The sequence below is a fragment of the Burkholderia sp. 572 genome, from assembly GCF_040545135.1.
GTDB classification, from domain to species: domain Bacteria; phylum Pseudomonadota; class Gammaproteobacteria; order Burkholderiales; family Burkholderiaceae; genus Burkholderia; species Burkholderia cepacia.
In genome coordinates, this window is the sequence record NZ_JBEPLH010000025.1 from 56440 (window position 1) to 112238 (window position 55799).

General features: G+C 62.4%; 40 protein-coding genes and 9 pseudogenes (1 of these 49 running past the window's edge). 30 read left to right on the forward strand and 19 right to left on the reverse strand.

Going from position 1 to position 55799, the window contains the following annotated elements:
* The 5 genes from ABIC51_RS33865 to ABIC51_RS33885 form a co-directional block, all read left to right on the forward strand.
* Positions 1 to 1326: the 3' end of a beta strand repeat-containing protein gene (locus tag ABIC51_RS33865; protein ID WP_354006875.1), read on the forward strand. 3675 nt of this gene lie to the left of the window's left edge; only the last 1326 of its 5001 coding nucleotides appear in the window; its start codon lies beyond the left edge, outside the window; the stop codon is at positions 1324 to 1326.
* 3 nt (positions 1327 to 1329) lie between these two features.
* A complete protein-coding gene (locus ABIC51_RS33870; RefSeq protein ID WP_354006876.1) occupies positions 1330 to 1710 on the forward strand; it encodes a hypothetical protein in 381 nt (126 codons plus the stop codon).
* The gene (locus ABIC51_RS33875) at positions 1707 to 1919 is read left to right on the forward strand and encodes a hypothetical protein (RefSeq protein ID WP_354006877.1); all 213 of its coding nucleotides are present in this window, start codon (positions 1707 to 1709) and stop codon (positions 1917 to 1919) included. Before ABIC51_RS33870 ends, ABIC51_RS33875 begins: the two co-directional genes overlap by 4 nt.
* 14 nt (positions 1920 to 1933) lie before the next feature.
* Positions 1934 to 3340: a DUF1173 domain-containing protein gene (locus ABIC51_RS33880; protein ID WP_354006878.1), complete on the forward strand. Its 1407-nt coding sequence runs from the start codon at positions 1934 to 1936 to the stop codon at positions 3338 to 3340.
* Positions 3341 to 3765: 425 nt separating this feature from the next.
* On the forward strand, positions 3766 to 4659 hold the full coding sequence (locus ABIC51_RS33885) for a Crp/Fnr family transcriptional regulator (RefSeq protein WP_354006879.1): 894 nt from the start codon (positions 3766 to 3768) through the stop codon (positions 4657 to 4659).
* Between the two features lie 626 nt (positions 4660 to 5285).
* Here the strand turns inward: ABIC51_RS33885 and ABIC51_RS33890 are convergent.
* Positions 5286 to 5822, reverse strand: coding sequence for an Imm21 family immunity protein (locus tag ABIC51_RS33890; RefSeq protein WP_354006880.1), 537 nt, complete (start codon positions 5820 to 5822; stop codon positions 5286 to 5288).
* A gap of 316 nt (positions 5823 to 6138) precedes the next feature.
* On the opposite strand from ABIC51_RS33890, the pseudogene ABIC51_RS33895 reads away from it, so the two are divergent.
* Positions 6139 to 6897, forward strand: a pseudogene (locus ABIC51_RS33895) (PDDEXK nuclease domain-containing protein); the annotation flags it as partial.
* A 207-nt stretch (positions 6898 to 7104) separates the two neighbouring features.
* Positions 7105 to 8198, forward strand: a pseudogene (locus ABIC51_RS33900) (IS5 family transposase).
* A 336-nt stretch (positions 8199 to 8534) separates the two neighbouring features.
* Here the strand turns inward: ABIC51_RS33900 and ABIC51_RS33905 are convergent.
* On the reverse strand, positions 8535 to 9743 hold the full coding sequence (locus ABIC51_RS33905; RefSeq protein ID WP_354006881.1) for a ParB/Srx family N-terminal domain-containing protein: 1209 nt from the start codon (positions 9741 to 9743) through the stop codon (positions 8535 to 8537).
* A gap of 119 nt (positions 9744 to 9862) precedes the next feature.
* On the opposite strand from ABIC51_RS33905, the pseudogene ABIC51_RS40930 reads away from it, so the two are divergent.
* Positions 9863 to 9991: pseudogene (locus ABIC51_RS40930) on the forward strand (IS3 family transposase); the annotation flags it as partial.
* 645 nt (positions 9992 to 10636) lie between these two features.
* Here the strand turns inward: ABIC51_RS40930 and ABIC51_RS33910 are convergent.
* On the reverse strand, positions 10637 to 11059 hold the full coding sequence (locus ABIC51_RS33910) for a hypothetical protein (RefSeq protein ID WP_354006882.1): 423 nt from the start codon (positions 11057 to 11059) through the stop codon (positions 10637 to 10639).
* 657 nt (positions 11060 to 11716) lie between these two features.
* Between ABIC51_RS33910 and ABIC51_RS33915 the strand changes: the two genes are divergently transcribed.
* Positions 11717 to 12403, forward strand: coding sequence for a DUF2968 domain-containing protein (locus ABIC51_RS33915; RefSeq protein WP_481192969.1), 687 nt, complete (start codon positions 11717 to 11719; stop codon positions 12401 to 12403).
* 210 nt (positions 12404 to 12613) lie between these two features.
* On the opposite strand, the gene ABIC51_RS33920 is transcribed toward ABIC51_RS33915, so the two are convergent.
* The 4 genes and pseudogenes from ABIC51_RS33920 to ABIC51_RS33935 form a co-directional block, all read right to left on the reverse strand.
* Positions 12614 to 12832, reverse strand: coding sequence for a response regulator (locus tag ABIC51_RS33920; protein WP_354006883.1), 219 nt, complete (start codon positions 12830 to 12832; stop codon positions 12614 to 12616).
* A gap of 767 nt (positions 12833 to 13599) precedes the next feature.
* A pseudogene (locus ABIC51_RS33925) lies at positions 13600 to 13977 on the reverse strand (DDE-type integrase/transposase/recombinase); the annotation flags it as partial.
* 42 nt (positions 13978 to 14019) lie between these two features.
* Positions 14020 to 14190: pseudogene (locus tag ABIC51_RS33930) on the reverse strand (IS256 family transposase); the annotation flags it as partial.
* Between the two features lie 214 nt (positions 14191 to 14404).
* A complete protein-coding gene (locus ABIC51_RS33935; RefSeq protein WP_354006884.1) occupies positions 14405 to 15454 on the reverse strand; it encodes a TerC/Alx family metal homeostasis membrane protein in 1050 nt (349 codons plus the stop codon).
* A gap of 317 nt (positions 15455 to 15771) precedes the next feature.
* Here ABIC51_RS33935 and ABIC51_RS33940 point away from each other — a divergent pair, with 317 nt between their 5' ends.
* From ABIC51_RS33940 to ABIC51_RS34000, 13 genes and pseudogenes are all read left to right on the forward strand, one after another.
* Entirely contained in the window at positions 15772 to 17055 is a 1284-nt protein-coding gene (locus ABIC51_RS33940) for a lactonase family protein (RefSeq protein ID WP_354006885.1), read from the forward strand.
* Positions 17056 to 17178: 123 nt separating this feature from the next.
* Positions 17179 to 17424 carry a hypothetical protein gene (locus tag ABIC51_RS40935; protein ID WP_481192970.1) on the forward strand — a complete coding sequence of 82 codons (246 nt, stop codon included), beginning with the start codon at positions 17179 to 17181 and terminating at the stop codon, positions 17422 to 17424.
* Positions 17425 to 17587: 163 nt separating this feature from the next.
* Positions 17588 to 18220, forward strand: coding sequence for a hypothetical protein (locus ABIC51_RS33950; RefSeq protein WP_354006886.1), 633 nt, complete (start codon positions 17588 to 17590; stop codon positions 18218 to 18220).
* A gap of 374 nt (positions 18221 to 18594) precedes the next feature.
* Positions 18595 to 18663, forward strand: a pseudogene (locus ABIC51_RS33955) (NUDIX hydrolase); the annotation flags it as partial.
* Positions 18659 to 18958: an NUDIX domain-containing protein gene (locus ABIC51_RS33960; protein WP_354006913.1), complete on the forward strand. Its 300-nt coding sequence runs from the start codon at positions 18659 to 18661 to the stop codon at positions 18956 to 18958. The pseudogene ABIC51_RS33955 and the gene ABIC51_RS33960, both read left to right, overlap by 5 nt.
* Positions 18959 to 19231: 273 nt before the next feature.
* A complete protein-coding gene (locus ABIC51_RS33965) occupies positions 19232 to 20620 on the forward strand; it encodes an undecaprenyl-phosphate glucose phosphotransferase (protein WP_354006887.1) in 1389 nt (462 codons plus the stop codon).
* A gap of 127 nt (positions 20621 to 20747) precedes the next feature.
* Positions 20748 to 21947 (forward strand): polysaccharide biosynthesis/export family protein, encoded by a 1200-nt coding sequence (locus ABIC51_RS33970; protein WP_354006888.1) that lies wholly within the window; start codon positions 20748 to 20750, stop codon positions 21945 to 21947.
* Positions 21944 to 22441 carry a low molecular weight protein-tyrosine-phosphatase gene (locus tag ABIC51_RS33975; protein ID WP_354006889.1) on the forward strand — a complete coding sequence of 166 codons (498 nt, stop codon included), beginning with the start codon at positions 21944 to 21946 and terminating at the stop codon, positions 22439 to 22441. The genes ABIC51_RS33970 and ABIC51_RS33975 overlap by 4 nt, the downstream gene beginning before the upstream one ends.
* Positions 22438 to 24708 carry a polysaccharide biosynthesis tyrosine autokinase gene (locus ABIC51_RS33980; protein WP_354006890.1) on the forward strand — a complete coding sequence of 757 codons (2271 nt, stop codon included), beginning with the start codon at positions 22438 to 22440 and terminating at the stop codon, positions 24706 to 24708. Before ABIC51_RS33975 ends, ABIC51_RS33980 begins: the two co-directional genes overlap by 4 nt.
* On the forward strand, positions 24705 to 25928 hold the full coding sequence (locus ABIC51_RS33985; protein ID WP_354006891.1) for a glycosyltransferase: 1224 nt from the start codon (positions 24705 to 24707) through the stop codon (positions 25926 to 25928). The genes ABIC51_RS33980 and ABIC51_RS33985 overlap by 4 nt, the downstream gene beginning before the upstream one ends.
* On the forward strand, positions 25925 to 27091 hold the full coding sequence (locus tag ABIC51_RS33990) for a polysaccharide pyruvyl transferase family protein (RefSeq protein WP_354006892.1): 1167 nt from the start codon (positions 25925 to 25927) through the stop codon (positions 27089 to 27091). The genes ABIC51_RS33985 and ABIC51_RS33990 overlap by 4 nt, the downstream gene beginning before the upstream one ends.
* Positions 27088 to 28377: a lipopolysaccharide biosynthesis protein gene (locus ABIC51_RS33995; protein ID WP_354006893.1), complete on the forward strand. Its 1290-nt coding sequence runs from the start codon at positions 27088 to 27090 to the stop codon at positions 28375 to 28377. Before ABIC51_RS33990 ends, ABIC51_RS33995 begins: the two co-directional genes overlap by 4 nt.
* Entirely contained in the window at positions 28367 to 29431 is a 1065-nt protein-coding gene (locus tag ABIC51_RS34000) for a hypothetical protein (RefSeq protein WP_354006894.1), read from the forward strand. The genes ABIC51_RS33995 and ABIC51_RS34000 overlap by 11 nt, the downstream gene beginning before the upstream one ends.
* On the opposite strand, the gene ABIC51_RS34005 is transcribed toward ABIC51_RS34000, so the two are convergent.
* On the reverse strand, positions 29432 to 30388 hold the full coding sequence (locus ABIC51_RS34005; RefSeq protein ID WP_354006895.1) for a beta-xylosidase: 957 nt from the start codon (positions 30386 to 30388) through the stop codon (positions 29432 to 29434). It abuts the gene before it with no gap.
* Between the two features lie 147 nt (positions 30389 to 30535).
* Between ABIC51_RS34005 and ABIC51_RS34010 the strand changes: the two genes are divergently transcribed.
* Positions 30536 to 31156, forward strand: coding sequence for a hypothetical protein (locus tag ABIC51_RS34010; RefSeq protein ID WP_354006896.1), 621 nt, complete (start codon positions 30536 to 30538; stop codon positions 31154 to 31156).
* Between the two features lie 72 nt (positions 31157 to 31228).
* Here the strand turns inward: ABIC51_RS34010 and ABIC51_RS34015 are convergent.
* The 6 genes and pseudogenes from ABIC51_RS34015 to ABIC51_RS34040 form a co-directional block, all read right to left on the reverse strand.
* A pseudogene (locus ABIC51_RS34015) lies at positions 31229 to 31594 on the reverse strand (RNA-guided endonuclease InsQ/TnpB family protein); the annotation flags it as partial.
* A 21-nt stretch (positions 31595 to 31615) separates the two neighbouring features.
* Positions 31616 to 31789, reverse strand: a pseudogene (locus ABIC51_RS34020) (anti-sigma factor family protein); the annotation flags it as partial.
* Entirely contained in the window at positions 31770 to 32390 is a 621-nt protein-coding gene (locus ABIC51_RS34025) for an RNA polymerase factor sigma-70 (protein WP_481192973.1), read from the reverse strand. The gene ABIC51_RS34025 and the pseudogene ABIC51_RS34020, both read right to left, overlap by 20 nt.
* 125 nt (positions 32391 to 32515) lie before the next feature.
* Positions 32516 to 32808 (reverse strand): annotated as a pseudogene (locus ABIC51_RS34030) (IS5/IS1182 family transposase); the annotation flags it as partial.
* A gap of 109 nt (positions 32809 to 32917) precedes the next feature.
* Entirely contained in the window at positions 32918 to 33466 is a 549-nt protein-coding gene (locus tag ABIC51_RS34035) for an ankyrin repeat domain-containing protein (protein WP_354006898.1), read from the reverse strand.
* A gap of 101 nt (positions 33467 to 33567) precedes the next feature.
* Positions 33568 to 35106, reverse strand: coding sequence for a catalase (locus tag ABIC51_RS34040; RefSeq protein WP_354006899.1), 1539 nt, complete (start codon positions 35104 to 35106; stop codon positions 33568 to 33570).
* A gap of 263 nt (positions 35107 to 35369) precedes the next feature.
* Here ABIC51_RS34040 and ABIC51_RS34045 point away from each other — a divergent pair, with 263 nt between their 5' ends.
* The 6 genes from ABIC51_RS34045 (at position 35370) to ABIC51_RS34070 (ending at position 41853) form a co-directional block, all read left to right on the forward strand.
* Positions 35370 to 35522, forward strand: a complete 153-nt coding sequence (locus ABIC51_RS34045; RefSeq protein ID WP_354006900.1) for a hypothetical protein — start codon at positions 35370 to 35372, stop codon at positions 35520 to 35522.
* Between the two features lie 329 nt (positions 35523 to 35851).
* On the forward strand, positions 35852 to 36622 hold the full coding sequence (locus tag ABIC51_RS34050; protein ID WP_354006901.1) for a DUF1120 domain-containing protein: 771 nt from the start codon (positions 35852 to 35854) through the stop codon (positions 36620 to 36622).
* 17 nt (positions 36623 to 36639) lie between these two features.
* Positions 36640 to 37380, forward strand: a complete 741-nt coding sequence (locus ABIC51_RS34055; protein WP_354006902.1) for a DUF1120 domain-containing protein — start codon at positions 36640 to 36642, stop codon at positions 37378 to 37380.
* A 568-nt stretch (positions 37381 to 37948) separates the two neighbouring features.
* The gene (locus ABIC51_RS34060; RefSeq protein WP_354006903.1) at positions 37949 to 38659 is read left to right on the forward strand and encodes a fimbria/pilus chaperone family protein; all 711 of its coding nucleotides are present in this window, start codon (positions 37949 to 37951) and stop codon (positions 38657 to 38659) included.
* A gap of 43 nt (positions 38660 to 38702) precedes the next feature.
* Positions 38703 to 41207 carry a fimbria/pilus outer membrane usher protein gene (locus ABIC51_RS34065; RefSeq protein ID WP_354006904.1) on the forward strand — a complete coding sequence of 835 codons (2505 nt, stop codon included), beginning with the start codon at positions 38703 to 38705 and terminating at the stop codon, positions 41205 to 41207.
* A gap of 10 nt (positions 41208 to 41217) precedes the next feature.
* Positions 41218 to 41853, forward strand: coding sequence for a DUF1120 domain-containing protein (locus ABIC51_RS34070; RefSeq protein WP_354006905.1), 636 nt, complete (start codon positions 41218 to 41220; stop codon positions 41851 to 41853).
* A 922-nt stretch (positions 41854 to 42775) separates the two neighbouring features.
* Here ABIC51_RS34070 and ABIC51_RS34075 read toward each other — a convergent pair.
* From ABIC51_RS34075 to ABIC51_RS34090, 4 genes are all read right to left on the reverse strand, one after another.
* Positions 42776 to 42919, reverse strand: a complete 144-nt coding sequence (locus ABIC51_RS34075) for a hypothetical protein (protein ID WP_354006906.1) — start codon at positions 42917 to 42919, stop codon at positions 42776 to 42778.
* A gap of 133 nt (positions 42920 to 43052) precedes the next feature.
* Complete coding sequence (locus ABIC51_RS34080) at positions 43053 to 44033, reverse strand: OmpA family protein (RefSeq protein WP_354006907.1); 981 nt, start codon at positions 44031 to 44033, stop codon at positions 43053 to 43055.
* A 105-nt stretch (positions 44034 to 44138) separates the two neighbouring features.
* Complete coding sequence (locus ABIC51_RS34085; protein ID WP_354006908.1) at positions 44139 to 49079, reverse strand: Ig-like domain-containing protein; 4941 nt, start codon at positions 49077 to 49079, stop codon at positions 44139 to 44141.
* Between the two features lie 550 nt (positions 49080 to 49629).
* Positions 49630 to 50976 (reverse strand): M23 family metallopeptidase, encoded by a 1347-nt coding sequence (locus ABIC51_RS34090; RefSeq protein ID WP_354006909.1) that lies wholly within the window; start codon positions 50974 to 50976, stop codon positions 49630 to 49632.
* A 555-nt stretch (positions 50977 to 51531) separates the two neighbouring features.
* On the opposite strand from ABIC51_RS34090, the gene ABIC51_RS34095 reads away from it, so the two are divergent.
* A complete protein-coding gene (locus tag ABIC51_RS34095) occupies positions 51532 to 54477 on the forward strand; it encodes a hybrid sensor histidine kinase/response regulator (protein ID WP_354006910.1) in 2946 nt (981 codons plus the stop codon).
* Positions 54478 to 54556: 79 nt separating this feature from the next.
* On the opposite strand, the gene ABIC51_RS34100 is transcribed toward ABIC51_RS34095, so the two are convergent.
* Positions 54557 to 54985, reverse strand: a complete 429-nt coding sequence (locus ABIC51_RS34100; protein ID WP_354006911.1) for a DUF2569 family protein — start codon at positions 54983 to 54985, stop codon at positions 54557 to 54559.
* Positions 54986 to 55799: the final 814 nt, after the last annotated feature.

Sequence of the window (55799 nt, forward strand, 5' to 3'; positions counted from 1 at the left end):
AACGTGGCTGCCGGCACCGACGCGGGCGATGCGGTCAACCTCCATCAACTGGAGAACGTCTCGGCTGCCGTCGGCGCCATCGGTGCGAACGCAGTGAGCTACGACGACGCGTCGCACGCCCATGTGACGTTCGGCACGCCCGGCATGCCGGTCACGCTCGCGAACGTGGCCGACGCCGCGCTCACAGCGTCCAGTACGGATGCCGTGTCAGGGCGCCAGCTGTATGCCACAAACCAAAGCGTCTCGGCGCTCGCCGGCCAGCTCGCCGCAGGCACGGTCGGGCTCGTCCAGCAGGCCGGCGCCGGCAAGATCACGATCGGCGCTACGACTGGTGGCAAGACGGTCGACGTCGCCGGAACCGATGGTGCGCGGAGATTGACCGGCGTTGCCGCCGGCGTAGACGCGACGGATGCGGTCAATGTCGGCCAGCTGAACAAGCTGGTCGGCACCGTCAATACGATCGCCGCCAATGCCTTGTCGTATGACGATCCGACCAAGCTGAGCGTCACGCTCGGTGGACTCGGAGCCGGCGCGGCCGTCACGATCCACCACCTGGCCGCCGGCGACCTCTCTGCATCCAGCTCGGACGCCGTCAACGGAGCGCAGCTCTTTGCGACGAATCAGCTGGTGGCCGCGAACACCAGCCATATCAATGCGATCTCCGCGCGGCTCGGCGGCATCCTCCCATCCAACCTGAGTCAAAACCGCCCCGTGCAGCCCCAGGGGAGCCTGAAGTACGCGGCGTTCAACAGTACCGGCGACGGCGCCAGTGCGACAGGCGAGGACGCGGTTGCGATCGGTGGGAACGCAGTGGCGACCGGCGATCGCAGTGCGACCCTCGGTGTCGATTCGCTGGCCACCCGCACGAACACCGTTGCGGTCGGTGCCGGCGCGAGTGCGACGGGAGCGAATGCCGTGGCGCTGGGTGCGGGCTCGGTGGCCGATCGCGACAACGCGGTGTCGATCGGTAACGCGGCGACGGGCATGACGCGCACGTTGGAAAACGTTGCGCCGGGCGTCGCCCCGACGGATGCGGTGAACGTTCAGCAGCTCGGCGATTCGGTCACCGCCCTGGGCAACCAGATCGAGCACGACCGCCGCGATGCAAGTGGCGGCATCGCGTCGGCGATCGCGATCGCCAGTCTGCCCCAGGCACCGGCACCCGGCAAAACGATGGTCGCGGTCGGTGGCGGCACGTACTCCGGTCAGACCGCATTGGCGGTCGGCATTTCCACGTATGCCGGGCGGTGGGTGCTCAAGGCAAACGGTTCAACGAACAGCCGCGGCACGATTGGCGCGGGTTTCGGTGCTGGTTACGTTTGGTAAGGAATGGAAAATATCACGAAATCGAATACGACCACGCTCCACCTCACGACCGCCTGGGTTTCTGGCGTCCGGATTCCGGCGGATTCCTTTGATCTCGCGCTGCGCGCGCGGATCGACTATGCGATGGCCGTGTGCACGGTCGATCACGGTTCTCCGCAGTGGCATGCCTACCTCAAGTCGGCTTGCGAAACAGCCTTCTCGCTGGGATACGGCCTTGCCAGCATCGACGAGACCGCAACCCCGACCTGCAGCCCTTTGCTCGCCGACGTGCAGATGCTGTGTGACGCGTTCGAAGACGGCGTGAGCGCCGTGACGTTCCAACGGCGCCTCGATGACGCCGAGCCTCTCTCTTCCATTGAGCCTGAATCGGGAGTGCCCCAATGAGCGATCAAGTGTTTCGAAGCGGCAAGCCGGTGACGGCGCGCAGCATCGTCACGGCCGCAATGACCGGGGACGTATCGACCGACGAAGCGGTCGAGCTCGTCGAACTGCTGATCGAGATCCGCGCGCGCGGCCTGGACATGCTCGAGGTGAAGTCTCGCCACAAGTCTCGCGGCATAAGCGACGCCACGCCGCAAGCCGTAAGGCCGTAACCCAGGAGAACACGATGCAACGTTTTGCACTGGATGGAGAAGAGTTCGACGGGCTCACCAACCGCCTGCTGTCGAAGCTGCCGGCCGCGCACGATGCGAAGACCCGTCCCCTTTGCCTCTGCGTGACGCCGCCTGTCCCGATGTACATCGCGCGCTTCGACGGCCGCTATCAAATCAAGCGCATGCCGGGGACGGGGAGGCAGCACAAGGTCGGCTGTGATTCCTATGAAACGCCGCCGGGGTTGAGCGGCTTTGGCGATGTCGAGGGTACGGCGATCGTCGAAGATCCGGATTCAGGCGAAATCACGCTGAAGTTCGGTTTCTCGTTGGCCAAGGGCCCGGCCCGCGAGATGCCCGAGCCCTCTGACAATGAGCCGGACAGCATCAAGGCAGACGGCAAGAAGCTGACGTTGCGCGGGCTGCTCCACTATCTCTGGGAAGAAGCAGGCCTCAATCGGTGGTCGCCGGCGATGGCCGGCAAGCGCAACTGGTCGACGGTGCGGAAGTACCTGTTGCTCGCGGCCGCAGGCAAGCACGCGAAGAAGATGAACCTCGAGGACATGCTGTACATCCCCGAGATGTTCGTCGTCGACCAGAAAGACCAGATCGAACGGCGCCGCACGGAACACCTCGCGCGGATCTCGGTGTCGGAGTCGGGCAAGCCGCACTTCGTCCTGGTGATCGGCGAGCTCAAGGAAATTGCGACCGCGCGGTTCGGCTTCAAGCTGGTGATCAAGCATCTGCCGGGCTTTGGCCTGATGCTCGACGAAAAGACGAAAAAGCGGATCGAGAAAGTCTTTGAGGCCGAGTTGGAGATCTGGTCGGCCACCGAAGATGCGCACCTGATGGTGATCGCCACGGCCAGCGTGTCGGCATCGGGCATAGCGACCGTCCAGGAAGTCTCGGTGACGCTCACCACGGACACCTGGATTCCGTTCGAGAGCCTGACCGACCACACGCTGCTGAAAACGCTCAGCAAGAGGCGATATCAGAAGTGCCTCCGCTACAACCAGACAGCCAAGCACCCGATCGCCACGGCTCTGTTGACCGATACCGAGCGCGGGACGGCGTTGTACGTGGTGCCGCCGGAGGCGTCCCCCAGCTACCAGAGCGAACTCGATGCCCTGATCGTGGAAACGGAACTCGACGCGTGGATCTGGCGGCCGGGTTCGGAGTCAATGCCCGCCCTGCCGCCGACGGCCTATGAGGCAGCTCGGGGAGCCGCTAGCCGGACGCGCTCGCCGGCACCGTCCGCACGTCCGCCGATGCCGCAGGAGGCGCCGCTGTTTCAGGAAGAGCCGCCGCCCGTGTTTGACGAGCCGCCACCTGGGTTCGATGAACCACCGCCAGCGTTCGATGACCCCCCCCTCGCTGATGACCCGCGCGCGACCGATGAAGATCGGCCGGCGAACTGGTTGTGAGCGCATCGACTCGTGGCCATGACGCTCGCAAGGACCGAATTGAGCGCTGGACTGCCAACCGTTGTTGGGGAATGTTGTGTCCCACCTACCGCACGGGAGAACAGGACTGCTAGACCGCCCAAAAAAACGCCCCGCTTGTAGTCGGGGCGTGGACAAGGTGACGCGCGACAGAAACAACCCGAGAGCCGCAGCATCAAAGTAGAAGTTGGATTCTAGAACAGAAGCGGGCTCTGTCAAGCGTCATCGATGTGACATCACCGAGACGAATCACCACATCCGATGAACGAAAACAACATGATTGGCCAAATTGCGAGTGAGAGCGTGACAACCGATACGGCGTCAGTGTCGAGAGAACGACGCGTGCCTGCCCGGGCGAGCGTCAAAGGTTTGGATCGAGGTGGCGTGAACGCGGACTGAACCGCCCCATGACGCATCCGATCTCCGGCACGCCATCGACATCGGCGAGTGCACGGCTGAATCCGATTACCCAGGCCGTCAGCAGTGATCCGCTGGCCGTACCTGTGCGCGCGCCGGTCGTCCGAGCGGCGCTTCCTGACCGCGTGTGGCCGGAGGATATCCCGTGCCCGGCGCCGGCGACCGCACCGCGAATCCTGCGCGAGCTCAAGGCTCGCCTCGCGCGTTATCTCGACAGGCCGGCGCAGTGGCTTGCGCAATTGAAAGCCGCGAACGGCAGCCGTCGCCAGCAACGCAGCGAGCGGCGGCTGGCGTGCGTGCAACTGGCGCGCGCGATGATCAAGTATTGCGACTTGCGCACGATGCGCATCGGCGTGCCTGGCGCGGCCGGCTGGGTCGATTTCACGCTGCCGTATCTCGCCGCCCAAGCCGGGCTCTCCGAGCGCCGCGCCGAGCGCGCGCTGCGCGACCTGCAGACCGCTCGCTTGGTGAAGGTGCGGCGGCAGTGCGAGCTCGAGGAGACCGAGCAAGGCGTCCGGTACAAGGGCGTCGCGTCGATCAAGTATCTGACGTCGACGCTGTTCGAGGCGTTTGGGCTCGGCAAGTGGCTGCGGCACGAGCGGACGCGTGCACACCTGCGTGCGCAGCGTCGCGCGAACCAGCAGCACAAGCGGACTGGACACGGGTCGGCGCTGGGCGCCCAGCTCGTCGGCCAGCTCGCCGACATCGAAGCCCGTGCGCGGCGCCAGGCCGCGGCCGCCGATGCAGTGCAACGAAATGCAGCCGAGCTCGAGCGCGCGATCCAGCTGCGCGTTGGCGAACTGTTCGCGATCCACCCCACCTGGGATCGCGACACACTCTATGCCGCCGCCCGGCGGCAGCTTGCGCCCCCTGACGGCGCCTAGACTCATCCACGCACCCTTCCCCCTGAAGTGACCTTTCGTATCGCGCCAGCGAGGCGCTGACGCGTCTGGTGAGCCGATTTGTGGGCTTTCCAGCGCCGTCGACGTGGCCGTGCCGGCGAAAACGCGTCGGCGGCCGGCCGAATTCGCGATCGCCGGGCGCGGCGCTGTGGGTAAATGCCTTTAAATGTCGGGTCTGATCTGATTTATGTGTCGGCTCTTATTCAGAACACAGCTCTTATCTACCCCTTCAAATCGACCCGCGGCTATGCCGCGGCTTCACGCGGGCGTTGCCCGCTTGCCAGGACAACACCATCGTGTCGCACACGCCGTTCTCCGGCAGGCCGTAAGCGCTACGTCGGCCGATGGCCGCCGCACCGCTAACGGCGCGACAAAAGATTTCGGGGCGCGTCAGAGCCGCACCCCGAAATCAGCGCGCGCGAGTGCGCGCCCGTCGGCCCGCAATCGGTATCGAACAGCGACGGCCGGTAGGCTTGCAGAGAGGGGGGCGCCGGAACCCCCAGAAATTATGGCTCGAAGATGTCTACGAAAGGCTGGCCGGTCCACTTTGCCGGCAACGCGAAACTACGGTCTACGACGCAGCGCCGGGGCGTCAAAACCAATCAGCCTCACACCCTGCTCAAGCGCACTACCCAGAGCAGGTTATTGTCGTTCTCGTACTTGATCAAAGAAACGGCGTACCTCCCGCACTCGACCACGACCTCGATCGTATTGTCCATGCCGACCGCATCTTCCCAGGCAAACGCCGCGTCGAACACAACCATGTTCGATGATTTGATGTCGAACTCGAAGGGTTGATCCTCGACGCTCGCCCATCGTCCGTTCACCACTTCACGCACGCACTGCTCGATTTCCTCTTCGCTCCCACCAAACTCGATCTTCACCAACAAGTACGAACCAGCGGAAATTTCATAAAAACCGATCTCCTGTTGCGCCCCACACACCACCAAAACATCGCTGACGAGCACGTTTTTCAACACATTCACGTACTCGTCCGGTCCCACGAGGCTACGGCATGCCAGGTCGTAATCGCTGCCACCGGTGGCAGCGAGCGTCACACTCGATCCTTCGTTGCCTCGCCATCGCTCGGCAACAGGCATTCCCGTGAAAATGAAATTTCCGCCGCTGGAGTAGATCCATTTCATCATGGAAACCTTATGAAGAGTCTTGCATCTAAAAGCCCTGCGCACAGGGTGCGCAGGGCCGCAGCCTGACGTTCAAAAACCCGACGCGCCTTTACGCATGCCCTTCAGGGTCCCATCCCCCAGGGAGTTTGATTGCATCGTCCAGAAAACCCCTCCCAGTGGATCTTGCTTGAAGTCGTTCCACACATGAGTGGCGGATTCGCTGATTGTCGAACCTACCACTGCAGCTGCCGCGGCTGCACGTTTGATCGCTCCGCTCACGAATCCACCCTGTGCGTTGGAACATGTCAGGCAGCTCGGGAACAGTTGCTGCTCTTGGCCATCATCGGAATTTGTGCAGCAGCCTGCTGCACAATTGCCGTGGTTTCATCTCTGTACCCTGCTCGACAAAGCAAAGGACCCGGCGGTCCGCGATTGGTACGCTGGCAAGGCGCTTGAGCACGGCTGGTCCCGCAACGTTCTCGCGATGCAAATTGACACGCAAGCACATGCGCGGACGGGTGCGGCCGTAACCAATTTCGACGCACGCTTGCCGCCGCATCAATCAGATCTGGCGCGCGAAGCGCTCAAAGATCCGTACATCTTCGACTTCCTCGGATTGTCCGAAGATGCTCAGGAACGCGATATCGAGCAGGGGCTGACGCGGCACATTACCCGCTTTCTACTCGAGCTTGGCGCCGGCTTTGCGTTTGTCGGCCGACAGTATCGGCTCGAAGTCGGCGGCGACGAATTCTTCATCGATCTGCTGTTTTACCACCTGAAACTTCGCAGTTATGTGGTGGTGGAACTGAAGGCGACACCGTTCCGGCCCGAATATGCCGGGCAACTGAACTTCTACCTGTCCGCGGTCGACTCGGAACTGAAGTCGCCTGATGATCATCCGACCATTGGGCTGCTTCTGTGCCGGGAAAAGAACCGTTTGGTTGCCGAGTATGCGCTGCGGGGCATGGCAAATCCGATGGGCGTCGCAGAATACCAGCTCCTTCGGGACGTCCCCGCGTCGCTTGAAGCAGGACTGCCATTCATTGACCAGATTGAAGCAGAATTGGGCCCCGATTTGTCTGATTCAGACTGAGTCGGGTTGGTCTACTGCAGTGATGGCCCTGCAAAATCTTCGAGATGTTGGGTTCGGACCCTATTTATTCGATAATGTTAATTATGTAAAATTATTCGGACGACGCTCGTTGACGGCCCTAGCTGTTGAAATTGGATACGGTGTAAACGAGCGCTGAGGGCGGTGCGTTAGAGATATCGTGTTCATGATCTTGGGCAGACGAGAGCGATGCGCGGAATGGACGAGATGCAAGAATCGCTGTTCACGACGGTAAAGCTGGAAGATTTTGTTCCGGCCGATCACCCATTGAGGCCGCTTCGGCTGCTGGTCAATCAAGCGCTGAAGCGACTCAATGGGCTGTTCAGCACGATCTATGCAGACAGCGGTCGAGCATCGATTGCGCCCGAGAAACTGCTGCGTGCGCTGCTGTTGCAAGTGTTTTACTCGGTGCGCAGCGAGCGCATGCTGATGGAGCAAATGCACTACAACCTGCTGTTCCGATGGTTCGTCGGCCTCGCCATCGAAGACGCCGTCTGGGACCACTCGGTGTTCTCGAAGAACCGCGATCGTCTGCTCGAGCACGAAGTGGTCGAAGCGTTCTTTACCGAAGTCATGAGCTTGGCCGACAAGCAAGGGCTGCTGTCCAGAGAACACTTCTCGGTCGATGGCACGCTGATCCAGGCGTGGGCCAGCCACAAGAGCTTCCGGCCCAAGGACGGTTCGGACGATCCGCCGGCCGGCGGTGGCCGCAATGTCGACACCGACTGGAAGGGCAAGCGGCGCAGCAACGAGACTCACGAGTCGAGCACCGATCCGGACGCGCGCCTGTTCCGCAAGGGGCGGCAAAGCGGAGCTATCAGGGGCACATCCTGATGGAGAACCGCTCGGGCTTGGTGGTTGGCGCTGTGGTCAGCCATGCCGACGGTTTCGCCGAACGCGCAAGTGCGTTGAGCCTGCTCGATTGCGTGCCGGGTCGTCATGCCAAGACGCTCGGCGCCGACAAGGGTTACGACATGCGCGACTTTGTGCGGGACTGCCGAGCGCGCAAAGTGACGCCACACGTCGCGCGCAACGACGCGCATCAAGGCGGTAGTGCGATCGATGGCCGCACCTCGCGGCACGCCGGCTATGGCATCAGCCAAGTGATTCGCAAGCGCATCGAAGAGCACTTCGGTTGGGGCAAGACCGTCGGCAGGATTCGACAGACCGCGTATCGCGGCATCAAACGAGTCGACCAGTACTTCAAGCTGACGATGCTGGCGAGCAACCTGACTCGAATGGCTCGAATACTGGCAGCGGTGCCGCAAGGAGCGGCGCGATGAGCCGCCCGAGCGCAGCTGTTGCGTGGCAACGCGCCGGCCGGCCCGCTCGCCAGCCGGGCATCCGGCACGATACGTCAGCAACTCGGCGGCTAATCGCATACGAAATCCTTTTAAACACTGCCCCGGTTGTCAAAACGAGGCGCTTTTCAACAGCCTGCTAGGGTTTTCCCTTGACGACAATCTTCAACGCTTCCATGTCGGGCTTCGCCTCGTACGGAGTTGGCACCAGCTGAGTTTGCCCGTCAACTGGTGCTTTCGCCGAGTCCGGCTGGACCCGAAAGCCGTAAAATTCGCTCTAGTTCTGATCCGGAAAATCCAAGCGAATCAACGGAGCCGCTAAATCACAACTTCATACGGAACCGACGTGATCCCCAACTCTCGTGCCGCCCTGAATCTGTGATTTCCGTCAACGATTTTAAATCTGGTTTTTCCTCCCTCGGTAACAGAATTCACCTTCACCGGAGGAAGGAGTACCCCTTCTTTTATTCCTTTGGTCGCCCGCTCTGTGCGCCCTGCATCTAACGACTCACGACCCTCGTCGAACTGATCAATTGGTGCGTATTCCTGATTCTCATTCGGTGTGTATTTTCGATTCAGACTTGGAGTGCGCCACGTACTAATCGCCTCGTAATCATACATCTCCGGGCGGTACCACGTTTCATTGGAATCGATAGAGATGTAGGTTTCCTCATTCGGGTCATCCACATCTTTGATCAGATAGGTAATTTTATTGTTCTTCGAAATATGGATTCGCACATCTTGACCATCCTCGAACATGTCGTTGACTGTCTGTATCAGATCGCTGCTCAGACCGTCTTTCGGCTGGTTATCCCAGGCTTGCTGGGTTAGCGGCTCAGGCTCCCACAGGTCGGCCCTATTGGCTCCATCGCTCGATTCCGGAAGCACAACTGACTCCGGGATCGTTGCATCGGGCTCTCGGATCGGCAAACCGACATCTTCATCGGGTGTAATCTGCGGCTTGACGGGCAGCGATGGCGGTTTAACGGGAGACGGAGAGCGGGGACTGGGCGGGATCAACGGCGCACTCTCGGACGAAATCGACGATACCGACGAGCGTGGAGAAGCCGGAGCGTGCGGACGTGGTGACGGACGGGCCACAGATGGCTTGAAACCGCCCGCACCAATCCTAAATGGCGCGCCGCCGACAATACTGAGAAGCACCTCTGCTGCGATACTCCATCCGGATCTAGAAGGTGTTTCGGTTCTATCGAACGGATTATTGATGATGCCCGCCTCAGCTCGTCGTTTCTGATAGTCCTGAAAGCTTTCGTTGATATGTTGTTTGGGTTCCTGCACAGCCCGCGCCTTCCGGTTCGATCGCTCACTTTGGATTTTCATCAGTTGGTCGAGCGTTGGATCGGAATTATCTGCCCGAGATGTTGGGGCATTTATAGTTGAGTCCACATTGATCGATGCGAATTCGACGGGCTGGCGGGCTTCAGTCATGACGTAATTCTGAGATTCGAGCGAACTACGGGAGGTAATATTGTTTAATTCCATATGAATCCAGAAAGATGTTTTCACTCCATATCGAACCCAGAATGCCAGCGTGGCGATCTGGGTCGATTAATTCAAGATAAGACATTTCTCGTGCGCAGACAATCTGACTCGCGCGCACATCTAATCTGACAAGTACGAATTTGCTTGACCGAAGCAACGCTCGCTGGTGTCCGGACGGCGTCGAGTTCCGCTGTGATGATCGCGGACCGTTGCGTGTGGTGTTCGCGCCGGACTGTCGCAACCGGAAACCCATTAGTTGGGCGGTCGTAACGACGGTATCATTCGTGGCGTGATCGTGATTGCCATCGCGGCGTTGACTACGTCTGTTCGATCGCTGCGGAGCAATGAAATGACCGAGTCGTTCATGAAGGCAATACCGACTTCGCCAACCATTTACGCCTGCGCACCGGGTCGACTGAACGATCCTCGATTTCCTCTGCAAGTACGCCTGCCCGTGACTACGTGCCAGTATGGATTCCGTAGCCATTGGCAAACCGCGCCGTTGTCCGACAAGCCAAATGTGTACAGCAAAGCACAACAGCCGCGCGATCAGACGCCGTGACGGCGTCCGCGCATCCACCACTTGTATGTGGCGCGGGCCGTTCGCTGTCGTGGCACACCGCCCGTCTCAGATAGGCGCACCGGTTTCCGAGGCTCGCCCTGCCGTCTTCAGGCTTCACAGTCAGGCAAAGGGGGCGATTCACCGTCGCCCCACACTTTCATCGTACCCGTATCAATCAGATCCGAACGCGTCTGATTGGATCGATCAAAGCGGCGCGTGATAATCCGGTTACCGTGTCATGTTTTCCGACATGGTGTCCAGGAAGAGCTCCCCACTCGTCCTGGACATTCTCCCTTATCCCGCCTCACGGCGGGATTTTTTTACGCTGGCGATGTCACCATCGCGACACGCGCTTTCAAATCTGGTGGGCGGTCATCTTGCGATACAGAATTTCGAGATTCGTGTAGAGCGCATGCAGAACGAACAGCGGCGATATTGCTGCACTGACCTGTAAGCGTGCCCGAAGGTCGGCCGGCCGGATTCGGACGCGATGCTCGCGCAACGGGCTCTTTTCACCGAACACGATTCGGTTGCCGTCGATGCCACACTGTAGTGCATCCTTGTGCAGGATCCCACGCAAGTCGCCCCAGAGTCCGGGGTTGATCTTGATCCCCGATTGAAGCAGCAGCAGCCGAACGCGCCGTCTGGCAGCCCTGCGTCCGCCCGGTTGACGGCCGGGTACGGCAGGCAAATGGCGGGTTGGGCGGGAAACACAGCCGCTTGCGCGCAATCGTTTTAATGAAATGGCTTGCCATGTCGAGTGGCGTCGCGTAAGCATTGCCGACCAGCATAGCTGGCTCGCCGATGGTGCCGGTAAAGCCGAGCCCGGGGGCAATAACGGGGGCGGGACGCTGCGCTGTGATTCCCAACCGGCTGTGCGGATGGGTGCGACACCGTATGGGGCCAATTTGACAACATGCCGACCGGTTGTGACGCCCGCCGCCAGTTGCGCCACTGGCGGCTCACTGTCAGGAGGTCGCCGCACGCGCCCAAGGCTGATGCGGTAATTTGTACCTTGTCGTTCCATCCCGGAACATCGCGATCGTATGTGGCCCGTATCGTGACTCCAGCCGCAGAATCGGCACGGTTTCCGTTGAAGTCTCTGGCAAATCGTGCGCAAAATACGCGCGGTTCAGCTTGCATCGACGGCATGCGCTACCAGCGGACCTAGCACAATTTCGTATCGGTACGCCAAACAGATGGACGAATCCGATTTCCCCTTCGTGTCCAAAACGAAACAATACGAACCGCGGATGGCCCTGCTTCCCGCAGCCCTTTGGCACGCCGCAGGCGATGCACCATTCGACAACGCGTGCGGGGAGCCTCCTGTCGCCTATCGGGCAATCGGTCGCATCATGCGTGCCGATCCGCAGCCGGCACACCGCATCCCCATTTGCGGGTACTGCGTCCCGTTTTACTGAACATCGGAGAAATCGTGCGCTCTCGCATACCTTTCACGATTGGCATCCTTATCGCTTGGACTGCCACTCAATTCGTTGCCGGCTCTGCCTTCGCCGCCGATTCGGCGTCCGGCGAGGCGCCGGTCGCCGGCAGTCGACCAGCAGTCACGAGCCTGACACTCGCGCGCGACGGTGCGTCGAACAGTGCGCAAGGCGACGTCGCCCAGCTCACGCAGTTGCTGCGAGACGGTCGCCTGACCGAGATGCGCACGACATACAACGGCAGCTATGGCGCGAGCATGCTGTTCGATCCGACCGAGATGACCTACTATGTCGCGCTCTTCCAGGACAAGAATGTCTGGCGCGTTGTCAAATCGCAGGAACGCCCGCGCGCGGAAATGGTGTACGACAATTTCGTCAAGCAGACCGCGAAGTTGTCCGAGATCGAAATCCAACGCACCGAGTTGGAGGCGCAGAAGCACTTCCTCGAACGCGTCATCTCTGTGTCCGAGGACAAGGCGGGACGCCTGCGTGCCGATCTCGACGTTGCGCGGAAGCAGCAAGCCGAGGTGACGGAACGCCAGCGGACGACCCAACGGCAAGCGCGGGCGCTCGAAGTCGAAAACCAGGCCACGCGCATCCAGCTCGACCAGCTGCGAAACGAGGTCGGCAAGCTGCAACGGGAATCGGAAGCGGGCTTGCCCACGTTCAGGCCGCGCTGAGCAGTCGCCCTCGTTTGCCAAGCGTGCTGCCGCCTCGCTGCGAAGTGCGAACGACTCACGACGCCCGATGCCGAAAGTCCGGGATCGGGCAGTCGCGACCGCGCTTAGGCCGGGCCTCAGTGTCAAATCTCGCCGGAGAACGCGTATGTATGCGGCGCCCGTGTCGGCCCAGCCTTGCGGCGGCAAAACTATCACGTCGACGCGCTCGAATTACTGGAAGGCCTCGGTGATGCGTTTTCGCAGCGGTGCTACGTTCGACGGCTTGGTCAAGAGCTTTTGGATCGATCCATCGTCGACGGTATCAGTGATCGACTGCGCCTCCGCATAGCCGGACAGCAGGATGCGTACGAAGTCCGGATACAGCCTCTTGACCCGCTGCAGCAGATCGATCCCGCATAGCGATGGCGTTCGGAGGTCCGACACGATCACGCCAATTCGATGCCCGCGAGCGAGTCGAGCGCTTCGTCTGGATCGGTCGCGCCGACGATTTCGTCGCCATCACGGCTGTGCTACGCGAACGCCACGTCAACGTGACAGCACCCCAGAAACGGACAGATTCGAGCCTGGCGAATCAGACAACGGGGGGCATACTTTGCGACGCTGCCTGCGATCAAATCGGCAGCATGATTGCCTCGGACGCTCAACTGAAAAAACTCAGAAAACTGTCCGGACGAGCGAGGCCACCTCTCCCGCGCTCTCGCTCGCCTGGATATCGTCGACTGAATCTGAAGGCTTACAATCGGCAACGCCTCCATACGTCGATCGACGGCCTTGCTCCTGTCGACTACAACGCCAAGCTGAATGCTTCACGACATGCTGAACATGATACCGAGGCAGGTTCAGCATCAAACGGCTCGACTACTCCGGTCGTGCCACCATACGTTACCGCGAGCCACCTGTGCGCTCCACATCGCCCTGACGCGAAACATCGGCGCGACAATCGGACTGATCAAATTGCCAGCGCGACGCCTTTGTCGGTAGCAGTAACGAACTGCATGACCGATTCGCCAGCAGGCGAGTGGGCAAGTTTCGGTTTCGTTATAGGAGACATCACATGGTTGTACGCCACATCACGGGACAGTCTGCGCTACCGCAGAATCAGGTTGTGGAGCTAGACCAACTCGAGAACAATCTCGAGGAGTTCGAGTCGCAGGTTCCGACGCTGATGGAGCATGCCGCCACAAGAATCCGCGAGAACCTTTGCGCGACATCGAGCGAATCAGCTTGGCATCGTGCATTCGTGAGAGCCACCCGGGCCAGCGATAGTGCGCATCGCGATCGGAGTGGACCATTGGCCGGTGTTTGCTGTCGGCCACTGTCTCGATCGCTGCGTCGAGCATGGTATTCACAAGCTCGGCGTCCGGACGCGTGCCGATCGACCAACTGACAACGAGCCCATCGAAGCAGTCGATCACGGGCGATAGATACACCTTGCCGGCTGGAATCTGGAATTCCGTAATGTCGGTGAGCCACTTTTTATTCGGCGCTGCCGCCCGGAAATCACGATTGATGAGGTTATCTGGCGCGGGGCCTATTTCTCCTTGATAGGAGCCGTAGCGACGCCGGCGGGAACGAACCTGTCCGCATTTTTGTGGGCGAGGCGGTTAAACAGCGCGCTATCCGTGCGCCTGCGTGAATCGCTCACCGAACAGGATAGCAAATTGGTTCATCACTGATTTCCATTCCAAAGCGGCCCGCACGGTCTTGACCAGCGCGTTGCGCAGCGCCAGCCAGAGCAGCTTGATCGCCGCCTCGTCATTCGGGAAGTGACCACGAGTCTTGATCAAGGCCGAATCGCTCGTTTTCACCGATCATCGCCGGTTGGTCAACGAAGTCGAAAAAGAAATCCGGATACTCAGGCAACCAAAAAATACAGACACTGCGTCTGAGCCGTCCGGATTCGCGAAAACTTGGTTTTGCTCGACTTGCTCGCTGCTTGCCAATTTCAACTCGACCGACGGCTGCCGACACTGGCCCCACCTCGCCACCCGTCAAACGACCTCACGCACGGGCGCCCGGATCACCTGTTTCGGCCAGCGTCCGTTCCCCCGGGAAGATGAGGCTCGCCGCAATACCGATCGCCAGTACAGTGATCACGACGATCAGGCTCGCGCCGGGGGCAATGCCGTAGCCGTGACCGAGGATATGATCGGTCGCGTTCAGCGCCAGCTTGCCCGCCACGAAGAACAGCAGCGCCACGACTGCCTTCTCCAGATGCACCAGATAGCGCTTCAAAGCCTCCAGGACGAAATACATGGTGCGCAGGCCCAGGATCGCGAACAGCATCGCCGAATACACGATGAGAGGTTCGCGGCTCACGGCGATCACCGCCGGCACGGAATCGAACGCGAACAGGACATCGGATACTTCAGTCACGACAAGGCACAGAAACAGCGGCGTGGCGAACAGCGCACCTTTGGACGCAAGTTTCAGCGCCCCGCCTCCCGCTTCCGCTGGCTCGCGCTCGATGTCCGAACGGCGCACGAAGAAGCGACTACCCCGAAGCTTCGGCCACACCGGGAAAAGCCGATGTGTCAGGCGATACGCGATGTGCGTCGAATAGTCCTCTTCCTTGTCGTCGTCACCACCACTCCGGAGCATCATCACGGCCGTCCACGCGACGATCGCGGCAAACGCAATTTCCACCCACGGGCCGAGTGCCAGCAACCCGGTGCCGATCGCGACGAAGACAAGACGGAAAACGATCGCGCCGACGATGCCCCAGTACAGCACCCGGTGACGCATTCCGTCCGGAATCCTGAACCAGGCGAAAATCGCCATGAACACGAAGAGATTGTCGATGCTTAGGACTTTTTCGAGCGCGTAGCCGGTCACAAAGAGGCTTGCGACGTCCGAGCCATGCTCGACATACAGATAGCCAGCGAAGCCCATTGACACCGCGATCCAGACGACAGACCAGAACACGGCCTTGCCGAGTGGAACCGGCTTGTCGCCGCGATGGCACAGCATATCGACGATGAACGCGACAGAGGCCAGTGCAACAAACACCACCAACGTCGCGGGCGGAAATCCCAATGAGGCTGCAGACATGACTTGTTTCCGTAAATGTAAATGAACCGTGAAGCACAACGCCGGATCGCAATTTCCGCGATGTCGGCGAATCCATACCGGATGATCCGGGGTGCGATACCTTCCGTCTATGGAATCTGGTCGAGCTTGACTTCGTACTTGAACGAAATGGTTGACACTTGTCGACCACTCTCCGTGCCACGATGTAGAAATTCCGGCACGGCATTTTCCGAGGGGGCCAGCTCACTTCCCCCTCGCATCCCGATTGGCAAGAAATTTTGACTGGCACTGTCATATCTGCCCTGTTCATTCGTCTATTCAGTTCTATCAACAGGACGATGAAGCTCAAGACGAGCGGATTCAGCGACTCCGAATCGGTTGCGGATGCAAGCATAGTCATGCTTTCCCGAATAGCGACGTCGCCGAACATCGTTGAACCGGAGCATGTCTCGATGCTGAAACTCAGAAATTTCTATGCGGCCGCTCTCACGGCCATTGCGCTCACCGCGTGCAGCGGCGGTGATCTGCAGAGTGTTAACGCGGACAAGCTGTTCACACAGACCAACGAAACGGACAACGCGGTGTTGATGTTCACGCGTAACCGGAACGGCACACTGTCGCAGAGCGTCCGCGTACCCACGGGCGGGCACGGCACCAACGGCGTCAGCTACTTCATGGGTGGCGAAGTCGCGCCTGACTCGCTCGCGAGCAACCATAGCGTAATCGTCGCGCCGGATCGCAACCAACTGTTCGTCGTGAATTCGGGCGACGCGAGCGTGTCGGTGTTCGCGCTTGATCCAGCGACCCACGCGCCTAGGCTGCTGCGCGTGAGCCCGACCGGCGGTCAGCTTCCGACGAGCCTCGCATATCGTAGCGGTGTACTGTACGTCACGCACCAAACGGGCGAGCAACAGCTACGCGCGTATCGCGTCGAAAACGACGGCCGGTTGACCCAGATCGGCGCGTACACGCTCGTGCAAGCCAATGCGCTCCCGACATCGGTCACTGTGAGCCGAGACGGATCGAGCGTCGTCGTCAACGTACCACTCGCGGGCCCGGCCGGCGCGCAGCTCAATAGCATAGTCAGCTTCCGTGTGCTCGCGGACGGACGGCTCGGCGTTCCGTCGACGACCGCATCGCAAAGCCCGGTGCCGTTCGGCGGCGCGTTCGCCCACGGCAATCTCGGCAATGTTTACGCATCGGCCGATGCGAGCGGCGCATTCAATACCTATGCGTTGACGCAGAGCTCGCTGCAAGGCCTGGGCGGGCCAGTCGTAAGTGGCCGGGCGGCGGCATGCTGGCTGTCGATCACACCGGACAATCGGTACGTTTTTGTCGGCAACGGAGACGGCACCGTGTCGTCGTTTGCACTCGATGCGAGCGGCCGGGCCATTCTGCTGAACGCGGTAGCCGCGCAGGAACCCCCCGTCAACGGCGCTGCAACGAGCCTCGCCGGCGACTCGTGGGTCAGCCCTGACGGCAAGTTCCTGTATCAGGGCTATCTTGGCGCCGACAAGGTGGTCGTTTATTCGATTCAAGGCGACGGGTCGCTGAAGAAGGTTGATGAACAGGTTGCCGGCACCTCTAGCGGCGTCAGTTTGCAAGGGATGGCTGGCATTTGATGATTGATGCGGCGCCCGCGGCTGGGGCACCTCACGTGGCACCGTGTCGTGCCCGCTGCGCGGCGATCGCCTGAACGACGTGGAGCCTGCTGCAGCGATTCGGCGAACGATTGCAGCCCGGCCGTGAAAGCGGCCAGTCAATGTAGTCGTGGCATCAAGCATCCGCGCCAGCAAGACGGCACGGCTCATACGTTCGACGAGCACGGCCATCAACAACTCGTTTCGGGCGCCCTTGATGAGATCGCCCTCCCGGCGGCCCGGCATAAGACGATCGTCGATCCCGAGCGGGCACACGTGGATGGCGATGAATCGGTTGCTAACGAGCAAAATTATTTTGCGGGCGTCATGAACTCTCCACTTACCCCCTAGAATGACGACAGGCGTGCCAAGCTGCCGATCATATCCGCAGGCTTAATATATATTTCGACGAAGTTCATATATCTACACTTGAGCGTGACCGTGCGACCACCGACATCATTCTCGGCGACGATCTGGCGACGTGTCCCAAAATCGTATACACGGACGCATTGTATTGCTCATCACGCTTTCGGCGCCATCTACTCCGACCTTCTCCCTTGCCCGCGGTGGCGACTACTTCTACGCGGTTCAGAATACGCTACTCCTCTCCGCTGTTGCGCCGGTGGTACTTCTGTACATATCATTTGTCGATCCGTACATCGCGACCGATATCGATGGCTTGCGACGCTTCTTCCTGATCCTACTTGTCGCGATGGCACTGCCGATCCTCCTTGCACAACAGTGGCGCCGGGCACGCCCGATCACGGCCGTTAGTATCAGCACCAATTGGGGCTGGCTTGAACCGTTTGCAACAGTACCACTTACTTCTCTTGCGGCAGCAAACATTGCAAGTTCGTCGCTTGTGAGCGATCTGCTTTCCGGAAACTGGGAAATTTATGTATCGCTTCTGGCACCGCTTGCGGTGCTCGTCTTCGTGCGATTGCTTAGCGTTCTCTACATCCAAATACATAGGCGTTTTGCCACACAGTCGATACCCCTGCCCGTCGCACGCGACCTGCATTTTCTGCAGACCTCGCCAAATATCTTTCTATGGCTGAGTCTCCTGATGCCGAACGCACGCACGGAATATCCCGTGCTCGTTGCCGGTACCATACTTGGCTTCTTCGTTTTCGCATGCAAGCGTTAATTGGCATACCGCCCGAGCGATACTAATCGCGCTGCCCGGAAGTAAAGGGACAAGCCAGGATCTGGTCAACGGCATGGACAACAAGACGGTCGCAGCGAAGCTGTGAGTCACCCAGCAAAGAAATTTTCCTCTAGTGGCAAGCGCCTCAACAATCTGATCTACCCGATTTCTATTTCACAATCGTTGACAGTCGGTTCGTACCTGACTGATTCCATGCGCGATTCACGTTCGGCACAATGACTTCGCTCGATCGCTAAGACGCTGTCACCTAGCATTTCGCGCGAAATACATCTCAATTAATGTCTCCGTTTTCGCTGCCCTTTCCAAGGGGCGGCGGTTTTTTTCACGCGCCCATCAGCGTTCAAGGTCACTCCATGAAACAACGCGCCACCGTTCTCTGCCGACGCGGCGGCCGAATTCTCCTGGTCGCGCGGCCGGATGCTCGCTGGGTGTTGCCCGGCGGCGGTCCGCATCGCGGCGAATCGCCGATCGACGCCGCGCGTCGCGCGTCGCGAACTGCTCGAGGAAACCGGACTCGTTTGTCGCCATCTTCGCGGTCTGTTCAGCGCGGCCGGCCGCCACAAGTTCCATCACGTCTTCGTCTCCGATATCGACGGCGGGGCGATCGCGCATCCCGCACACGAGATTGCGCGGTGTGCGTGGATCGACCGTCACACGGTCGCATCGATCAACTGCAGCCGACTCGCACAAGCGTGCGTTTGCGATGCTCGATCGTGAACGTTACACGCCGCATCGGAATGACGCGTTTTCTTCTATATCAATTATGTAGCACACCATATCGAATACTCGCCGATCTGGTAAAGCCGGTTCCGATACAAATACACGAATCGACTTCTGCTCGTCCGATGGATTTTGGGTTTATCTGCACCTGAACTCATCGTCATGCCCGAAAACATGAGCGGTTCGCCAGTCGAACGGTGTCTTGAAACCTGACAGGTAAGGCGGCGCGCGCACCGATCGCGTTCGGCAGGATTGGAAGGGAAAGAGAACATGAAAATCAGACAGCCGACATGCGGCGAGCTCGTCGTTTGCGCAATCGAGGTCGTCACGATCGTGGCAATCGCGGTATGGGCGCATACGGGTTCGTTTCGCGATCTCGCCACGTTTCGCTTCGAATTGGTTCTGGTCTGCGTTAGCGCATTGGTCGCGGCGTTCCTGCTGCGACTCGCCGGCTCGGGCCTCGACGGCGGGCACTTGCCCGCGACGCGCACCGCGCTGCGCACGCTCGCGCTCTGGTTCGTCGCGCAGGGCTTCGTGTTCGTGAAGATGGTCGCGCTGACCACGCTCACGGTCATGCTGCTGCACTGGTTCTTCAACTGGACGATCGGCGTCGCGATCGTGCTCGTCGTGTTTCGCGTCGCACTGAGCGTCGCGCGACGCCGCAGCCTGCGCGCGACGGTCGTACCTTGCCGCGTGGCGATCGTCGGCGATGGCGAACGCATTGCGCGCCTCGCCACGGCGCTGGGCGCGAGCACGTCGCAGTCGTACCGACTCGTCGGCGCGTACCGGACCTCGGGCGACACACCGGCGCTCGACGGCGACGCACGCGTGCTCGACGATCTCGCCTCGTTTGCGGCGTGTGCACGGCGCGCGCAGGCGGAAGAAGTCTGGATCGCGCTCGCGATCGAGGACGACGCGGTCGAGCCGGTGATCGACGAATTTCGCAACGACTTCGTCGAGTTGCGTCTGATGCCCGACGTCAGCAAGCATGCGCTGTTCGGCAGCCGCGTCGACGAGATTCTCGGCGAACCCGCGATCGCGCTCGCGGCGCCGCCGCTGTCGCGCGGCGCGCAGCTGACGAAGGCGATCTTCGATCGCGCGTTCGCAGCGGCGGTATTGATCGTCCTGATGCCGCTGCTGCTCGCGATCGCGGCCGCGATCAAGCTGACGTCGCCGGGCCCCGTGCTGTTCACGCAAAAGCGGCGCGGCGGCGATGGCGGCACGTTCGACATCTACAAGTTCCGCACGATGCGCGCGCATGTCGAACAGCCCGGCACGGTCGTGCAGGCGACCCGCAACGACCCGCGCGTGACAAAGGTCGGCGCGTTCCTGCGCCGCACGAGCCTCGACGAGCTCCCGCAGTTCATCAACGTGCTGTTCGGCGACATGTCGGTGGTCGGCCCGCGCCCGCATGCGGTGGAACACGACGCACAGTACCGCACGCTCGTCGACGGCTACATCCATCGTTACCGGATCAAGCCCGGCATCACGGGCTGGGCGCAGGTCAACGGCCTGCGCGGCGCGACCGAACGGCTCGAAAGCATGCAGTCGCGCGTCGAGTACGACCTGTACTACCTGCGCAACTGGTCGTTCGCGCTCGACCTGCGGATCATCGGCGCGACCGTGCTGAAAGGGATCGTGCATCCCAACGCTTACTGAACGGCTTCGCCGTTCACTGCGGCGGCGTCACGCCCGCTGCATTCCGTTAGACCCCGGCGCGGCTCCGCTTCGACGAGCCCGCCCCGCGCCGTCGCATCGTCGTGCGCGGCACCATTGGAAGGAAACCATGAACAATCCGATCACATCTGCGGCTGCCCGCCGCCGCGGTGCGCTCGCGCTCGTTCTGACGGCCTGTGTTTGGTTGTCCGGATGCGCGCTCGCGCCCGGCATGAAGATGAGCACGGTCGACCTCGACTTGCTCGCGAGCGATCCGAACGACGCCGGAACGCCGGCTACTGCCGCGGTTGCGACCGCCGACGCAGTGCCACATGGTGCCACAGCGCTACCGTCGCTCATCCCGATTGACCCGGCGCTACTCTCGCGCCAGCGCGCGGCGCGCGACACGGCAGCCGCGTCGCTGTCGGCGCTCGCGGCAACGCGCGCGCCGTCGTACCGGATCGGCCCCGGCGACGTGCTGCAGATCACGGTGTGGGATCACCCCGAACTGGCGGCCGCACAGAGTGGTGCGCAACAAACTCCGCCGCGCGCGGCCGACCCGGTCGCCGGCTTCGTTGTCGACGATCGCGGCAACCTGACGTTCCCGTATGCGGGCACGCTGAAGGTCGCCGGGCTGACCGCCTCCGACGCACAGGACCGCGTGCGCCGCGCGCTGTCGTCGATCTACCGCAATCCGCAAGTGACGCTGCGTGTCGCATCATTCCGCTCGCAGCAGGTCTACGTCGACGGCGAAGTGCACACGCCCGGCGCGCTGCCGGTCAACGACGTGACGATGACGCTCGCCGACGCGATCGCGCGCGCGGGCGGCTTCACGCCCGCCGCCGACCAGAGCGACGTGATGGTCGTGCGCGACGGCACGCCCGTGCGCATCGACCTCGCGAGCATGATCGAACACCATCGCGATCCGGCGCGCATCGTGCTGCGCAGCGGCGACCTGCTGCGCATCGGCGCACGCGACAACAACGGCGTCTACGTGATGGGCGAGGTGAACCGGCCCCTGCTCGCGCTGCCGAAGCGCAACGGCCGCCTCACGCTCAGCGACGCGCTGCTGCAGGCCGGCAGCATCAATTCGAACACGGCCGATGCCGCGCAGATGTTCGTGATCCGCGGTGCGCAAAGCCGCGCACCGACGGTGTTCCATCTCGACGCGCGCTCGCCGGTCGCGATGGTGCTCGCGAACCAGTTCGAGCTGGAGCCGCAGGACATCGTCTACGTGGACGGCAATGGCCTGGTGCGCTTCAGCCGCGTGCTGAGCCTGCTGCTGCCGAGCGTGAACACGGGCGTCGCCGCCGGGATCGCCGCGAAATGAGCGCGCGCCCGTTCCTGCTCGTCGTGTGCGAAGGCAATATCTGCCGCAGCCCGCTCGCGGCCGCGCTGCTCGCGGCGCGGCTGCCGCAGGCCGACGTCGCCTCGGCCGGCCTCGCGCCGCCGCCGGGCCGCCCGGCCGATCCGCTCGCGTGCGAGATGGCCGGCGCGCGCGACCTGTCGCTCGACACGCACCGCGCCCGCCCGGTGACGACCGACCTGTGCAAGCAGGCGTCGCTCATCTTCGTGATGGACGACGGCCAGCGCCGCGCGCTCGAAGCGCGCCATCCGTTCCTGCGCGGGCGTGTGTTCCGGCTCGGCGAATACGCGCGCGCGTCGGACGACGCGCGCCCCGGCATCGACATCCCCGACCCGTATCGCGGCACGCGCGCGGACTTCATCCGCTGCGCGGCGCTGATCGATCTCGCCGTCGCCAGCTGGCTGCCGCGCGTCGCCGCGCGCTGGCCTGTCCCTTCCGTTTCCGCCACCCTGCCATGAACACTGCCTCCTCTCCCGAACGCGAGATCGACCTGATCCGCGTGCTCGACGTGCTGCGCAACGCGCGCTGGACGATCGCCGCGATCGCGGCGGCCTGCGTCGCCGCCGGTGCGCTGTACGCGTTCGTCGCGCCGCCGACCTACCAAGCCGACCTAATGATCCAGACCGACGACGCGACCGATGCGGCGTCGAAGAACCTGCTCGGCGACGCCGCGTCGTTCTTCAACGTCGGCTCGCCGGCGTCGGCGGAAGCGCAGATCCTGTCGTCGCGGCTCGTCGTCACGCGGGCGGTGGAAGACCTGCGCAGCTACATCGTTGCGAACCCGTCGCGCGTACCCGTGATCGGCGCGTTCGTCGCGCGCTTCAACGACGGCGTGACGACACCCGGCCTGCTCGGTTTCGGCGGCTACGCGTGGGGCCAGGAGCACATCGACGTCGCGCGCTTCGATGTGCCGACGCGCGCCGAGGGCGACACGTTCCACGTCGTGCGGCTCGACGCCACACGCTACCGTCTCACGGGCGCGGACATGCAGGGCGACGCCGTCGGCACCGTCGGCACCCCGGAAACCTTCGCCACACGCTACGGCCAGCTGCACGTCGAGGTCACGGGTTTCGACGCGATGCCCGGCACCCGCTTCAAGCTAATCCGGCAATCGCGCGGCGAAACGATCGACACGCTGCGCACCGCGCTCGACGTGCAGGAGAAGGTCAAGCAATCGGGCGTGCTGGTCACGTCGTTGCGCGGCAGCGATCCGGCCGAGATCAGCGCGACGCTGAACGCGATCGCAAGCCGCTACGTCGAGCAGAACATCGCGCGCCGGTCCGCCGAGGCGGCCCAGTCGCTGACGTTCCTGAACGGGCAGTTGCCGATCGTGAAGCAGCAGCTCGAACGCGCGGAAACGCGCTATGCAGCACTGCGCAGCCGCACCGGCTCGGTCGATCTCGCCGAGGAAGGCAAGCTCGCGCTCCAACAGGGCGCGGACCTGCAGACGCGCGCGCTCGAATTGCAGCAGAAACGCGACGAACTCTCGCGCCGTTTCCTGCCGACCCACCCCGACATGGCCGCGCTCGACGCGCAGCTCGCGACACTGAAGCGGCAGCAGGGGACGCTCGATGGCCGGATCGCGCGGCTGCCCGCGCAGCAGGCCGAGGAAGTGCGTGCGCAGCTCGATGTCAAGGTCAACACTGATCTGTACACCGCGCTGCTGAACAACATCCAGCAGCTCGAGCTCGTGCAGGCCGGCCGGACGGCCAGCGTGCGCGTCGTCGACGCGGCCGTCGCGCCCGCCGAGCCCGTGCGGCCGAACCGGCCGGTCGTGATCGCGGTCGCCGCGCTGCTCGGCCTCGCGCTCGGCGTGATTGCCGCGTTCGTCAAGGAGTTCCTGTATGGCGGCCTCTCGGCCGTCGACGAGATCGAGCGCCATACGTCGCTGCCGGTGCACGCGGTGCTGCCCGCCGCCACGCGCCAGCGCCGGTTGATGCGTTCGGTCGAGCAGCGCGACAAGGGCCTGCACGTGCTCGCGTACGACGATCCGTACGAACCGGCGATCGAGGGGTTGCGCAGCCTGCAGACCGCGCTGCACTTCTCGCTCACGGACGTCGCGCATCCGCTGGTGCTCATCAGCGGCCCCGCGCCCGGCACCGGCAAGTCGTTCGTGTCGGTCAACTTGGCTGCCGTGCAGGCGTCGAGCGGCCGGCGCGTGCTGCTGATCGACGGCGACCTACGCAAGGGGTATCTGCACCAGTACTTCGGTCTCGAACGCGGCCCCGGTTTCGCCGAACTGCTCGACGGCCGTGCAAACGCCGACGACGTCGTGCGCCGCAACGTCGCGCCGCACCTCGATTTCCTGCCGACGGGCGACCTGCCGCACGCGCCGACCACGCTGCTGCAGCACACGCGCGCCGGCGAGTTGCTCGCATCGCTGCGTGCCCGCTACGACCTCGTCGTCATCGATTCCGCACCGCTTCTCGCCGCCACCGACGCCACCTGGCTCGACATGTACGCAAATGCGGCGCTGCTCGTCGCACGCGCGGGATCGACGCGGGCCGGCGAACTGGTCGAATCCGCGAAGCGGCTGCCGCCGCGGCCGGACAGGCCGGTCGGCGTCGTGCTGAACGGCCTCGATCCGCGCTCGGGCGCGTCCGCGTTCGGCTCCAAATTCGGCGGTTACCGCTACGAAGCGTATCGCTACACCTGCGAGACGCGCTGCACACACTGGTCTCGCCTGCGCGCGGCGCTGCAACGTCTGCTGCGGAGATCCGCATGAGCGACATCGAACTCGCTGCGCCACCGGTCGATCGGGCGGCGGACCACCATGTCCCGCGCCCGTCCGCGTCCTCGGTTTCCGATGCACCGCCCCTGCGCATTGTGCTGGTCGTCGAAGCGGCCGGCGGCGGCGTCGCCGTGCACCTGACCGACCTGATCGCGGGACTGCGCGTCCGCTCGAACGCGGAGATTCATCTGATCGCGCCGCTCGGCGAGCGCTACGACGACGCGATGCTGTCGAGCGCCGCCGCGCAATGCCATTCGTTCCACCGGCTGCCGCTGCGCCGCTCGGTCGGACCGCACGACCTGACCGGCATGCTGGCATTGCGCCGCCTTCTGCGCCGGCTTCAGCCCGACATCGTGCACAGCCACAGCTCGAAGGCCGGTGCGCTCGCGCGGCTGTGTCGCGGGCCGTGGAAGCAGGTGTATACGCCGCATGCGGTCTATACGCTGAACCCGACGCTGTCGCCCGCGAAACGCGCGTTCTACGGCGGCATCGAGCGCGTGCTCGGCAATGCCTGCTCGGACGCGGTGATCGCGGTCTCGCAGGACGAGGCCGACCATCTGCATGAACTCGGCATTGCGCCCCAACGGATTCGCATCGTCGAGAACGGCGTGACGCCGCCCCGGCTGCTCACGCGCCAGGCCGCGCGCATCGCGTTGGGCCTCGCCGACGACATCTTCGTCGTCGGCTTTGTCGGCCGCTTCGATCACCAGAAGGGCGTCGATCGCCTCGTGCGCATCGCGCGCTTGCTGGAGCGGCGCTACAACCGCCGCCTACAGGTCGTTGCAATCGGCTCGGGCGATTTCGCTCGCGCTGCCGGCGACGAAGCGCGCGACCTGCCGTTGAACCTGCACATCGCGGGCCGCGTCGACGACGCCCGCCGCTATTTCTCCGCATTCGACCTGTTCGCGCTGCCGAGCCGTTACGAAGGCTTTCCGTACGTGTGCCTCGAAGCTGTCGCGGCCCGTGTGCCGATGGTCGCAACGGATGTCGCGGGCGCGGCCGAGCTGATCGCCGCGCATCGCGTCGGCCTGACCGTGACGAACGACGATGATCCAACCGTGTTCGCCGCGGCGATCGGCTGGCTGGTCAATCATCCAGCCGCCTTCCGGTCGATGCGCGATCAATGTGCACAAGCGTACGCGCATTTCTCGGCCGACGCGATGGTCGACCGCACGCTCGCCGTCTATCGCGCGCTTCTCCAGGAGAAAACATGATGACCCGTCCCGTTCACGTCGCGCTGCTGCATGCGTACAGCGCGCGCAATTCCGGCGACGGGCTGCTCGTCGAGCTGTCGGTCGCGCTGCTGCGCGATGCGTTCGGCGCCGACACGCAGGTCTCGATCGTCGCGGCCGATCCGGCTTCGTTTCCCGGTCATCCGGACGTGTGGCCGGCACCCGTGCTCGCCGCCGGCGGCGCCGGGCGCCTGATCGGCGCCGCGATGGCCGCGCTGCCCGTCGCCGCGAACCCCGCGCTCGCCGACCTGCGCACATTGCTGCGCGGGGCCGACCTGATCGTCGGTGTCGGCGGCGGTTATCTACGCGCGCGCAACGCGGTCGAGGCGCTCAAGCTCGAAGCCGGGCATCTCGTGCAGATGCGCGCGGCCTGTGCGGCGCGCAAGCCGACCGTCTATTTGTCGCAGAGCATCGGGCCGGCAGCAGGCAATCCGTTGCTCGCCGGGCACCTGACATCGTTGCTCGCGGGCTTCGGCGCCGTGTTCGTGCGTGACGACCGCTCGGCCGCGTTGCTCGCCGGCAATGCGAACACGCGCCGCGCGCCGGATCTCGCGGTGCTCGAATTCGGGCACCGGGCGGCCGGCCTGTGCGACCGCGTGCGCACGGCCGCATCGACACCCGCGCACATCGCGCTGGTGCTGCGCCGCCCGCCCGCGTGGAACGACGCGCAACGCGCACGCTACCTCGCATCGACCGACGCGTTGATCGAGCGGCTAGGCGCGTTCTGCCGCATCACGTTCGCGGTGCAAAGCGCGGGGCGCGGCAACGACGATGCCGCGTACTACCGCGAACGCGGCTTCGACGCCGCGCGCTCGCTGAAGGACGTGCTCGCCGACGACACGCCCGACGCCGTGGTGTCCGTGCGCCTGCACGGCGCGCTCGAGGCGATCCTGCACGGTGTGCCTGCGTATCACCTGAGCTACGAGCGCAAGGGTTTCGGCGCATATGACGATCTTGGCGTCGGCCACTGGGTCGCGAATGCGGCCGACTTCGACGCGAACGCGGTCTGCGACACGCTGCTCGCGCCCGACGCGCTGCGCCGCTTCTGGGTCCAGGCCGAGGTCGGGCTCGCGCGCCTCGGCGACGAACGCGCGCGGATCGTCACGGCATTGCGCGATGCGCTCGCCAGCGGAGCGGTACGATGAACGCCGCATGGTCCCGCCTCGCGTTGCGGGTCGGCGCGCTCGGCCTGAAGTTCATGCTGACGATCGTCGTCGCGCGCACGCTCGGCTTCGACGCGGTAGCCGTTTATGGGGTTGCGCTCGCCGTGTCGGTCGTCGCGTCGAAGGTGCTGGGGCTCGGTTTCAGCACCGAGATCAACCGCCGGCTCGCCGGCCCCGATCCGCGCGACGCGGTGCGGACCTGCGTACGGCTGTCCGTGCTTTACGCGGGCGTCTATGCGTTGCTCGGCGGCATCGCCGCGCTGCCGGTCGACACACTTGGAGCCGCGCGTTTCGGCGCCTTGTCGGACATGCCGCTGCTGCTCGTCACGCTCGTCGCCTGCGCGGAACACGCCGCGCTCGAAGTCAACACGTGGCTGTTCTCGCTGCATCGCGCACGCGCCGCGTCATGGTTGCTGTTCGTCCGCACCGGCGCGTGGGCCGGCATCGCGATCGCCGCGCTGACGGCGCAGGCAATCGATTCGATCGACGGACTGTTCGCGGTCTGGATCGCGGGCGACGTCGTGGTCGTGCTAGCCGGCTGGATGCTGATCGCGGACGTGGCGCGACGGTTGCCGGCGATGCCAGCGTTGTCGGCGACGCGCGTGCGGCTCGGCGCGGTCTGGCGCGACGGTGCGCCGTTCTTCATCGCGCTGCTGCTGCTGTCGGTGCTGCAGTATCTCGAGCGTTTCGTCGCGGCCGCGCAGCTCGATGCGAACGAACTTGGCCGCTATGTGTTCGTCTGGTCGATCGCGAACGCGATCCAGACGATCGCATCGGCGACCGTCGTGGCGGTGGCCGCGCCGCGCCTCGTAAGCGCGCTCGACAGTACGCGCGACGCCGCGCCTGCGTTTCGAGCCGAACTCGCGCGGGCGCTGCGCGCGTCGCTGCTGCTGACCGGCGCCTCCGCACTCGCGATCGCAGCCCTGCATCCGTGGATCTTCCGCCTTGCACACACGGGCAACGACGCGCCATCGGCCGCCATCCTCGCGGTGCTGCTGCTGTCGTTCGTGCTGCGCGCCGCCACCGACGTACTGTGGGCCGCCGCCGTCGCGTTGCGGGCCGGGCGCATGGTGGCATGCGTGATCGCCGGGCTGACGATCGCGTGCCTGCCGATGTCGATCGCACTGGTCCAGGACCAGCGCGCGATCGGCGCGGCCGTCGCGCATCTCATCGCCAGCATCGCGGTGAACGCGTGGCTCGCGTGGGTCGTCACGTCGCGCCTGCCGGCCACGCGCGGCCGGCGCGCCGGAGCGAGCGATGCTGCGTGACATGCTCCGAGGCGTCATCGTCAGCGGGCCGCTGCTGAGCCGCGGCCTGCGCGACGCGATCGCGGCGCTCGTCGCGCTGCTGTACGTCGGCGTGTATGTGAACGCGCGCACGCTGCTGCCGGAATTCATCTTCCGCGACGCGGACAAGATCCAGACCCAGATCGGCGGCGGCTCGACCTACGACGGTTCGTCGTTCGACGCGGTCGGCAAGCTGTACCAGGCACTCGGCGATGCCGGCACCGCCGTGTTCGTGGTCGGGCTCGGCGTCGTCGCGATCTGGCTCGCACTGCGCGAAACGCGCCGGCTCGGCGCGCTCGTCGTTTATCTCGCGCTGCTCGCGCCGTGCCTGTTCTTCAACCTGTTCGTCGCCAGCAAGGACACGATCGTCGTCGCGATGTCGATCGCGGTGCTGGCCGCCGCTCGACTGCGCGGTACCGCGCGGCCGATGCTGATCGCCGCCGCGCTGTATCTCGGCTATGCGGCGACCATTCGCAGCTACTTCGCGCTGATTCTCGCGATCGCGCTCGCGGCGTGGGTTTATCGGCGGGTGTCCACGCTGCCGAGAGTGGCCGGCGTGCTGCTGCTCGTCGCCGTGCTCGTCGCGCTGCCGAACGTCGTTTATACGTTGCTGCAGCAGCCGCGCGACCTCGCCGTCGACTATCTCGTGTATTCATCGCCATTCGGTGCGCGCACGAGTTTCTACAATCCGTTTCCGCCCGACTCCTTTGTTCACTTCGTCGGCAATTATGCGTACTCGCTCGTCCGGCTCAACATGCCGGTTCTGTTCTCGTTCGATCCGAAAGGTCTGGCGATGCAGGCTTTGATTGCGCTGTTCCTGTGCGCCGCTTGGCAGCGCCTGCCGGCCCGGCAGGCGGGCAACGATGCGGCCGCACCGTCTCGCGATGGCGAGCTGCTGGCGTGCCTGATGCTCGGCCACGTGGCCGTGTCGATGCTGTTCGAGCCCGATCTCGGCAGCTACCTGCGGCACCTGTCGAGCGTCGCGCCGTTCGCGGTCGCGCTGTGGTCGATCCGCACGCGGCGCGCGCGGGCCTGATTACCGAACCGGAGGTGCGTCGTGCAGCGACGCGCGCACCGCGTCGAGCGCGGGCTTCGGCGTCCGGTCCGCATGCACGATCCCGTAGCTGCGCTGGGCGGCGTCGGTTGCGTGCTCGGTATCCGCCCATTCGTAGATCGAGATCAGCGGGGTTTGCAGTTCACCGCGCGCGTCGAGCAGCGTGCGCAGGCGGTGCGCTTGCCTCAGCTCGCCGTCGCCGCCCACCGACGCCGCGCCAACCTCGGTGACGAGCGCCGGCAGGCCGTAGCGCGCGTCGATATCGCGTGCCGCCGCACGGATCTGCTCGGGCGTCATTCCGTACGCGTGATACGACACGGCATCGAGACAACCGGGCGCGGCACTCTGCACGCTCGCCAGCAGGTCGCCCGGCACGCTGCCCGGCAGCGGCGCCCGCGCGAACCCGAAGCCGACGATCGGCACGGTGCGCGTGCCTTCGGACATCCGCCGGCAAAATGCGGCCGAGAACGGCGGGAAGGTGTGCGCGACATCGCCGGTCGGCCAGTAGTGGTCGAGGTCGGGCTCGTTCCAGAGTTCGACGGCGATCAGGTCGTGCCCGTGCCGCGCGGACAGCGCCGTGACCGCATCGGCCATCCGTTCGCCCGCGTTCGCGAGCAGCACGGCCGTCGGCCCGGTGCCGCGCGCCTTCGTGAACGCACCGAGCGCCCGCACGGTCAGCAGCACCGGCAAGTGGGCGGACCGCGCGGTCGCGAATGCGTCGTCGAGCTGGGCGCGGTAATCGGCCTGGTCCAGACGATCGGCCCACGCGCCGAAGCGGACGAATGCAAAGCCCGTGTCGCGAATCCGGCGCGCATCGTCATGCGTGAACGACTGAATCTTGACCTGCACACCGACGAGCGGTTTACGGCTCGACGCATCGGGCCAGTGAATGCGGTCAGCGGCGCCCGCCGCGGCCGTCAGCATGCAGCCTACGGCCATGATTACCAACTTGCGAATCCGGTTTGACATCGCGCGAAAAGCCCCTCTTCTGTACTTGAAAACGTGGACGCCCGCCGACCTGGATCGATCACAAGACGATAAATATGGCGAAGACGACACATATCGAGATGATCAGCAGACCATGCATTGATTTCTGGAAAGTCCGTTAGCGTCGCCGACGACAATCGCGGCGACAATTGGACCAGTCCGAACCGCAGTGTCATTCGTACGCAATGCGGCACAGAACACGCACGTGCGGGCCGCGATCGCGCATCTGGACCAACGTGGCTCATCTCGCTGCGCTCGACGCCGGCGCGTGTCAGCGCGCCGCACGCATTCAGGCGGCCCGCCGTTGCGGTCCTGGCCGTCGCGCAAGCACCGATGAGGACCTCGCAGGCGATCCGGCCGCACACCGCGCGGCTATCGCGGCCGTCGGGGCGGCGATATGCGCTGCCGCATCTCATCGGCCTCCGGCCGCGTTCTTCACCCCGATTCCCGACCACGGCACGCGGTCGCATCATCGACACGCTCATGAGTGTGATAGCCGCAAGACCCGCCAATGCGGAATCGCAACAGAACAAATCGATGCGTGACGCAGGATTGCCTACCCGTCCCTCCGGCGCGGATCACTGCCCGGCCTCGCATGACACCACCCCCGAAAGCCAGACGCTGCAACGCAGCCCTAACCTGAAAGGACGGTTTTTGGTCACGAGCGACATGCCGGCCAGCGTGCTGTTCACGATCGACCGTCCCGCGTGGCCGATCTAGGTCGCCGCGATCACAGTCGCATGCGTTCCTCGCGAACCGCAATCCGCGCTAATCAAGCAGCTTGTCACGATCGTCGGGCATCTCGATCACGATGTTGAGAAACCAATTGCCGCGCGCATTCTGTGCAAAGTTGGCTCCATCCTTGATCTTGCCTTCGAGCAGCGCGCGGCAATTGAACACGCGCAAGATGTTGCCAGCGAAGCAGAACGCATTGCCTTCGCGCGTCAAGTCACGGCCCTTCAACAGTACCCAACCGAGCGGTTTTCTACCGCGATAGCGCAGGTAAGCGCGTCGGTGCTAGCTGCGCGACTTCGCGTATTGATCGCACGTTGCGTTGACCGTGCCGGAGTGGATGCCAGGTTCCTTGCTGCTGCCGATCGCCTGCACGTTCAGGTCGAACCCCGTCGGCCACTTCTTGTTCCACTTGAGCGTATGCTTGTCACGCGCCACCTTCATCTCGCCCGCCGCGACTCTCGCAGCCGTACGCAGCAACACAATCTGCCTGCGATACTGTCGGCACCCGCTGCAGGTCGGCAGATGCACGCGCACCTGCACGTACTCTTGAATCGTCAAATGCTGGTCGAGCGTATCGGACAGTAGCCGCGTCACGTCCTTACATTTTCCCAGTAGCATCATCGGTCGTTAGCCCTTTTTCGCTCAGGCAGGTGCGCAGCCGCGTGCGCGCCCGGTACAGCAATACGCTGCAATGATTCGTCGTCAGCGTCAATTCGGTGCAGATGTCAGCGATTTCGACATCGAGAAACTCGCGCATCATGAACACGCGCCCGATCTGTTCTGGAAGGTGATCGAGGCAGGCGTCGAACAGCGTCCAGAACTGCTGTTGCTGCAACAACGTTTCGGGGTTCGGCCATGGTCGCGGCTTCGTATGCGCGGACCAGTGCCCGTTCTCCTTGAACAGCTCTCGGTCAAGCGCAGATTCCCCGTCGAGCTCGGCGTCCAGTGCGGACAGGCTCACTGTCCGCTGCCGCGAGCGCAGCACGTCGATCAGCTTATTGCGCAGGATCCCGAACACCCACGTCTTGTGCGCGGCCCGGCCAGCGAAGTCGCCCGCACGCATCCACGCGACCGTCAGCGCCTCCTGCACGGCATCCTCGGCCGCGTCGGCATCGCGAAGCTGCAGGCGCGCGAAGCGCAACAAGTCGCGCCGCAATTGCGCGAGATAGGCAGGATCGTCGTACATAGGTGGCACGGACGGCTTTGGATAGCGACTCATAGTGAGGCAAACCTCGTGGGAAACTTCTTTGACCGACTTGTCATTGCCATGGCTGACGATCGAAAAATTCAACGTCGGCAGTAACGTTAGCGGCCGACATCAATCATCTGTGGTTAGAGAGGGCTTCACGAAGGCTGCTCGGCGTGCCGGGAGTAAGTCCCGCAGATCAAGCCGCAACCGAGTTTGAGGGGCGCGCCGTGAATGTCAGCACGGCGCTCGAAACGAATACGGAGGCGACGGAAATGATGCAACCAGGCATGCGTATGTCCAACGACCCAGAGATATTTGCCAAGGCCGCTGCCATGTTCGGTACCGCGCTTGCCGATCACCGGCTCGATACCGCGCCTGCCAACGCTCGTCGATGCCGCTCGGAGTCGTAACTGCGATCAGCGTTAGACCGCCTTTGGATTCGCGCTGGCCAGAGGGCGACGGCTTTGAGAACGAAGACCGTCTTCTCTCGCCTACTGCTGGCGACGCGGTGACTTGCAAAGCGTCGGCCTTGAGACGCACAACGCGTGCACCCCGAGCTACCTTTGCACGCCCTGTCGCAAGCTATCGGGTGTATTGCCCGACGCATCCCGCGCATGCAGATCCGCACCGCGTTCGGCAAGGGCCTCCAATAGAGGCGTGCGCTGGAACAGCGCGGCGTACATGGCGGCAGTCTGGCCCGCATGATTGCGTTGGTCCGGATGGCATCGAGCGGCGATCAAACGTCGTGCAATTGCAAGCTCGCCTTTGAATATCGCGCCCATCAGAGCCGTATTGCCGCGCTTGTCCTGAGCGCAAGGATCGGCCCCCGCCGCCAGAAGCTGTTCCACCGCATTCCGATGCCCGTGGTAGGCAGCCAGTATCAACCCGGTATAGCCCTTCTCGTCACGCACATTCAAGTCGTAGCGAGCGGCAATGAAATCGTTCAAAACTGCCTGATTGCCCTCCCGAGCGGCCTCCAGGAAATATTTCTTCAGCTTCGCCCGGATCATCTCCGGGCTCTCGGGCGCGCCATCCTTGGCCACTTCCACCGCGTAAGCATGCGCGAATACCAGGGAAATCAGAAATGAAAGGAATATTTTTCGCATGTGTTCCCTACCAGCCCCTATCCCGCCGCGAGTGGACCGTGCATCAGCGCGTCAGCGCGCCGATGCACGGCACTCGGTCGACACGGGGCTTGAGTCGGCGGTCAGTCGCTCAATTTGGCGGCCAGCGCCTTGACACGCGCCAGATCGCCGTTCGCGACCTTCGCCAACCCGGCGCCGTAATCGACATCCGCCTTGTAGAAATACGACAGGAGGACGTGCCGGCTTTCGTCGTCGGTCTTCGCGAGTTCGCTACCCAGCGTGTTGATCAGATCCGTTTTGTCCTTCGTGCTGAACGAACGAAACAGTTCGCCCGCCTGCTTGAAGTTCTGCTCAGATCGGATCTTCGCCTGCTGCGTCGCCCCCTTCAACGGCGTTTCCACGCCGCGCGCGGACGGTTGTTCGACGCGCCTCTGCAGACGGCTCGGCTGGTAGTTCACGCTGCCGGTTGCATGACCGGCGTTCATCGCACCATCCTGGTTGACGTTATTGACGGCCACGCGCGGCTTGTTCACCGGCAACTGCAATCCGTTGGCGCCGACCCGGTACATTTGCGTATCGGCGTAGGCGAACAAACGGCCTTGCAACAACCGGTCCTCGGACGGCTCGATGCCAGGGACCAGATTCGCCGGCGCCATGGCCACCTGCTCCGTTTCCTGGAAGATGTTGGCTGGATTCTTGTTGAGCACCATCTGCCCGATCTTGCGCTCAGGAACATCCGGCCAGATCTTCGTTGCGTCCAGCGGATCGAAGTCAAACTTCGCGAGCTGCTCGGGTTCCAGCACCTGGATGTACAGATCCCACTTCGGGAAGTCGCCCTTGTTGATGGCTTCGATCAAGTCGCGGCTCAGGTAGTTGTAGTCGCGCCCCTGAATCTCGCGAACCTGCTGCGGGTCGAGATTCTTGATGCCTTGCAGCGATTTCCAGTGAAATTTCACGTATCGCACCTGGCCTTTCGCATTGACCATCTTGTACGCGTGGACACCGTTTCCATCCATCATCCGATAGCTGGCTGGCGTGCCCTGGTTGGAGTAAAGCAGCGTCAGCGTGCGGGTCGACTCGGGCACGTGCGAGAAGAAATCGAACCGGCGCGCGTCGTTCGGCAGGTTCGTCGCGGGGTCGGGCTTGACCGAGTGAACCATGTCCGGGAACTTGATCGCGTCGCGGATGAAAAACGTCGGGAAGTTATTGCCGACCAGATCCCAGTTACCGTCCTCCGTGTAGAACTTGGTTGCGAAGCCGCGCGGATCCCGATCAGTTTCCGGCGAGTATGAGCCGTTGGCCACCGTCGAAAAGCGCACGAATACCGGCGTCTTTTGCCCGCGCTTGAAAACCTTCGCCATCGTCAGGTCGGAAATATCGGCAAGTGCCGTGAATTCACCGCGCGCGCCGGTGCCGCGTGCATGCACCACGCGCTCGGGAATCCGCTCGCGGTCGAAGCGCTGCAACTTCTGCAGCAGCTGCACGTCTTGCAGCAAGGTCGGGCCGTTCGGGCCCGCAGTCTGGGAATTCTGATTGTCGCCGACTGGTGCGCCGTTATCGCGCGTGAGAGTCGACGCAACCGCTGTTTGCGATGCCGCATACATCGTTATCAGCGCGATCAGCCATCGCACCGACTTGAATGCGTGTCCCGTATTTTTCATGTGCCTTCCAAATAAGAAAATACCCGTGCTAGCCGAAACCGTGTTGGCGGCGTCAACGACGTTCAGACGCACACGCGCGGTGTGCTGAATCCAACTGCCAAGTTCAGAGGTGCCGGCACTTCGAGACTAACGACGTAGATAGGCGAGAGCAATAAGACGCACGCTCATCATCTATAAGACAGATACGAGCTCACCTGACCTGAGAAGGATCGTGCAGCCAAACGGCAAGTGGGTTCTCTTATCGTGGAGGCGAGGAGAACTCAATGAAGAAGCGCCCCACCGACGAACAGATCATCCGCATTCTGCGGGAATGTCGAGAACGGCGAAGATGCAGTGAAGAATTGGCGCAGGCGGCACGACATTACTGCACCCCGCTCGGAACCCGCTCGGAAATCGTGGAGACAGGTTGGTTCTAGTTAATGCTCACCCGGCAGAAATACGTCCGAGCGGCTTATTGATATTTGCCTCGACTCCCGCGCATCGCCCTGAATCTCGCGCGGCCCATGTCGCTTGGATGCATCCAGTCGTTGAAGCCGGTGGCTGGTGAATATCTCCACGACGCGTTCGTCTTTTCGAGATTTGCGCCGTGGCTCCCGGCAATCCACGTCAAATATCAGACGATTCCCATACATGATTGGACGCGTCATATCTACGAATCCTTTTATTTCCATACAATTATTTCGCTGGAGTAAACGAAATTGATTCGCGTGAATGGTCATTCGATGGACTCCTGATTCTTCCCCCTTTGAGCGGCATCCGTGCATCGGGGAAAGGCCTGTTCAACCTTTATTTCCTTTACATTTGTGTGAATAAAAAACTCTGCCTGGCAATTGCATTGCCCCCGCTGCTCGCCTGCAGCTCCGTCGCCATTGCGCAAACGTCGGCGACGCTCGCCATCAAGGGCACGATCACGCCGCCAGCGTGTTCCATCTCGCTCGATGGTGGCGGCATGGTCGATTTCGAAGCGCGCTCGTTCAGCGCCCTGAACGTCGACGGCACCAAGATCGATCCGAAAACCGTCGGCATGAACATCAGTTGCGAAGCGCCCACTCGTGTCGGCCTCGCCATCACCGATGACAAGGCCGCGACGAAGATCGCCAAGGCCGACGTAACGTCGACTCGATGGGCCCACAGTACGCCCAACGACAGTTACGTCTTCGGCCTAGGCATGACCGGCAGCGACGGTAACACGAAGATCGGCGGCCTCATGCTCGGTTTCGAAAACGGTGTCGTCACCGTCGACACCGCAAACACCAATGGCGTGCAAGCCGGCGTGATCTACACGAGCGATAGCACCACCACGGGCAACTGGTCGAACGACGTGACGTACAGGCAATACTTCTCCCCGACCATGACCTATTCCTGGGCCGCGAATGGCACGGCCACCCCCACCCCGGTCACAAACGTCGGCGGCACCATCTCGATTACCCCGACCATTGCCAAATCCGTGACACTCCCGACTGCCGACAAGATCGACTTCGACGGCAGCGTCACGCTCAACCTGGTCTACCTCTGATCATCAGGAATACGAAAATGAAACGTCATCAACTCAGCGTGCCGGCCATCGCGCTCGCAATGCTCGGTGTCGCGGGTTCTGCCGTGGCCCAACAAACCTCCGCTACGATCGAAGTCCGTGGTGAAATCACCCCGCCGGCATGCGATATCCGCTTCCCTAGCGGAGACACGCTCACGTTCACGCGCGCGTTCAATGCGCTCGACGCGGGGGGTACCAAGCTTGAATCGCAAACCACCGAGATGAGCGTCAGCTGCGAAGCGCCGACCCGTGTCGCCGTCAAGCTCACCGACGCCAAGGCCGACTCGAAGATCGCCTTTGGCGACGTCACGTCTACGACATGGGGCAACCCCACAGCAGCTGGCTATGGGGCTGGTTTCATCTTCGGTCTCGGCACGACGCCGGATACCGATGGTGAGCCGAAGAAAATCGGTGGTTTTATGATCCAGGCGATCAACGGCACAGCAACCGTCGACAACGCCGCTGGCAAAATCGCGGCGCTGCAGTCCAACAATACGCACTATTATCACTCGGCCAACGACCATATCAACACGACGCTGGTCACGGAGTACAGCTCGATGACGAACGGCTACACTTTCTATCAAGGCAGTTGGCGCGCCTCCGGTACTGTTCCGGTCGCTTTCAAGGACGCCACCACCATGTTGACGGTCACACCGACCATTGCCAAGCCGACAACGCTGCCGGCCAGCGACGAAATCCAACTCGATGGCATGGTGAATTTCGAACTGCGTTATCTGTAATGCAATCCTGAGGCATGTGTCGATCGGCACATGCCGCAATCGCGCGCGCTTCATTCTCACCCCAATCAGATAATTGACCGAATGCTCGATGTCGATTATCGATCACCGTCTTTCAGGGCAGAAAGAATAAAGGCAACAAAATCCAAAGCACACCCTGAAATCGATATCGCACCCGATCCGACACAAGCACCTGCTCGTGTGGATTCAGTTCACATTCGCCCCTCCCCGCCGCCTCGATACCGGACGAACCACGACGCTGGCAACCTCGCCGAGCGAAAGATCAGATGGATCGCCGGGCCAGCCCGACTCGCCCTCTTGCCTTGCTGCATCAAGCCTTCAAGGCACTCGCCTTGCACCTGCCACCCGGGCAACGAATATCAAGGGTACGAGCAAAAATAACTCGCCACCCGCAAAATCGTACTAATCCTATCTATGGTCGGACCCAGTCACATCGTCATTTTTTTGCCCATCTATAAAATCTCAAAAATCGACAAGACGACATCTCCACCCAAACATTCCGTTCATTATTCGGTATTTCAAATATTGAACCACCCCTGGAACCTCGAAAATGAATTCGCTGAACAAATCAAAATTTATTATCGCATTCTCGCTCGCCGCTTCGGCACTGCTCGGTGCGACACAGACCCACGCGGGCGGCCCGGTTCCTGAAACGTCCGTCGTACTCGTGCGCGAATCAGAAGGCGGCGGCAGCATTAAGATCACGAACACGGAGCCGACGCCGATCCTGCTGATGACCTCGATCGAGAACATCCCCGAGGACGACGAAAAGCTCGTGCTCGCGACACCGCCGGTCGCTCGCGTCGAGCCCGGTCAAACGCAGCTCGTCCGCTTCATCATGACGAGCTCGGCACCGCTCGACAAGGAACGGCTGAAGCGCGTGACGTTCGAGGGCATTCCGGAAGTCAGCAAGGGTGGCAACACGGTGCGGATGACGGTTCGCCAGAACCTCCCGATGCTGATCCTGCCGAAGGGCGCCAAGGCCGAACGCGCACCGTGGACCAAGCTGACCGCCCACGTTGAAGGCGGTGAACTCGAATTGCGCAATCCGAGCAGCCACGTGGTTCGTCTCGACCAGACCGTCAGCGTGATGCCGGGAGACGACTCGGTGACGCTCCCGAAGTCGTACCTGCTGCCCGGCGAGTCCGTTCGCGCGGCCGCCAAGGCACCGCTCAATCCGTCGCAGACAACAACGGCCCGGATCTACCCCGCCACCGTCTACGGATACATGGTCAAACACCACGACCTGTCGGTTCGCTGACCGCCAATCACGCCGCTGCGCAGCGGCAACCATTCGCACGCCCATGTCCGACTTTCGCCGCCCACGCCTGCCCGCGCTCACCCGATGCGCCGCCCTCGTCGTGGCGGCGTTCGGCGCGATCGGCCCCGTCGATGCAGCCGAGTCGATGTTCGATCCGGATGTGCTGCGCGCCCGTGGCATCGATCCCGCCATCGCCGAGCGCTTCAAGTCATCCGCTCGCTTCATCGGGGCCAACACGCCGGTCGATCTCGTCGTCAACGGGCAAAAGATCGGCCGGGTCAACGCGACGTTTGACGACGACGGCCGGCTGTGCATGGACGCCGCATTCCTTCAAGCGGCACGCCTGAAGCCCGTCGACATCGCACCGGAGGCCGGCGCGGCCGACGTGGCCGCCGACACCGCGCGTGTGGTCTCGCCCGCTTGTCGCGCCTTCGTCGACACCTATCCGACGACGATCGTGCGCTTGAATCCGGCACAGCAGACGATCGACATCGTCGCACCGCCGGAAGCGCAGGCCGCACGCGAGGCGCAGACGCGCGAATTCAGCCAGCGCGGCGCAGCCGGCATCCTCAACTACAGAATGGTTGCGACCCACAATCGCTACGCGAGCGGTACCAGCCAGTTCATGCAGGCGTCGACTGAAGCCGGATTCAACTACGACGGCTGGATCGTGCGCACCCAGGATTATTTTTCGGCCCGCAACGGCACCCAGCAATGGGATCACCTGACCGCGTACGCACAACGCACGTTCGACCGCTACGGGTCGGTTTTCCAGTTCGGGCAGATCAACACGCAGGTCGAGATCGTCGGCGGCGTGCCGCTCGACGGCATCCAGTTCTTCCCGGAACAGGCGCTAGCGCCGCACACCACCGGGCAATCGTTGATCCAGGGCATCGCAAACTCGCAGGCCCGCGTCGAGGTGCGCCAGAACGGCATCCTGATTCATTCGACCGTCGTCCCGCCGGGCCCGTTTACGTTGTCGGATGTGCCGTTGACATCGACCGCACGTGACGTGACGGTCACCGTCGTCGAAACCGACGGCTCGCAACACTCGTTCGTCGTGCCGACAGCCGCGCTGCAGCAAGTCAATATCGAACCGCCGACCGGCCCCAGCTTCGCGATCGGCAAGGTACGCGGTATTTCGGCCGACACTGGCGGGCAGATCTGGCTCGCAAGCGCAACCTATGGCGTGTCGCTCGGCAAACAGGCCAACCTGACCGGCGCGGCGTCGCTCACGGACGGCCATCGTTCGATCGGCGGCCGGATCGATACGCTGCCGTGGTCAGGCGCCACCTTCAGTGCCCAGGTGACGGCCGCCGACGATCGGCGCGTCGGCGAACGCGGCATCCAGACCATGATGCTGGGGGCGGTGCAATTGCCGTGGAATTTCTCGCTGAGCGCGTCTGAGACACGCCGCACGCCCGGTTTCCGGGACGTGCTCGAAACGGTCGGACGCTCGTCCCGCCCCGACGAGCCGACGCTCGATGACGGGCCGTGGTTTGACGCGCGCCCGCAGCTCCAGCGTACGCTGGGGATGACATGGTCGAATACGAAGCTCGGTGCGATCGGCATCAGCTACAGCAGTGCGTCGACGTTCGGTGGATCGGGCTCAAAGCGAATGTTCATGTCGTGGGGGCGGCAGTTCGGCCCCGTCAGCCTGTCCGTGTCGCTCGACCGCGACATGGGTTCCAGCGAACGAAGCCACACCGGCACCAACCTGTTCGCCACCGCCACGTTCTCGCTCGGCCCCAACAGCAATTCGCTCTACGTGAGCCGTGCGGACAAGCGCCAGAGCGTTGGCGTCCGCACGAGCGCGGCAATCAACGACTATGCGAATTACTCGCTGTCGGCTGCCTACAACGACCACAGCAGGCAGCCAGCGTTCAGCGGCAGCCTCAACGTCACGCCGCGCTACACACAGCTCGCGTTCGGTTCAAGCGTATCCGGCAACAACTCGTCGTTCTCGGCGCAGGCGTCGGGCGGCGCGGTACTGCACGGCCATGGCGTGACGCTCTCGCCGTATCCGGTCCGCGATACGTTCGGCATCATCCGCGTGGGCGACCTCCCGGGCGTCGGTGTCAACACGCCGGCCGGTCGTGTCTGGACCGATGGCGCCGGCCGCGCAATCATCGCGTCGCTGCCCGCGTACAGCACCGGCCGGATCGAAGTCGCTACCAAGACCCTCGCCCGTCACGTCGATCTAGTCAATGGCTACCAACCGGTGACGTCGGGGCGCGGCGGCGTCAGCGACGTCACGTTCGATGTGATCAAGGTCCGCCGCGCGCTGCTGACCGCCCGGGACAACTATGGCAATCACCTGCCCCGCGGCGCGTCGGTCAACGACGGCAGCGGCAATGTCGTCACGCTCGTCGGCGACGACGGCGCCGTTTTCCTGCCGGACATCGGCGCCGGCGCGCCTCCGACGCTGATCGTTCGCGACGCGATCGGCAATGAATGCGCGCTGGACTTCGCACTCACGGACAAACCGGATGCCGACGCCCCCTATGAACGCGCCGACGCGCAATGCCGCGTCGGCGCAGCCAGCTGAAGGAATCACAATGAAGCCCCGCCCCCTCTACCGACGCATTCCGGCGCTCGTTGCGCTGATCGCGATCGGCGTGCCGCTTGCTAACGCGAACGCACAGCCTTCGCTCCCACTGCACGTGGCGCCCGTCGGACACGATCGTTTCCAGCCACTGCCAATCGTGCGGCCAGTGCAACGCAAATGCGACGTGTCCATCGGACAGGGGATCGTCGAGTACGGCCAGCATGCCGCCGGCGAGCTGCGGCAGATCGGCAAGCAAGGGCTGACGTTAGGCAAACGCACACTCCCGCTCTCCGTCACCTGCCCGGCACCCACCACACTGTCGCTCTCGCTGAGGGGACGGTCGAATACAAACGGCGACCTCGCGTTCGGCACGCTAGGTACCACACGGCTGACGCTCGGCGACGCAATGCTTGATGGGCGGAAAGTACAGTTGCAGACGAACAGGGGGACTGCGGCGCCCGCGGACGCCATCGCCTTCTCGGTCGGGCATTCGATCACGCTCTCTACCGCGCAAGGTATCGACGCGCGCGGGCGAACCCTGCTCGCGACGCTGACCGTTGAATCGGTGATTCCCGCTGGCGCAGCGAAAATCGCCGACCTCATGGACTTTAGTTCGGACGCGGTTCTCGAAGTGACCGAACGCTGATAGTCAGGGGCTGCGTGCTGTCCGTGAACCGCACGCGCGACGGACGAGATTCTCGTGTGCCGGTTTTCAAACCCGTTCAGTCATATTTCTCCACACCCCGATTTCATCCCGACATTCCGCTCGCCAGACGGCCTCCGCATTCACTTCGACAAGCCGGCCGCCGCTCATTCCGTACACGCATACGGGCGCGAACCGAACATTCCAGATAATCCGGACAGTCGTCGCTCCATCCCCCGCAAACGCGCCGATCAGTCCCCCGCACATTCGCAAGCCGAATCCTGCGGGCGCCCGCCGGCAGGCTCGCTCTCTGCAGCGCACTTGCATTGTCGGCACGTAGCACGCCGACTACAGCCCCTCACGATCGACCCTACTTTTTTAGCAAAGAATGTTCAGAAGCCTCCAACTAGCGGACTTACGATCCATTGCCACACAGCTTTAGTCGCCGACAAGCGTGGGCCTCGATGCCGATGCAGTCGCGCCGCTACCGTCCATCCCGCTACGCGGCAATATCGAGGACCATACTCCGGGCGGCCCGACCCTGTATCTCCACGAGATCCCGCCGGCCGGACCACACTGAAGGTGCCGATTCGCGAGAAGTTCGGTGAAACCGGGGAGCATTGATTCTGTCGAGCAGATTTTCTGCCTCTATCGTCGCTCTCAGCCTCCGCGGGACGACATCCTTGCTATGGGCGGCAAGCGTCAAGTGCGGGCGACAGCGGCAAAGGTTCGCATGCGATTTGCTTGCGAGCGATGTCGCGAAACAGGCGAGAACCAGCGTCCGATGGATTGGTCCTCGATACGGAAAATCCCTTTTCAACGTCCCATCCCATCGCACCTGGGTACATGCCGGACGTAAACGAAAAAGGGCGACGCAAAGCGCCGCCCTGTATGAAGTAAATGTACTGGTGTCGATCAGGGCTCGTTACGCATCGCGTTGCGTTTGCGCACAGTGCGTCACCCACGATTCCACCAGCTTGCGTTTGCTGCTCGGCGAAGCCAGCACGTACTCGTTGATCGCGGAATGGAAGGACGCCTGGTCGGTGTCCTGCAAGGCAGCATATCGCACGAGCGTCTCCGCCGCTGCCGGAGTAGGTTGTTTGGTCCTCATCGTCGATCGCCGTTCAGAACGGGTCTGCATCTATGCACACCCATTCATCCTGATCGCCCCCGCCCGTTGGCGCGGGCGATCCCGGCCCCGCTCAGGCGGGACGGCTCGCGTCGACCCGCACCACCACGCGACGGTTCGGTGCATAGCACGCAATGCGTTGCTGCTGGCTACCGCTGCAGGCCTCCACCACCGGCTCGCTGTTGCCCGCGCTCTCCGTCGCAATCTTCGCGGCCGGCAAACCGCGCTCGATCAGCATCCGGCGCACGGTGGCCGCGCGCGCCGCACCGAGCTTCTCGGCAGCCGCGTCCGAACCGATCTGATCGGCGTGGCCGATTACCATGATTTGCGACAGCGTCGTGTTTTCCGCGCGCATCTGCTCGACCAGGCGGCCGACCGCTTCACGCCCACGGCCGGTGATGTCGCCGTAGCCGGACTTGCCGAACGCAAACAGCAGATCGCCGCTCAGCGTGTAGTCCTTGAATTGCGGTGCGGGCAGCGCGGCCGGTGCCGCAACCTGCTGCGACACGTTGCAGGCGACCGTCGTCGCGGCACGCGACAGCGCATGCACTTGTGCGCGCGCGCCCTGCAGCTCGCGTTCGGCCTGTTCGCGCGACACCGCGACCGGTGCGCCGTTGCCGCCTTCCTGCACCTTCAGGAAGTAGGTCGCACCCGCCTTCAGGTTCGCCTCGAACTGGTTCGTTGTCTTGCCACGATACTCAGGTGCATCGTTCAGGTACGCGCCGATCGTATGATTGCCCGGCTGCACGCAGAATGCCGTGTAGCCGTTCGGCCGCAGCGCGGTCTGGAAGTGACCGTCGACGTAGACGTTCGCCGCTTTCGCGTTGCCGCCCGCAGTTTGCGCACGATAGTACACAACCTGCACCTGGTTCGACGCGACCTGGCCGACCGGCGCGTAGTTCATGCCGAACACCTTGCCTGCTTGCGTGCCGGCGGCCGAGACGGCCATCGAGTCGTCGGTCTGATATTGCTGGGCGAACGCCGGTGCTGCCGCGATCCCCAGCACCATTGCGCTGGCGAGCGCAACATGCTTGATGGTTTGAATGCCTTTCATGATTGATCCAATAGTTTGCTCAGCACAAGCTAGTTCGCTCGTGACTGTGAATGTTTTGTCAGGTTAGACCCCGGCGGCTTGCGCCGCCGGGGCTGGGGTTAAAGGTCAGTGGTTCTCGAGATTCGTGGTCACACCCTGCTGAACCAGCAGTTCGGCATTCATGCCCGAGTGGAAGAAGACGTTGTACGTCGTGCCTTCCACCGTCACGGTGCCGGCTTGCTGCGCCCAGTCACCGACGTCGACTCCGTCAGGAAGCAGGTCGGACAGCTGAACCACATCGCCGGCGGCACCCTTGATCATCATCTGGGTCTTGCCGTCGGTGACGAACAGGTCATGGCCGCCCTGCTCAAGCACATCGCCCAGCGACAACTTGAGCGTGTTGTTGCCCGTGCCGGTGAGGTCGATGATCTCGATCGACGACAGCTTGCCCTGCAGGTTCGTGAGGTCCAGCATCTGATCTTCACCCGTGAGCTTCAGTGTGTCCGTACCGCCGTTGCCATGGATCGACATATCAGCATTCAAAAGAACACTCACGTCGACAATGGAGAAAATATCCTCATCAGCGGTGCCGTAGTATTGACCAGAATTGTTAATTACTTGATCTACCGGAATGAACAATCCGCCATCATTTTCCATATTAAAGTTAAAGAACAATACTCCATTTGGATCATTAACATCCAATTCGATTCTATGAATTAACTCTCCAGCGGGAGCCGAGAAAGAATAATTTCCACTACTTAAACCATCATTATTGAGAGTTACAGAACCAAGCAAAGCACCATCTTTTCCATAAAAATTCACATGGTTTGCAGCATCACCATCCGACCACGCCGAATCAAACGATACGCTCGTGTATTGATTATTCAGCTCAATATCCACCAAAAAATTTAAAGAACCGGCGCCGCGCCCCACCCAAAGACCGTCAATTGAACCAGGACCTGCAGCTGATCCATTGAAAACATCCCCACCTGAAACATTATGTACAGTTAGTAATCCGAATGACTGACGCTCACCGACAGAAATAACATTAGTCCCTGCGAAGCTTTCTGTATCACTAAGACCCTGCATTCGTGAAGCAGATGCATTTCCGGCTTGATCCGCAAGAAAGGCCATTACCGTCCCACTTGCCGTTGCCGGTACAGTTACTTGCACGACTCCCGCATTGATCTCCATTTCCGACAATTCACGGTCGAAATGGAATTCGCCGATCACAAGATTGATCCGGTCGCCTGCCACCACCCCGCTGGGATCGAATGAAACCGTGACGACATCTCCGACCCGCTCGACATTCATTGGTGCATCCGGGGCCGTCATATCCAGCGTCACTTCCTGCGAATACACCTGACCGCTATTGCCCGCCGCATTAACGACACGCGTCTGGATCTCCCAGCTGCTTGCATGACTGCTGTTGTCCTGGAACATCCAGTTGTCATTGCCACCCATAAGCGCGTCATGCCATGTCGCGCCACCATCCATCGATACCTGAACCTTCTCACCGGCGGCCAGCGCGGCCGTCAGCGTGCCGCTGATGAGGCGTCCGGCCGAACCGTCATTGGTCACGAAATCCTGGCCGTCAAACCCGCTATCCTTGCCCATATCGGCTACGATCGCCTGGGCTGTCGGCATTTGCGTATCGATAATGACCGTCCACGAATCCGACGGCTGCGATTCGTTGCCTGCCGCATCCCGCACCACGATGTTGAAGTTGTACGTGCCGTCGGCCAGCGGGTTCTCCGGCGTAAAGTTCCAGATACCATCGCCCTTGACTTGCGTCGAGCCGATCACCGTATTGCCGTTGCGGATGAACACCACCGAATTCGGCTCGGCCGTCCCGTTCAGCGTCGGCGTATTGTCGTCCGTCGTCGCGCCCGGTTCGATGTTGCCCTGAAACTCGCCCACGTCGTCGTGAATCTCACCGATCTCGCCCGTGCTCGGCGCAGTCGTATCCACCTCGAACGAGAACGTCGTCGGTGCGCTTTCATTTTGCCCCGGCACCGTCACCGTTACGTTCAGCGTGTGCATGCCTTCCGACAGTGCCATCGCCGTCGGAACCGGGAATGACCAGTCGCCGTTCTCATCCACCTCCGCCGAACCCAGCAGCGTCTCGCCGTCGTAGATCCTCACCACGCCGCCCGGCGTCGCACGGCCGACCACTGTCGGTGTCGTGTCGTCCGTCACGCCATTCGGCGCGACCGGCCCCTGCTCGACGCCTACGTTGTCCAGCACCGACGTGATCGAAACCTCCACGTCGCGCGTGTCCACCACAAAGTCGATCGGTTCGCTGATCGGCCCCTTGTTGCCAGCCGCATCCACCGGCTGCGCGGTGAGCGAGTGCGGGCCATCCGCCAGCGCCTCGGCCGGCTCCCAGCTCCAATTCCCGTCTTCGAGGACGATCGTGCTGCCGATCACCTCATCGCCATCGCGGAAGATGATCGTCGTGCCCGGCTCGCCGCGGCCCGAGAACGTCGGACGCGCGTCGTCCGTCGTATCGCCGTTCTCGATTGGTCCCACCTTGTCGCCCACGTCGTCGGTCAGCGTCAACTCTTCCAGTGCGTCCGGCGCTGTCGTATCGACCTCGATCGGATACAGGCCCGTCGCCGGGCTCACGTTGCCCGCCGCGTCCTCTGACGTCGCCTTCAGGTTGTGCATGCCTTCCGACAGTGCGTGCGCTTCGTCCGGACGGATTTCCCACCAGCCATCCTCATTCGCATACGCGCTACCCACTTCCACTTCCACGCCGTCGACCACGTCGTAGAGGCGTACCAGCATGCCCGGCTGTGCCGTGCCCTTGATCGTCGGACGCGTGTCGTCCGTCACACCGTCCTTTTCAACGTTGCCCGTGACGTCGCCCACGTTGTCGAACACGTTCACGATCGACGGCGCTCCCGGGGTGCCCCCCGTCACCAGCGAGAAATCGAACGGATCGCTCGGCTCGCTCACGTTGCCCGCCGCGTCCGTTGCCTTCACCGTCAGCGAGTGTGAGCCGTTCAGCAGCGTATCCGTCGTGATCACCCAGTCGCCGTTTGCGTCTGCGTATGCGCTGCCAACCACGCGATCGCCGTCGTACAGCGTCACGAGCGAATGCGGCTCCGCCACGCCGCGCACCGTAGGGTTCGCGTCGTCCGTTACATCGCCAGGGTTCAGCGGGCCAGTCTGATCGCCCACGTTATCGATCACTTCCCCGATGCGCGGCGCGTCCGGCGGCGTCGTATCGACAATCACCGTCACCGGTTCCGATGTCTCCGAGCGATTGCCTGCCGGATCGCGCTCGATCACTTCGAACTTGTGCTCGCCTTCCGTCAGCGGCTGCTCCAGCTCATATGTCCAGCGGCCATCGTCGCCCACGATCGCGGTACCGACCTCTTCGCCATCGACGATCACGATGATCGTGTTGCCGGGCTCGCCCACGCCACCGATCACCGGCGTCGTGTCCTTCGTCGACCCATCCTCGCCAATCGGCACCAGGTTCGACGGATCTGTGTTGTCCCAGACATCGCCGATCGTCGGCTGAGCCGGCGGCTCCGTGTCGACGATCAGATCCCACGGATCCGACGGCTGCGAGGTATTGCCGCCCGGCGTCGTCACGATCAGTTCCAGACGATGGTTGCCATCGTCCAGCGGTTCTTCCGGCTGGACAGTCCAGTTACCGTCGTCGTCCACGATGGCCGAGCCGATCGGATTGCCGTTCTCGTCGACGATCGTCACCGTGTCGCCCGGGCGCTGGCCGCCGCCGGTAAACGTCGGGCGGTCGTCGTCTGTCACCCCACCGTTGTCGATCGGGCCCGTGATATCGCCAACGTTATCGGTCACATCGCCGACCACCGGCTTTTCCGGAACGTACGTATCCACGATCACCGTCACGGGATCCGACGGCAACCCGACGTTGCCCGCCGCATCAGTCGCCACCGTGGTGAATTCCTGCGGACCGTCCGCCAGCGGCTGCTCCGGACGGAACGTCCAGTTGCCGTCCGCATCGACCGTCGTTTCGCCGATCTTTTCGCCATTGGCGAACACTTCCAGGCGCGCGCCCGGCTCGCCGCGGCCCGACAGCGTCGGCCGGTTGTCGTTGGTCGCGCCGCCCGGCTCGATGTCGCCCATCGGCTCGACGTTGTCATAGATCGACTCGATGGTCGGCTGGTTCGGCGCAATCGTGTCGACGACGAACTCGAAGCGGTCCGACGGATCGCTCTTGTTGCCGTTCTTGTCGACTTCCACCGCGACGATATCGTGCGGGCCGTTGTCGAGCGGCGAAGTGGGTTGCAGCTCCCACGTGCCGTCTTCCTTCACGACCGTTTCGCCGATCTTCTTGTCGCCGTCCCACAGCTCAATGCGGTTACCAGGCGTGTCGCCCTTGCCGCTGAACACCGGCCGACGATCGTCGGTCACGCCGCCGTTGGCGATCGGGCCCGTGACGCTGCCGACGTTGTCGACCACGCCATCGACCGACGGTGCCTTGGGGCGCTCGCCATTGCCACCGCCGCCACCGTCGCCACCGCCATTGTCGCCGCCGCTCGTCGGGCGATCGCCCTTGCTGAACGCGCCGGCCGCGGCTGCCGCGCCCAGCATGCCAAGTGCGGCAAGGCCGAACAGGCCCAGGCCGCCAAGGGTGCCCAGGCCCGCGCCAGCGCCCGCCACCAGGCTGTTCGCATCGAAACCCGCGAGCTTCTCCGCGCCCAGCACCTGCGGCGACGCATTGCCGTCGGCAAGCATCGCAATCGCTTGATCGTCGTCCGCATCGGACGAAATGTATTGGTGATAAGCGCCGTCTTCGCCGAGGCCGACCAGCGACCCTTCGTTGCCGTAGAAGTCCTCGATGATCAGCTGCGGCTGCTCGAGATCGGTGCCTTCCAGGCTCAGGTGCAGGTTCTTGCCGACACGGCGCACCGTGACGTTCTCCGGGCCATGGCCCGTCTGGCTGTCGGCCAGGATGAACTTGCCACCTTTCACGGCCTTGACCCGGGCCGGCGCGCCTTGCTTCGACGCACGCAGGTCCAGCGTTTGATTGATCGTGTTGCCGTCCACCACGGCAAGCTTCACAGTACTCATTTTCGCAAATGTCCTTAGTCAGAGAGTCTGGTGCCAGCCGGACAGCCAGCATCGATTGGAGGTATTCACTGAGCACTCAGACAGGCCAGTGAACAAGATGAATTTTGAAGATTTGGTGGGGGAATAGAATTGGACGAGTTCCGCCACACATCAGACTGGTACGAAATAAATCGGGATAAGGCGCAGCGACACGTATGGCCCCCTCGGGGGCCGCATCACCAGACGAATCGATGGCGCCCGTGCCGAATGGCTAAATTCTGTTAAATGACGACGCGCGTGTATTTGCCGTGCAACAGCTCAAGCTATCGCGACAGGAGTAGCCGAGATGAAACTTGGCGATTGCGAATTAACTTTGCACTGTGCGAAGTGCTGACGAGGTTCTATCGTGCGTGGTTTCCGACGAGCAGCCACGGGATATTTTTATTCTTGGGATCCGGGCCTAGTGGAAATGAGGAAGGACGGTCATCGCGACCTGAACACCGCAACGCCGTGGTCTGAACGAGCGCCCCGTCAGCGTCACGCTGACGGGGCGCGTTGATGAGTCACCCGCTTACGATGTGTGGGCACGCGCTTCGACCGACGCCATGTTTGGCGTGGCCAGCAATGCGGCAAACTGCGTTCGCACGCCCTGGACCGTACGATTGAACGCCACGCGCTGCTCGCCGGCCAGCCGCTGCGGCGTCGTCCGCGCAATGAAACCGAGCGGTTCGATCGGCACATTGTTCGCTCGCACCTCGAAATGCAGATGTGGCCCCGTCGCCGTGCCGGTACTGCCAACCGCACCGAGGCGCTGCCCCTGCGTCACCGGCATGCCCGAGCGCAGCCCTTTCTCGAACGCGGACAGGTGGGCATACCACGTCGTATGCCCGCCCGGATGCTGCACCACCACGTAGTTGCCGTAGCCGGGCTCCCAACCGACGAACCGGACCTTGCCCGCGCTGGCCGCCTGCACCGGCGTGCCGGTGGGCGCCGCAAAATCGACACCGGAATGGCCATGCCGCTCGCCGTGCACCGGATGGATTCTCATCCCGAACGGCGAACTGATGCGCTGGTGCGAAACCGGGATCACGAACGGCGCGGCCGCGAGTGGCTGACCGTCGAACGCGTAGTACGCGCCACTCTTCTGCCCCTTCGCCTGGAACCATGCGGCACGGTAAAGCTTGCCGCCCAGCCGGATCTCGACGGCGCTGACGCGCAGGCGTCGCGTCGGCGCGCTGCCATGATCGATACGCTCGTAGAGAATCCGGTAACTGTCGTTAGCGTGCGCGCCGGCTTTCAGGTTGACGCGCGTATCGAAAATGCGTAGCACCTGCGCGGCGACGCCAGGCGGGAGATCCGCCTGCTTGAGCGTCTCGCCCAGGTTGCGGACGATCGCCCCCGCGCGCACGCCGGAATCTTCTTCCGGCAACACGAAGGCCGTGGTCTCGAAACGACTCCCCGTAGCGGCACGCGATGCGGCGGACGCCGCGGATGCGACCGCCGTGGGTTCGACCGGCGTAGCCGTGGCCACCGCCGCGCCGCTGCCGGACGGCTTGACCGCGCATAGCGCGGTATCGACGCCACACATCGAGACGAGCACCGAGGTGTCGCGCGACAACAGGATGAACGGATAGGCAGACAGATCGTCGCGCAACGACGCAGCGGCTACGGCCTGATCGACAGGTTGACGGCCGATCGACACCAGCGCGGCATCGAACAGCGTCAGCCGGGCCGACTTTCGCGTGATGACGGAAGCCGTTTCATAGGCCAGGGGCTCGCTCGCGCCCCGTGTCGCCGCCGACGTCGCGTCGAGCGCCGCGGATTGCCGCTTCGACGCGGCCTCAAGCGTTCCGGTCAGGCCGAGCAACAGCACGGCGCACGACACCACGCCGAGCGCAAGCCGGCGGCGTGAACGCATCGAAACACCTGCCTCGGTCGTGGATTGATATGCTTGACGGAAATGGGAATGAATCGGCCGCATCGCGGAATGCCTCGCAGTAAGGGAACGGGAACTGCGGACATGAACGGCGACGTATCGAAATACCATCGCGGCACGCAACCAGTAGAGCGCGTCGAATCGCACGCGTCGCTTCAATCGGCCATCGCGCCGCAGAGCCCTGCAGCAGTTGAAGCGAGTGTAACGACCGCGCTCATACCAACCAATTTGACCGATTCGAAATGGAATCGGACTTATACGAACTGTCTTTCATGAGTGTAAGAAATCGACCGCCCCAGCACGGTTTCAGCATCGCGTTGCTTTTGGTGCCGGTACGATTAGAATCGAGGGCGCAATGGTTCAGGCACGATGGTGGCCGTCGACGGCACGTTACGCCGTGCGATTCGATCTCCACGTGATTGATTTCCTCGTCCGACCGCTTCGTCGCTCATGGCCCAACCAACACAGGGTGACCCGCTTTCGAACGGCCCCGCCCCCGCCACGCCGCCAGCACCAGACGCTGCCGAGCCGCAAGCGTTGAATCGATATCAGCGCGCGATGCTGTACGGGGGCGGCGCGCTGGTTTCGATCGTGTTCGTGCTCGTGACCGTTGTCGTGCTGTATTCGCTGGTCAAGGATTATGTCGCCGAACGGGCTGCGGAATTCGGCGTGCGCAAGGTTCTGGTGCAGCTGGAACTGACCGCACGGGAAAGTGCATTGAAAGTCGGCATCGTGCACGAGGAGTCCGTCTGGGACCAACGTCAGCCTGCCGATCCGACCCTCGTCGACACGTTCGTGGCCGAGCACGGCCGCCTCGTACTGCAAGGCAATCCCAATTTCGACCCGCTGCTGGTGCTTGGCGACATTCCGTCGTCGCCCGACCGGACGAACCTGGCCCGATATCTTGCCCTCGCGGAGGATTTCAGCTATCGCGTGGGGGCTTACACCAAGGTTCAAGGGCGTTTGCTGTCCGGCTACTTTTATAGTCCGGACGGCCATTTCCTTACGATCCAGCCGGCCCCGGCGGACGCCAACCCGCTCGCGTCGCATCGCGCACCCAGCACCTCCGCGCTGCTGCAACAGATCGCACCAGTGCTGGGCGAGTCAGGCACGTCTGCACTCGCCCGGCAGTTGCTGAAGGATCGCAACCCGGCCTGGCTATTGCCGACAGCCGATCCGTTCAGTGGCAAGCAGGTTGTCCGCCTAGTCCAGGCCGGGCTGGCGCACGGCAAGCCGTTCGTGTTCTTCGTCACCGACGTGCCGGTCGACACGTTGCGTGCCCGCCTTGCAGGCAGCCGCTATGACGAAGCATCCGTGATCATCGATCCGGGCGGCCAGCTCGTGCTGAGCACGGAGCCGGCGGAGCGCGGCAACGCGCTCACCCACCGGATCATGCAGACTTCGCTACCTAAATGGGCGAGCAAGAAACCCGATCTGCATTATCGGGACGGCTTTTTCGTCTTTCGGGATCAGTTGGCCGGCGCTGGCTGGATGCTTCTTTATGCGTTCTCGTGGCGCACGATCATCGCGGAGACCTGGGTGCGGCTGGCCGGCTATGCCAGTGCGATGCTGTTCGCGATCGCGGTGATCTGGACGTTCGTCATTCTCCTCGACCGGAAGATCTTTACGCCAGGCTACGAGCGCTCGCAACGCATCTTCGAAAGCGAAAACCTGAATCGCACAATGGTGTCGACCGCGCCGTCCGGCCTAGCGCTGCTGTCGTACGCAAGCGGCGAGATCCTGTTGCAGAACGATGTGATGCGGGAGTGGGGCGAACGCGCTGACGTATCGCAGCCGCCATTGCACACACGATTGCTCGAACGCTACAAGCGCGCGCCGCCCGCAACCGCGTGGGAAACCGGGCTCGACGTGCAGTTGCCGCTCGCAGACGCAAGCATCGTCGACCTGCACGCGAGCGCCGTCCGGACCAAGTATCAGGGCACCGACGTGCTGCTGTGCAATGTCACCGATATCACGGCCCGCAAGAACATCGAGCGCACGCTCAAAGATGCACGCGTCGCGGCCGATGCCGCGAATCGCGCCAAATCGACGTTTCTCGCGACGATGAGCCATGAAATCCGCACGCCGCTCAATGCGGTCTTCGGCCATCTGGAACTGCTCGATCGCTCGCCGCTGTCGGCCGTGCAGAGCAAGCGGCTGCGGACGGCGATGTCGTCGTCGACGGCGCTGCTCGGCATCATCAACGACATCCTCGACCTGTCCAAGGTGGAATCCGGGCAGATGTCCGTCGAGTCGATTCGTTTCGACCTTGCCGAACTCGCTCGCGAAGTGGCGGCCACCCTCGCCCCGATCGCGCAGGCCAAGGCGCTCCAGTTCGACTGCATGATCGCCGATACGCTGGCGCCGCGCTATCTGGGAGATTCGACCCGAATTCGCCAGATCATGATGAATCTGCTCGGCAACGCGATCAAGTTTACCGACAGCGGCGAAGTGGTATTCGAGGTGTATCCGAAGGACGAAGCGACGCGCGATTCGCCGATCGTTATCGGTGTCATCGATTCGGGCATCGGCATGACGCCGGAGCAGCAACAGAGCGTGTTCAAGGAATTCAGTCAGGCGGACGCGTCGATCACGCGTCGCTTTGGCGGTACCGGGCTTGGGTTGTCGCTGTGCAAGAAGCTGGCGGAACTCATGGGTGGCGAGATCGACTGCACGTCCGAAGCAGGCGTCGGCAGCACCTTCGTCGTGACGCTGCCACTGCGCGCCGATGCTGATATGGGTACCGAGGCCGACGACGACGCCACGCCTTTGCCGAGCCCCGGCGAACCCGATGTTGCCGGTGCACGCGTGATGGTGGTCGACGACCATCCGGTGAACCGCGAACTGATCCACGATCAGCTCGAACTCCTCGGCTACGAATCGGACGTCGCATCCGACGGAATGGCCGCGCTGCGCCTGTTCGGCGAGCATCGCTACGACATCGTGCTGACCGACCTGAACATGCCGGGGATGGACGGCTACACGCTCGCGGAGTTCTTGCGTGATCGGGGCGCGCCGGTGCCGATCATTGCGATCACCGCGCACGCTACCGAACAGGAACGTCAACGCTGCAAGCGCGCGGGAATCGACGCGGTCTTGCTGAAGCCCTTGTCGCTCGAGGCACTCGACCACGAGATCCGCGAGCAGGTGCGTCATTTGAAAGGGTCATCGCTGGCTACGCCGGTGGCACCGGATCCCACCCGGGGTACGTTATCGGAAACTATGCGCAGCGGACTACAAACGTCGCTCGAGGCATCCAGACGCTCGATCCATCAGGCACTGGCGTCGCATGACATGACCGAAATATTGAGTCAGCTGCACCGGATCAAAGGGGCGTTCGCGATGATCCACGAAGCGGAAATGGTGCGATTTTGCGAGCGCCTGGAAGGGTTCGGCAAAGAGAACGACCGCCAGGCGATTCTCGAGCAACTCCCCGAACTCGACCTGCTCGCGCAGTCGATTCTGCGCCGGCGAGCGGTTTGAGTCGAACACCTGTTGTCCGACCGTTCAACTTTGTGCACCACCTCTCAGCGAACTGACCGGCATAATATTGTTCATTCACTCATCGAATAAATATATTATTCACTCTGCGGGACGAAATAAGGTAGAAAATACTGATGCTACCCATAAAAATCCCAATGAGATTTATTGCATTATTAATATAATCGCCTCCTCCTGAGTATGGCATGCCCAGGCGTTCGGTGAGGTAAAATATGTCAAGCAGAACACGCACTGCGAGAAACGCAATAATGGCGATCGGGAATTTTCGTGATCTGGAGAGGAATAGATAAATTATTGAAATCCCAAGTGTTGTCATCAGGGCGTAAGTGATAAACTGAAAATAAAACATCAAATAAGCGGGAATATCAGAGTGGCTCCATGTTGCGCCTTGTAGCTTGGACCATCTTTCATGATCTAATCTGATCTGCAATGCTTGGGGAAGGTTCCAACCAAGATTTAGGCCGACGTAAATAACCAAGAAAGTTATCATGAGAATGAGCCAAATTCCAGCTCACCTTTGAGTGCCTGCGGCGGCGTCGGTATCAATACTCACATTATTCATCATAAAGTTTATTTTCCGAAATTATGAAAGTGATCAATCCCGATGCTTCGACGGTCGACTCGGAGCATCGAATTTGATTTCGCCATATAAAATATACGCGCATTCCATAAAACCTATATTACATCCGGAAATTATTTGAAGTCGATAACGCAACTGGCCATCAGCGAAACTTGGTAAGCCCTTTCGCGTGCGGCATGTCGAGCAGAATAATCAGCAAAGAATTTCGATTGATGCACGAGCCTGTGATCCCGGAATTTGTATCGCCGCTGATCGATTGATTGATTGATTGATTGTAACCGCGAGTCTATCCGCACATAGCGTGTGAGATTGAAAAACGTCTCACTTGCGTCCGTTATCTCCATACTTGCGGTGGCGAATTCCCTTATGGGCCAACATCCCAAGCGGCCTGGATGCGATGCACAGCAATTGACTGCGAGCGCGATGGTGGACGGCGGTCTGCGTCGCGGAGCGAAATTCTAACGAGGCTCCAGAGATGACTTGTTCCTATTAGCGCATGAGTTGCGAGACACAACGCAGGATCGTGATTACCGTGATGCTGGCGAATCCAATTCGGAGGGTCCGGGATGCGAAACCGTCCGTCTATGAAACCCTGGCAAGCTGGATTTCGTATCAGCACGAAAGATGTCGGAGGTATCCGGAATTCCGTGTGTGAGGCGGGGTTGAGATTCAGACTCCAATGTTGAATCGTTCCGGGTAAAGCAGTGCGAACTGCGTCATGGCG

What these genes read in the sequence shown, in the direction of transcription:
- ABIC51_RS34005 (WP_354006895.1), bottom strand. Translation starts at nt 30,388, where the DNA reads ATGGCCGTAGGCTGCATGCTGACGGCCGCGGCGGGCGCCGCTGACCGC.
- ABIC51_RS34045 (WP_354006900.1), top strand. Translation starts at nt 35,370, where the DNA reads ATGAAGAAGCGCCCCACCGACGAACAGATCATCCGCATTCTGCGGGAA.
- ABIC51_RS33990 (WP_354006892.1), top strand. Translation starts at nt 25,925, where the DNA reads ATGATGACCCGTCCCGTTCACGTCGCGCTGCTGCATGCGTACAGCGCG.
- ABIC51_RS33940 (WP_354006885.1), top strand. Translation starts at nt 15,772, where the DNA reads ATGAAGCTCAAGACGAGCGGATTCAGCGACTCCGAATCGGTTGCGGAT.
- ABIC51_RS34080 (WP_354006907.1), bottom strand. Translation starts at nt 44,033, where the DNA reads ATGAAAGGCATTCAAACCATCAAGCATGTTGCGCTCGCCAGCGCAATG.
- ABIC51_RS34100 (WP_354006911.1), bottom strand. Translation starts at nt 54,985, where the DNA reads ATGATAACTTTCTTGGTTATTTACGTCGGCCTAAATCTTGGTTGGAAC.
- ABIC51_RS34060 (WP_354006903.1), top strand. Translation starts at nt 37,949, where the DNA reads ATGAATTCGCTGAACAAATCAAAATTTATTATCGCATTCTCGCTCGCC.
- ABIC51_RS33910 (WP_354006882.1), bottom strand. Translation starts at nt 11,059, where the DNA reads ATGCTTACGCGACGCCACTCGACATGGCAAGCCATTTCATTAAAACGA.
- ABIC51_RS34070 (WP_354006905.1), top strand. Translation starts at nt 41,218, where the DNA reads ATGAAGCCCCGCCCCCTCTACCGACGCATTCCGGCGCTCGTTGCGCTG.
- ABIC51_RS34065 (WP_354006904.1), top strand. Translation starts at nt 38,703, where the DNA reads ATGTCCGACTTTCGCCGCCCACGCCTGCCCGCGCTCACCCGATGCGCC.
- ABIC51_RS33975 (WP_354006889.1), top strand. Translation starts at nt 21,944, where the DNA reads ATGAGCGCGCGCCCGTTCCTGCTCGTCGTGTGCGAAGGCAATATCTGC.
- ABIC51_RS33960 (WP_354006913.1), top strand. Translation starts at nt 18,659, where the DNA reads ATGCTCGCTGGGTGTTGCCCGGCGGCGGTCCGCATCGCGGCGAATCGC.
- ABIC51_RS33875 (WP_354006877.1), top strand. Translation starts at nt 1,707, where the DNA reads ATGAGCGATCAAGTGTTTCGAAGCGGCAAGCCGGTGACGGCGCGCAGC.
- ABIC51_RS33980 (WP_354006890.1), top strand. Translation starts at nt 22,438, where the DNA reads ATGAACACTGCCTCCTCTCCCGAACGCGAGATCGACCTGATCCGCGTG.
- ABIC51_RS33965 (WP_354006887.1), top strand. Translation starts at nt 19,232, where the DNA reads ATGAAAATCAGACAGCCGACATGCGGCGAGCTCGTCGTTTGCGCAATC.
- ABIC51_RS33970 (WP_354006888.1), top strand. Translation starts at nt 20,748, where the DNA reads ATGAACAATCCGATCACATCTGCGGCTGCCCGCCGCCGCGGTGCGCTC.
- ABIC51_RS34085 (WP_354006908.1), bottom strand. Translation starts at nt 49,079, where the DNA reads ATGAGTACTGTGAAGCTTGCCGTGGTGGACGGCAACACGATCAATCAA.
- ABIC51_RS34055 (WP_354006902.1), top strand. Translation starts at nt 36,640, where the DNA reads ATGAAACGTCATCAACTCAGCGTGCCGGCCATCGCGCTCGCAATGCTC.
- ABIC51_RS33880 (WP_354006878.1), top strand. Translation starts at nt 1,934, where the DNA reads ATGCAACGTTTTGCACTGGATGGAGAAGAGTTCGACGGGCTCACCAAC.
- ABIC51_RS33995 (WP_354006893.1), top strand. Translation starts at nt 27,088, where the DNA reads ATGAACGCCGCATGGTCCCGCCTCGCGTTGCGGGTCGGCGCGCTCGGC.
- ABIC51_RS33985 (WP_354006891.1), top strand. Translation starts at nt 24,705, where the DNA reads ATGAGCGACATCGAACTCGCTGCGCCACCGGTCGATCGGGCGGCGGAC.
- ABIC51_RS33890 (WP_354006880.1), bottom strand. Translation starts at nt 5,822, where the DNA reads ATGAAATGGATCTACTCCAGCGGCGGAAATTTCATTTTCACGGGAATG.
- ABIC51_RS34000 (WP_354006894.1), top strand. Translation starts at nt 28,367, where the DNA reads ATGCTGCGTGACATGCTCCGAGGCGTCATCGTCAGCGGGCCGCTGCTG.
- ABIC51_RS33870 (WP_354006876.1), top strand. Translation starts at nt 1,330, where the DNA reads ATGGAAAATATCACGAAATCGAATACGACCACGCTCCACCTCACGACC.
- ABIC51_RS33935 (WP_354006884.1), bottom strand. Translation starts at nt 15,454, where the DNA reads ATGTCTGCAGCCTCATTGGGATTTCCGCCCGCGACGTTGGTGGTGTTT.
- ABIC51_RS34025 (WP_481192973.1), bottom strand. Translation starts at nt 32,390, where the DNA reads ATGAGTCGCTATCCAAAGCCGTCCGTGCCACCTATGTACGACGATCCT.
- ABIC51_RS33885 (WP_354006879.1), top strand. Translation starts at nt 3,766, where the DNA reads ATGACGCATCCGATCTCCGGCACGCCATCGACATCGGCGAGTGCACGG.
- ABIC51_RS34035 (WP_354006898.1), bottom strand. Translation starts at nt 33,466, where the DNA reads ATGCGAAAAATATTCCTTTCATTTCTGATTTCCCTGGTATTCGCGCAT.
- ABIC51_RS34090 (WP_354006909.1), bottom strand. Translation starts at nt 50,976, where the DNA reads ATGCGTTCACGCCGCCGGCTTGCGCTCGGCGTGGTGTCGTGCGCCGTG.
- ABIC51_RS34040 (WP_354006899.1), bottom strand. Translation starts at nt 35,106, where the DNA reads ATGAAAAATACGGGACACGCATTCAAGTCGGTGCGATGGCTGATCGCG.